This window comes from Coprococcus eutactus (genome assembly GCF_001404675.1).
GTDB classification, from domain to species: Bacteria; Bacillota; Clostridia; order Lachnospirales; family Lachnospiraceae; genus Coprococcus; species Coprococcus aceti.
Genome location: NZ_CYXU01000002.1, coordinates 1 through 57,671, shown reverse-complemented (window position 1 = coordinate 57,671; position 57,671 = coordinate 1). Strand labels below are relative to the sequence as shown.

Sequence of the window (57,671 nt, the reverse complement as noted above, 5' to 3'; positions counted from 1 at the left end):
ATCAGAACAGGTTCATAGCACCTATGATGCCCTGATTTCCCTCGAGCCCTGCGGGAACAATGTATGTGTCGGTGTCCTTGACCTGTGGCATGTCAATGTAACCCGACAGCAGTTCAGTGTAGTAATTGCGGATCATAGGGAACAGGAATTTGTTGTCCATGACTCCGCCGCCAAGGACGATCCTCTCAACTGAGTAGCACATGGTGTAGTTGACCAGTGCCTCAGCTATATAAAATGCTTCAAGATCCCATACCGGTGAGTCGGCTGGGATGTCTTTGCCTTTCATTCCGGTTCTGCGCTCAAGCATAGGGCCGGATGCAAGACCCTCTACACAGCTCTGGTGGAATCGGCAGGTACATGGTATATCATCGCCGGTTCGTCTAGGGATGAGGATGTGGCCTGTCTCCGGGTGTTCCATGCCGTGAATGAGTCTGCCATCGGATATTATACCGCCGCCGATGCCGGTTCCAACAGTGAGGTACATTCCCGAGTTGAGTCCTTTCAGTGCTCCATACAGGTATTCACCCCAGGCTGCTGCGTTTACGTCTGTGTCCACCACAACCAGGCAGCCAAGCGCATCCGTAAATGCTTTGTAAAGGCTGAATCCCTCCCAATCTTTCTTGGGACTCCTCATGATGGAGCCGTAGGTAGGGGAATTAGGATTGATGTCGGCCGGGCCAAATGTACCGATTCCGAGAGCGGATATGTCATATTTCTTAAAGTAATCTATCATGGCAGGCAGGGACTGGTCAGGTGTGCCCGTCGGTATGGATATTCTGTCTATTATATTCTTGTCTGCATCGCCTATGGCACAAACCATCTTGGTGCCACCGGCTTCAAGTGCGCCGTAGTACATATTTCCTCCTTGGTGCCATGTTTATATGGCAGAAATTTTTCAAAATTATATACATTATATATGCCGTGTCACTTATCTTCAAGCCCGGATTTGCGTCGGTACTTGTGGAATATAAAAGAGAATTGGTGTACGCTTTTTTGGACACTTGACAAGATAAGATAGAGCCATATTAAGGAGCTTGATAGAGGCTTGAAGCTTGGAAGATAAAGTGTACAGGAGGCGTGATCATGATAAAAGGATATTTTGTTTCGGAAGGGTATATGGGATATGTGGACGGAGAGTACCAGCTTTTCGCTGATGAAAGAGATTATGTTGAGTATATAGAAGATTAGCCATTTAGCTTCTTGACCTTAGCATAACTTATGTTATGATGAGGCATATGGGTTAATACACAGGGATTACAATACGGATGGTGCTGCTATGAAAATCTGCAAGGTGATTCATGAGTTTGTATATCATGGATAATCTAAATATATACAAGGAGCAAACATAGTGGAAAAGGTATTGAACAAAAAAGAATATGTTATGGATATGACAGAGGGAAGCAGTATGAAACTGATCATGAAGTTCTCAGTTCCGCTACTTATAGGCAATCTATTTCAGCAGGTATACAGCCTGGTTGATTCGATAGTGGTTGGTCGTCATCTAGGGGCAAATGCGCTTGGCGGTGTGGGATCAGTTGGAATGATCAGTTTCCTGTTTTTTTCTTTGTGCAATGGAATGGCATCTGGAATAGGTGTTGTCATATCAAGACATTTTGGAGCGAAGAAAGAAGAGCAGGTAAAAAAAGCCATAGCAAATGCATTGTTTGTTATATTGGCGGTTGGTGCACTCATGAGTATACTGGGATATTGTTTTGCGGGGCCTATTATAAGGCTCATGAAGACCCCTGCAGAGACATTTGACTACGCATATACATACATGAGGATCACCTGTGGATTTACGATAGCGGTGGCTATTTATAACGGAATTTCTGCTGTGCTAAGGGCACTTGGGGATTCAAAGACCCCACTTATATTTCTCATGATTGCTTCTGCCATAAATGTTGTGCTTGATATAGTGTTTGTCATATACATGGATATGGGCGTTGCCGGTGCCGCATATGCAACGGTTCTCAGTCAGATCCTGTCTAGCGTTGGCTCTATATGTTATGCGGTGAAAACTAATCCCTATTTCAGACTGAAGAGAGGCCATTTCAAGTTTGACAGAGATATAATGAAGGAAGATTTCAGTATCGGTATACCAATGGCGGTTCAGACTTCCATGATATCAATATCCTGCTCAATACTGCAGACCCTTATAAATGGATATGGTCCGGAGGTCATGGCTGCATATACTGCAACAGGAAAGGTTGAGGGAATCATATTCCAGCCGTTTAGTTCTCTGGGACTTGCATTGTCTACATTTGCAGGACAGAACTGTGGCGCACGCAAGTACGAAAGGGTGCGCAGAGCGGTATGGCAGACAGAGCTCATCACGCTGGCTCTTGGCGCAGCATTGTTCTGTCTGGTAGCAGTTTTCAGGGAAAATGTTGTGGGATTTTTCGTGACGGAGGAGAATGTCATAAGGCTTGGCGCAAAGGGACTTGTGATATCCGGAAGTATGTATATTGCACTTGGAACGATATATACCATGAGAGGCGCATTAAATGGAATGGGGGATGTGGTGTTCTCCATGCTGAATGGTGCTCTTGAGGTGGGAGGAAGGATAGTATTTGCGCTGATACTGATGTATGTGTTAAAGATGGGATTCTGGGGAGTGTGGTATACGAATATATTTACATGGATTGTGATAGCACTCACCGCATCTGTGAGATTTTCTGTGTATATAAGAAAGTGTCAGAGAGAAGATGACGGTACGGAAAATGCATAGATAATAATTAATATAGCAAGGACGCCTTTGGGGGGGCGTCCTTCTTCGATTCAATCACATTGATATTCCAAGGGATATAGGTGTTATGAATTAGCATACTTTATATTTTGACAAAAACTCAGCGCTATATTATCTTTAATACAGAATAAACAGGAGATGACCATATATGTCAGGGGAAAAATCAGTGGATGTTGAAAAAATAAATAATAATGAAAAAGGCTTTGAACCGGCGCATATCAGAAGTGTGATCTCGCTGGCTCTGTTCAGCTTTGTATTTCTGGGTATGGAATTCTTCTTCGACAGCGGGGCTGCGGAGTTTGTGGATGCCAGAAGTGTTCTGTTGTATCAGAGCGTGATACTGCTGACCAGTGCGGTGGGACTATTCATATATGCACTGATTGAGAGATATGTCGGCAGCAAAATCAAACAGATAATAATTATTACTTTGAATATAGTGGAGGTTGCCGCGCTCGCAGCGATAATACTGTGTTCCGGCAAATTGATACTGTTATATGGAATTATATTCTTTATTGTGTGTGGTGTTATGGGAGGACGCGTGTATCACGATGTGAGCCGCGATTATACGGATAGAAAGCATCTTACGGTAATTGTGGGAATTTCATATGCACTTGGACTGCTTCTGCAGTATATCAATTATAATCTTATAGACAGTGTGATCCTGCGTATGGTTATGTTCTCGCTGGCCATAGTGGCACTTGCAGTGATACTTTTTCTGGCCAGAGATGAATACGCAGAAGCGGAAGTGGACACATACATGGTAGATGAGCGGAACAAAACGGATTGCAAAGAAAAATGTGACGAAACAACTCCTGATAGCGGATCGGTGGCTGTGGCGCTTGTGATGGTTGTTCTTCTTATGACGTTTATATTTTCCGCACTGGATAATGTTGTGACCGTTGTCCACGCTGAGGGCGGGGCAGATGTGGGGCAATGGCCAAGGTTGTTTCTCGCATTAAGCGGAGTTGCAGCAGGCTTCTTGTTTGATATAAAAGATCAGCGCTTTATGAATCAGATGATGTACTGCGTTACAGTGTTGTCCGTTATAGCCATGCTTATCATAGAGTTTGGAGGGGCATTTATCATAGGTCTGATTGTATTCTATCTTGCAGCCGGATTCTTCGTAGTGTATTTCACGACAGGATTCATAAATGTATCCTATGGAATGCATTGGTCAGCGCTTTGGTCTGGTGCCGGAAGGGCAGTCAACAACATTGGTGCGGGTATTGTGGGAATAATATCATATATGCTGATAGATTCCCCCGGAATCATGGTTATGAGTGTAGTGGTCATATTGTTGCTCGTACTTATAAGCATTGCGGTATTTGTGCTTGAAAATCTACAGAAGGAACAATATAGACGATATGATGAAGAAAAAGTGACGAAATCGGCGGAGAATTCTAACGCAAGAGTTGAGGTTGATTTTGAATGCTTTGCAGATGCTCATCACCTCACTGGACGTGAGCGGGAGGTGTTGCAGAAGCTGCTTGTATCTGATGGCAGTGTACAGGATATAGCGGATGAGCTGTACATATCAAGGGCATCCCTATATAGGCATATATCTTCCATGAATGAGAAGACTGGAACGAAGACCAGAGTAGGCCTTATTCAGTATTATTATGGATGGCATGAGGAATGATGATTGCGTGAGAGTTGATTGCTATGGAAGTATAAGTGTGCCAGATTGAAAATACACATATGGATTAGATAAAAGTGATGAATGAATGTAAAATTGAATATATAGCACATATTGAGACATATGTAACGTTATGAAAACGACAGCAGATGACTATAATCTATGACATAAAACAACAGGTGAGTTACTTACCTGTAGACGAAGAATATCATAGAAGGGGGAATGACTATGAAGCATTTCAGGAGATTGACATTTCTGCTGTCGTTTATTTTTATTCTGACGGTAGGCGGTGTCGCGGCGATGGCCGCAAACAATGGCCCGTGTGAGGATGAGGAGTGGAGCTTTGCATATGTTGAGTTCTACAATCCGGATAATAACGAAGCGATATATGTGTACAGCTTCAGGACTCCGCAGGCAGGAACAACTACCAGTGCCAAAGGTGCGGTGTATGACAAGAGTACGAACACTTTGACACTCACCAATTGTAATTTGCCGGATTACAGGGTCGTTACCAATATGATGGGCGATGATTTTAAGATCAAGCTCGTGGGAACGAGTCATGTAAGTGCATTGTATGCATGGGGAGATGGATATGGCGGTTCTGTGGAAATCGTTGGTGACGGTAAATTGTATGTCAACGAGAAGCAGAAGTCAACTGACGCAATAGTTTTACAGCCGGAGGGAACAAGATCATACTTCAAGATAAGCGGAAATGCTGAGGTACACGCATTTGCGGGAAAGACGGACGGCAACCTTGTTCTGGCCATGAACACAACGGTTGCAGATTGTTTTGCTGTAAATGGTTTGACCGGTCTTCAGAAGACACAGGCAACCAGAATGAACTATGAGCAGATACAGAGCATAGAGATTGATCTGAGCGGTGAAGGTGACATTTGTCAGGTGTACAAAAAAGCTGATGATAAGAAATTGTATACTGTGACGGAGGGGGTGCGTACCGAGTATAATCCAGATGGAACGATAAAGGCAGAGAATGTGCGTATATATACAGAGTATGAGCTCATGCCTATACCAGGAAACGATGGAAAGTATTATATGCATGAGCTGAAGACTACAGAGGGTACATTCAACGCTGAGGAGTGTGGATACACCGATACACAAGAATCTGTTGCCGGATATTCTTTCAGATCCTCTTCACCTGCATATGTGTACATTGAGGAGAAGACGGGCGATAAGTGTGTATTTTTATATAATTCAATAGATAATAACTACAAAGATTATGCATATTTCAAATATGACATAGCAGGTGTACTTGGCGATGTGACAGACAAGTATGGAAATGTGTCATCATATTGTATGGTGGAGAAGTCAGAAGACAATGTTTCATTTACAAGAGACCAGTATTACAGCAATGAGTATATGTTGTCACAGGGTTACAAGGTATCCGGTGAGCTTGAATATATACAGAACACTTACGTGGTGTATAGTAATGCCGCGTCTGGCGTCCTCACAGCAAAGACGACCGTATGTAAGCACGCCACAAAGGTGAACACTGTGACAACAAAAGCAACAATGTCGAAGGCTGGCGTCATCACCACAACGTGTAAGTCATGCGGCAAAAAGCTTTCGACATCCAGAATATCCAAGGTGTCTACAATTAAGCTTAATGCGGCTTCGTATGTATATAATGGAAAGGTAAGAACACCGGCGGTTACAGTAAAAGATGCCGCTGGGAATATTCTGACAAAGAATAAGGATTACAAGGCCACCTACAGTGCGGGGAGAAAAAATGTAGGAAAATATTCGGTCAAGGTCACATTGTGCGGAAATAAATATAAGGATTCGAAGACAATGTATTTCACCATCAATCCGAAGGGAACCACCATTGCTGCGACTGCGTCCGGCAAGGGCAACATGACAGTCAGATGGAACAAGCAGATGACACAGACAACGGGTTACCAGTTACAGTATTGTGCAAATAAGAATTTCAGAAGTGGCACAAAGGTAAAGACTGTAAGCAAGAACAAGACGATCAGAACAAGTGTCAAGAAGCTTGCGAGTAGAAAGACATATTATGTACGTGTGAGAACCTACAAGACAGTAAAGATAAATGGAAAGTCAGTGACATTTTACTCTGCGTGGAGCAAGGCGAAATCAGTTAAAGTAAAATAGCTTAATAACATCCTTTTGAACAACGGGGCGTATACAGAACATAACAACAGTTTTGTATACGCCCCACTTTTTGTGTGCAAAAATTGCAGATGGTATTATAATATACAAAGGCGATGTGAAGCTTCAGCCATGTACAAAGATGGATGACTGGTGCTTCAGTATACAGACAGGAGTTATTATGAAGAAGATACTTGTGGCGGTTGACTCTTTCAAGGGAAGCATGACGAGTCTTGAAGCGGGGAATGCCATAAAAAAAGGAATAAAGTCAATATTGCCGGATACAGAGGTCAGGGTACGTCCTGTGGCTGATGGCGGAGAGGGCACTACTGATGCTCTTATATATGGAAGAGATGGTGTCAGCAGAGAGCGATGTTATGTGACCGGACCGCTTGGTGATAGGATCACTGCGGAATATACAATATATAATGCCGCAGACGGGCGAACTGCTGTCATGGAGATGGCAGCGGCGGCGGGGCTTCCACTTGTTCCGGAGAACCGGAGAGATCCGATGCATACGACTACATATGGTGTCGGTGAGATGATAAATGATGCCGTTTCAAAGGGATGTGAGCGTATTATCATCGGGATAGGTGGTAGTGCAACGAATGACGGCGGGATAGGAATGCTTCAGGCTCTTGGATTTTCCTGTCTTGACGTGAATGGTCATGAGGTGCCATATGGGGCAGAGGGGCTTGGAGTCCTTGAAAGGATTGTTATTCCAGAGAAGATGCTTGTCCGTAAGAATTCATCAGAGCTGGCTGTAGCAGATCCTGTCGATACGCCAATTGTAGGCACTGCTGCGATATCTGGTGCAGGTGCTGTCGATGAGTCATGTGTAGATGATGATGACTTTGCATCCAGACTATCACGCTGTACATTTAGTATCGCCTGTGACGTGACTAATCCCCTTGTGGGGGAGCTAGGGTGCAGCCGTGTATTTGCACCGCAGAAGGGTGCAGATGCGGAGACTGTTGAGCTCATGGAAGAATACATGAAGCATTATGCTGATATTGTAGAAGAATCTGTAGAAGGTTTGAGCAAATCGGCACAGCTTATTGACTGTGGATATGAAAAAACTGACGTAGATACAGAGCCTGTAGGTGAAAATGAAACAGGAAAATTCGACAGGTATACACTAGGCGCCGGCGCTGCGGGCGGACTTGGATATGCGTTTCTCATGTTCCTAGGTGGAAAACTTATGCCGGGAATAGATATAGTTCTGTCAGAGATAGGGCTTGAGGCGGATGTAGAGTGGGCAGATACTGTCATAACCGGTGAGGGCAGGATAGATGCCCAGACCATGATGGGCAAGACCCCATTGGGAGTCGCAAAGCTTGCAAAGAAACACGGCAAATATGTGATCGCCATAGGAGGATGTCTTGGGGATGGTGCGGAGAACTGCGTCAAAGAAGGATTGTTCAATGAGTGTTACGCAGTGAACAATGTGCTTGGTATAGATGACAGTGATTCGGAGCAGGTGAGAACGGCGATGAAGCCTGAAAATGCTGCGGCGAATTTGACGACGTGTGCCGCAAAGATCACAGAACTTAAGGAACAGATGTCGGCACGTGTGTGCAGACCTGCACTGCTTAGATAGATATGGGATTGAATTTGTTTGAAACAGAATCAGAGGCGTGTGAATTTTTTCTGCAAAAAATGAAGAGATATGCAAGGAAATAAATTTACTACTATATAATACGAGGAGAATAAAAAGATGACAAGAGAAGAAGCGTGGGAATTACTCACAGAGTACAACAAGGATGAGTTTCATCTGGAGCATGCACAGATCGTAGAGGGAACCATGAGGTATTTTGCAAGGGAACTTGGTTATGGCGATGAGGAAGAGTTCTGGGGAATAGTCGGACTGCTTCACGATCTGGACTTTGAACAGTATCCTGAGCAGCATTGCATCAAGTCCCAGGAGATCATGAGAGAGCACGGTGTTGACGAGAGGATCATACATGCGACGGCAAGCCATGGCTATGGTATCACGGTTGACATAAAACCAGAACATGAGATGGAGAAGGTTCTCTATGCTGTGGACGAGCTTACAGGACTTATCGGAGCGGTTACACTTATGAGACCATCAAAGAGTGTTCAAGATCTGGAACTCAAGTCAGTTAAGAAGAAATACAAGAGCAAGGGATTTGCTGCGGGATGCTCCAGGGAGGTCATCGAAAGAGGTGCAGATATGCTTGGTTGGTCACTTGATGAATTGATCACCAAGACTATAGAGGCACTCAGGACATTCAGACCATGATCGGGGGTATAAAGAAAATCGGAGAATTTGTCCGCAAAGAGACAGTGCTCACCGTGGCACTTCTGCTGGCGGTGATATCGGCATTTATCGTGCCTCCGGACAGCGCGTATGTGGACTACATAGATTTCAGGACACTTGCGATACTTTTCTGTCTTATGACAGTGGTCGCGGGATTTTCACAGCAGGGGATGTTTGGCATCATAGCGAAAAGTATGATAAATCGTATGGGTTCGCTCAGGGCGGTGACAATTGTCCTGATATTCATGTGTTTCTTTTTCAGCATGTTTATCACAAATGATGTGTCGCTCATAACATTTGTACCGATGACACTCACGGTCCTTGGTATGGCAGGAGAGGAAGTACTCACCAGATGGATGGTGCCGGTGATAACCCTCCAGACCATAGCTGCGAACCTTGGCAGTATGCTGACACCCATAGGCAATCCGCAGAACCTGTATCTGTACGGACTTGCAGGGATCAGCGCAGGCAGGTTTGTATTGCTTATGCTGCCATATACAGTGGCATCGGCAGCGCTTCTTGTAATATGTGTCATAGTATGCATGAAAGGAAAAAACAGGCAGCTTGAGATCAGACTTTCAGGCAGTGATATACAGGTGAACAGGAAGCTGGTGGGTATATATAGCATACTATTTGTGCTGTCGCTGCTCACCGTGGCGCGGATCGTCCCATACTGGGTGACATTTGCGGTAGTGCTTGTGGTAGTCCTTATATGCCAGAGAAGATTGCTGCTGAAGGTAGACTATTCGCTGATATTCACATTTGTGGGATTCTTCGTGTTTATCGGAAACATGGGAAGAATAGAAGAATTTAGGACATTTGTGGAGAATGTTCTTGGCGGGCATGAGATGATCACATCAGTACTTGCAAGTCAGGTCATAAGCAATGTTCCGGCTGCGGTTTTGTTGTCGGGGTTTACAGATAGATACACGGATCTGATAGTCGGCACCAATCTCGGCGGACTTGGAACTCTTATAGCGTCCATGGCGAGCCTGATCTCGTTCAAATACGTGGCTAGACAGGACAAGGGCGCCAGAGGAAGATATCTGGCATATTTCACATTTGCAAATGTGCTGTTCCTGGCGGTACTAATATGCATTTGGAATATAATAAAATAAACGTGCCTTACGATGAACAATATTCACTGCTGTCGTACATTGTGTAAGACTATTTTAGCCAAAAAATTATTGCCCTTAGATGGCAGTAGTCATAAAATAGAAAGGTAAGTTTCTTCAAATTAAGGAGGCAGATAATATGAGTAAGAATCTTGGTGCAAAACCAATGCTGGTGCCACAACCGGTCATGATGATCGGAACATACGATGCCGATGGCAATGCAAATGTCATGAATGCGGCATGGGGCGGAATAGTCGGAGCAAATGAGATCATATTTGACCTTGGAAGTCATAAGACTACCGAGAATATAAAGCTGAACAAAGCGTTCACAGTTGCCATTGCTGATGCAGAGCATGTGGCAGCCTGTGACTATGTGGGAATCGTGTCGGCAAATGACGAGCCAGACAAGATGAAGAAGGCTGGTTTTACAACCAGAAAGAGCGAGTTTGTAAATGCTCCAGTCATCAACGAGCTTTCACTGACAATGGAGTGCAAGCTCAAGGAGATCATAGACGGGGACAAATTCCTCGGCGAGATTGTAAATGTTGTTGCAGACGACCGTATCCTGGGCGATGACGGCGAGATCACATATGAAGAGTTCCATCCGATCGTGTTTGACACCATCGGACATGGATATTTTGCACTCGGCGACAGGGTTGGCGATGCTTTCTCAGAGGGTAATAAGTTGAAGTAGACAAGCTTGTAACTTGGGAAAATCATCAAATTGTACATTGTAACATGAAAAAATTAGCCATTTTTGGAAGAAAAACCTTAATTTTTCAAGCAAATGTTCAATATACATATGGAAAAAGGCGAAATAATGTGATATAACAGACACATACAAAAAAGCACAAGCTAAAGTGAAAGGAAGATGTAGATATGGATAAGAAGAATATCGATTGGGCAAACCTTGGATTTGGCTATGTTCAGACAGATAAGAGATTTGTAGCAAATTATAAGGATGGTGCATGGGATGAGGGTACACTCACAGAGGATCCTAACGTAGTATTAAACGAGTGCGCAGGTGTTCTTCAGTACGCTCAGACAGTTTTCGAGGGAATGAAGGCTTACAGAACAGAGGATGGACGTGTTGTATGTTTCCGTCCTGACCTCAACGCAAGCAGAATGGCAGACTCAGCAAGAAGACTTGAGATGCCACCTTTCCCAGAGGATAGATTTGTACAGGCAATAGTAGATACAGTAAAGGCAAATATTGATTATGTACCACCTTACGGATCAGGTGCTACATTATATATCAGACCATATATGTTCGGTTCAAATCCAGTTATAGGTGTTAAGCCGGCAGACGAGTATCAGTTCAGAATCCTCACAACACCAGTTGGTCCTTACTTCAAGGGCGGTGCAAAGCCTATCACAATCAAGGTTTCAGATTTCGATAGAGCAGCACCTCACGGAACAGGACACATCAAGGCTGGTCTTAACTATGCAATGAGCCTTCATGCAATAGTTACAGCACACAAAGAGGGATTCGATGAGAACATGTACCTCGATGCAGCTACAAGAACAAAGGTTGAGGAGACAGGTGGAGCAAACTTCATCTTCGTTACAAAGGACGGCAAGGTAGTTACACCTAAGTCAAACAGTATCCTCCCATCGATCACAAGACGTTCACTGATGGTAGTTGCAAAGGATATCCTTGGACTTGAGGCTGAGGAGAGAGAAGTATACTTCGACGAGGTTAAGGATTTTGCAGAGTGCGGTCTGTGCGGTACAGCAGCGGTTATCTCACCTGTAGGTAAGATCAACGACCACGGCAAGGAGATCTGCTTCCCAAGCGGTATGGAGAAGATGGGACCAGTTATCCAGAAGCTGTATGATACTCTTACAGGAATCCAGATGGGCAGAATCGAAGGTCCAGAGGGATGGCTTAAGGTAATCGAGTAATTCGGTGTAAGATAATAAATATTGAGAACATTATAACCCCACTGATGTCTGATGGTAAGTCGGATGTCGGTGGGGTTTTTGTGTATCCAAGTTAGTTCGGTGTAAGAAAGATTAGCCCCATATACTAACAATTAGAATTGACTTGCACCGACCCTGAAGAGTTATAATTGTGTAGACAATAGAAGAAACAAAAGACAAATTGCATATCGGATAGTGCATTAAAACATAATATAATTCATAAAAACAATTATTTTGAAGGGGTGGTTACTATGATGTCATTATCAAATGCAGTAAACGGTTTCTCAGGAGAGGTAGCCTGGAATTGTGCGGACAGATCACTGTTCGGCGCATGTCAGCTTGAGACCGGAGATCAGGTGCAAGTCGTATCGTCTTACTTTGGCAATGTGATAATCAAGGCAAAGGGAAAAAGACTTGCTATAACAAGAGATGCGGCGGAGCGGATAAAGCTGGCTTAGATTGAAAGTCAGAAGAAACGGGGAAAAAACGGCAGTTGCTGGAGAACAGCGGCTGCCGGTTTTTTGTCATAAAAATTATTAAATCTTTATAGATATTTAATTGACTGAGAATATATGCAATGATAAACTTTCAAAGATATTCAAATAAAGTAAGAATACGCTTGGAAATGTAAAGGGGAAAACAACGTCAGCTAAAGCATGGCATTTTCTCCGTCAGAAGAAAGCGTAGATATCAGATGAATGTATCTCTGCATAATGTATATTAACGAGTACAACATAACATCACCTGTACAGGTGATGTTATGTTGTGCACATAGAAAGACTAGAGGGGGATACATTCATCTGATCAATAATTGTTCAAGGAGGAAATGACATGCAGATATTCAGAAATCTGAAGCCGTATTGGAAGTCGGTCATTATCATAGCCCTGCTTCTCGTTCTGCAGGCATACTGTGATCTGTCACTTCCGGACTACACCTCAAAGCTCATAGATACCGGTATACAGAACTACGGTATAGAGAACTGCAGTCCGAAACAGATCCCGGAGAAAGCCTACAAAGTGATAGACGGATTTATGGATGACGATGAGAAAGCCGTATGGAAGAAATATTATAAAGATGGTTCGGATGGTTATTATTACCTGACAGAAGACGGCGAGAAACACATAGACGAAGTGGATAGTGCCTGTATGAAGGGGCTTATGATGTATTACTATCCATATCAGATGGTGAACTCTGACGAGGACAATGAGATCAAGGCAGGACTTGATAAGATGGGAATCACCCTTGACGAGATGCCGGAGGAGATGTGGGCGCAGATCGGTGAACAGATGAAACCTACGGTTGACGGCATGCTCGATAGCATGGGGGAGGATTATATGGAATCCACAGCCATCGCATGTACAAGGATATGCTATGACAGCTTTGGCTACGATTATAAGGCAGGACAGATGTCATATCTGAAGTGGGCAGCGGTGAAGATGCTTGGAATGTCACTTCTCATGGCAGCAGCTGCGGTTCTCATAGGACTTGTGGCGTCAAGGGTTGCGGCAAGCGTTGCCTGCGGACTCAGAGAGAAGGTGTTCAACAAGGTTATCGCATTTTCGGATGCTGAGATCAACAAGTTCTCAACTGCATCTCTTATAACGAGATCTACAAATGATGTCCAGCAGATACAGATGGTTACAGTTATGATGCTCAGAATGGTTCTATATGCACCGATACTTTCTATTGGAGGAATCGTCAAGGTTGTTGGGAACGGAGCCGGAATGGGCTGGGTAATATTCATCGGTATAGCAGCAGTTGTGATCCTCATGGGAACGCTTATGGTCATTGCCATGCCAAAGTTTAAAGTTATGCAGACACTGGTGGACAGAGTAAACCTTGTGTCAAGAGAGATACTTACAGGTATCCCGGTTATCAGGGCATTTGGCAGAGAGGAACGCGAGGAAGAGAGATTCGATGAGGCAAATAAAGACCTGACGAAGAACACCTTGTTCGTCAACAGAGTCATGACATTTGCAATGCCTATACTCATGTTCATCATGTATGCAATAAGCATACTTATAGAGTGGGTGGCAGCCCACAAGATTGATGCGGGTGTCCTTCAGGTAGGATCAATGACTGCATTTATTACATACACAATGCTTATTATCATGTCGTTCCTTATGCTCAGCATGATGTCAGTCATGCTCCCTCGTGCCAGCGTGGCAGCAGACAGAATACAGGAGATCATAGATACGGATGTGACGGTTCAGGACGCAGCCGGGGCAAAGAAACTTGAAACACCAAGGGGTGTCGTAAAGTATGACAATGTCGCATTTGCATATCCGGGCGCAGATGAGAATGTACTTGAGAATATCTCATTTGAGGCCAAGCCTGGACAGACTACGGCAATCATAGGAAGTACCGGTTGTGGTAAGAGTACACTGGTTCAGCTCCTCCCGAGATTCTATGATGTTACGGAGGGGTCGATAACGATAGACGGACAGGATATAAGAGACCTCACCATGGAGAGCGTGAGACAGAATATCGGTTTTGTTCCGCAGAAGGGAATTCTGTTCTCAGGAACGATTGCATCCAATATAAGATTCGGCGCGCCGGATGCATCTGATGAAGATGTCAAGCTTGCAGCTGAGATTTCCCAGGCATCCGACTTCATAGAGGAGAAGGAGCATGGTTACGACAGTGCGGTTGCTCAGGGTGGTGGAAATGTGTCCGGCGGTCAGAAACAGCGTCTTGCTATAGCCAGGGCCATAGCGAGAAAGCCGAAGATCCTGATATTTGACGACAGCTTTTCGGCGCTTGATTTCAAGACGGATGTGGCAGTCAGAAAGGCACTTGGCGAGCACGTAAATGACAGTACAGTATTTATCGTTGCACAGCGAGTAAGCACCATACTCTCAGCAGATCAGATACTTGTGCTTGACGAGGGTACGATAGTCGGCAAGGGAACTCACAAGGAACTCATGCAGACCTGTGAGGAGTACAGGCAGATAGCCGAGTCGCAGCTTTCCCCATCGGAGATAGCAGCCAGTCTTGGAACTGACTCAGAAAGGCAGGTGTAGGACATGGCAGAACAGAATCAGACAAATAATCAGAGAAGTTTCAGAGGCCCTAGAAGAGGCCACGGTCCTATGAGGGGCGGCGAGAAAGCCAAGGACTTCAAGGGAACGATAGGAAAGTTATTCAGATATATAGGCAAGTACAAGGCAGCGGTTGTTGTCGTTGCTATATTTGCAATTGGAAGTACAATATTCAACGTAGTATGTCCGAAGGTACTCGGCAAGGCGACAACAGCCCTGTCCGAGGGGATCATGAACAAGATAACAGGCAACGGCGGAATTGATTTCACGTATATCGGTAAGATATTGCTGTTCTGTCTCGGTTTGTATGTGCTGAGTGTGACATTTAGCTTTGTTCAGGGCTTCATCATGACCGGTATCACCCAGAAGGTGTGCTACAGGATGAGACGTGAGGTATCCGAGAAGATCAACAGGATGCCGATGAGCTACTTTGAGAGCAGAACCTATGGCGAGGTACTTTCAAGGATCACAAATGATATAGACACCATGGGAAATGGTCTGAACCAGAGTATCACACAGCTCATTACATCGGTTAGTACGGTCATCGGTGTAATCGTGATGATGCTCACGATCAGCCCGCTTATGACACTTATATCAGTGCTGATACTTCCGATAAGTATCATGCTCATGATGTTTGTCATCAAGAAATCCCAGAGATTCTTCAAGCAGCAGCAGGAATACGTGGGACACATAAACGGTCAGGTTGAAGAGGTGTATGGCGGACACAATGTCATAAAAGCGTTCAATAAGGAGAACGACGTTAGAAGAGAGTTCCATGAGACAAATGAGACTCTGTACAAGTCAGCATGGAAGTCACAGTTCTTCTCAGGACTGATGCAGCCTATTATGATGTTTGTCGGTAATCTGGGCTATGTGGCAGTTGCCATATCAGGTGCGGCTCTGGCGATCAGAGGAACTATCCAGATAGGTGATATCCAGGCATTTATACAGTACGTGAAGAACCTCACACAGCCTGTTCAGCAGGTTGCCCAGGTCACAAATATGATGCAGCAGATGGCAGCAGCCGCTGAGCGAGTATTTGAACTTCTTGAAGAGAAAGAAGAGGAGCAGATAGTAGAGAATCCTGTATCCACAGAGGGAATCAAGGGTGAAGTTACATTTGAACATGTAAAGTTTGGCTACAATCCGGATCAGATCATCATCAAGGATTTCTCAGCCCATGTAAAACCGGGACAGCAGGTAGCCATAGTCGGACCTACCGGAGCGGGCAAGACCACCATGGTCAAGCTGCTTATGAGATTCTATGACGTGAATGGCGGTGCTATACTTTTGGACGGACACAATATTAAGGACTTCAACAGGCGTGAACTCAGGGATGTATTTGGCATGGTGCTTCAGGATACATGGCTGTTCAAGGGCACTATCATGGAGAATATCAGATATGGAAGATTGGACGCTACGGATGAGGAAGTTATCGCAGCGGCAAAGGCAGCTCATGCACATAGATTTATCTCGGCACTTCCGGGTGGATACAACATGGAGCTCAATGAGGAGATAACAAATATCTCCCAGGGACAGAAACAGCTCTTAACTATCGCAAGGGCAATTCTTGCTGACAATCCGGTCCTGATCCTCGATGAGGCTACATCGTCAGTCGATACGAGAACAGAACACAGGATTCAGAGAGCCATGGACAATCTGATGAAAGGCAGGACAAGCTTTGTCATAGCCCACAGACTGTCAACCATCAAGAATGCAGACATCATCCTTGTTATGAAGGACGGTGACATCATAGAGCAGGGTAACCATGATGAGCTCATGGCTCAGAATGGATTCTATGCGGATCTGTATAACTCGCAGTGGAGTTAAAGGATTTATAGATACCCATAGCTTAAAACTATGACGAGCCTCAAAATAATAGTATTTTCCATGGACAGCCTATCCTGCTAGAATATCCTCAAGTTAAGAAAACGAGAAAACACTACGGAGGATAAAGACATATGAGCAAATTACAGACACCTTTCAGATACGATTTTGTAGGAAGCTTTCTGAGACCACAGGCACTCAAGGATGCGAAGGCAGCATACAGGGACGGAAAGATCACCAAGGAGGAGTTCGACAAAGTTGTTAATGAGGAGATTACCAAGGTTGTTGCAAAACAGAAGGAACTTGGATTCCATGCGATCACAGATGGCGAGTTCAGAAGAACATTCTGGCATCTTGACTTCATGTGGGGATTTGAGGGCGTTGCCCATGAGAACACTGGAAATGGTGTAAAATTCGATGCAGAGCTTGCGGTTCTTGACGACACTTATCTTGTAGGCAAGATAAAGGCAAAGACGCACCCATTTGTTGAATATTTCAAGTTCCTAAAGCAGTTCGAGGATGAGAATACAGTTGCAAAGTATACGATACCGGCTCCTGCACAGACATTCCAGCAGATGATAGTACCTGACAATATTGCAAACACAAGGAAGTTCTATCCTACAAATGAGGAGCTTATCCAGGATATCGGAAAGGCTTATCAGGATGTTATTAAGCAGTTCTATGATGCTGGATGCCGAAACCTGCAGCTTGACGATTGTACATGGGGAGCCATAGTGGGGGATGCAGCAAAGCAGAGATATAGGTCGCTTGGAATATCACTTGAGGATGTCAAGAAGGAGTTGCTTGCAGTGAACAACCTTGCATTGGAAGGAAAACCGGAGGATATGGTCATCACATCACATATCTGTAGAGGAAATTATCACTCAACATTCTTCACCAGCGGACCTTATGACACAGTTGCAGATTACGTATTTGCAAATGAAAATGTGGATGCGCTGTTCCTTGAGTATGATGATGAGAGATCAGGCGGATTTGCACCTCTTGCAAAGGTTTCAGAGGATAAGAAGGTCGTGCTCGGACTCATCACAACAAAATCTCCGGTTCTTGAGGATAAGGAGAAGGTCATTGCAAGAATCCATGAGGCTGCAAAGTATGTACCACTTGACAGATTATGCCTGAGCCCTCAGTGTGGATTTGCATCTTGTGAGATCGGAAACAAGCTGACAGAGGAAGAGCAGTGGGCAAAGCTCAAGCTCGTTAAGGAGATAGCAGAGGAAGTCTGGTCATAAAACAGAATATTATAGAAGTGAAGTGGCGGCGAACAGAAGCAAGAATCTGTTCGCCGCTTTTTTGAGTTATGAAATCTGTTATATACAAGCCTGATCGATATATGATACTATTAAGAAACGCGGAATCCTTGCGGGAGTTATATTCCCAGTGCTTTTGCTCGTGAGGATACTTCTTCTGAGAAAGAAGAATGCTAAAGAAAATGTATGTTAAAAAGCAGAAATATAGATATAGTTAGGAGTTAGATTCATGAAAAAGATTGTAGAGATGTGGAATAGGGTGTCGCTGATCGCGAAGATATTGGTTGGAATAGTGATCGGTGCGGTGCTGGGACTTCTGGTGCCGGGGGCAACGGGAATAGGCCTGATCGGAACCATGTTCGTCAGGGCGCTCAAGGCAATTGCGCCGATACTGGTGTTTGCCCTTGTCATCAGCTCAATTGCAAATGCAGGAAAGGGAAATGGCCAGCAGTTTCGTATGGTGACGATCATGTATATGCTCAGCACGCTATGCGCAGCGATAGTGGCGGTGAGCGCAAGTTTTATTTTCCCTGTAACCATGACACTGGACCTTGAATCATATCAGGCGGATGTCGTCCCATCGGGAATCATGGAGGTCCTCCGGAATCTTTTGCTCAACATCACCGATAATCCCGTAAATGCGATACTCAACGCAAATTATCTCTGCATACTTGCATGGGCACTTTTGTTTGGACTTGCCATGCGACGGACAAGCAAGTCTATAAAATCTGCACTTGTATCCATATCGGATGCGGTATCAACCGTCGTGAGGTGGATCATCGGGTGCGCACCATTTGGAATCATGGGACTTGTGTTCACGACAGTATCGGAGAGTGGATTGTCGATATTCAAGGAATATGGCAGATTGCTGCTTGTACTTGTGGGCGCCATGCTTACGGTTGCATTGATCGTAGATCCGCTCCTTGCGACTATCGTCTTAAGGAGAAATGCATATCCACTTGCGTGGAGATGCCTCAGAGAGTCAGGTGTGACGGCGTTCTTCACCAGAAGTTCTGCGGCAAATATCCCAGTGAACATGTCACTTTGCAAAAGACTTGGACTTGACCCGGATGTGTATTCGGTATCCATACCGCTTGGCGCGACCATCAACATGGATGGTGCCGCCATCACTATAACTATAATGGCGCTTTCCGTTGCAAATACCATGGGAGTGTCGGTTGACGTTCCGACAGCACTCATGCTCAGTCTTATGGCAACCCTTGGCGCGTGCGGTGCCTCAGGTGTTGCGGGAGGTTCGCTGTTGCTCATTCCTATGGCGTGCTCGCTGTTTGGAATCCCACAGGATATATCCATGCAGGCTGTTGCTGTCGGAATGATCATCGGAGTGGTTCAGGATTCACTTGAGACGGCAATCAACTCATCGGGAGATGTACTCTTTGCCGCTACAGCGGAGTACAGACAGTGGCAAAAGGACGGCAGAGAGTTTAAGATAGGCGCCATCGTGAATCCAGATGAGTAGGATATTTTCATATAAAAAACAACCGGGTATGTTCAGGAAGAAACATACCCGGTTGTTTTTGTCTTTATATTCCCCGTATCCCTGATTCCGCAATTCCATTTGAATCTTTAGAGATTCCCTCAAGAATATGCGGAATTACCAACATATCCGTTCCGCATTTAGGACATGCCGCAATTCCCAGAAGTTCGTTGGTGCTTTCCAGACGATATTCAGACTGATATTCTATACCATCTTTCTGCCACATAAAAATGTGTCCGCATTTGAAACACTTAACTTCCCTGAATGTATTCCCCATAATAAATAATAACCTCCGTTGCAGTTTGTTTGTATTGCCTACAGAAACTTGTCCAGCTCCGCATCGACGTTCTTCCTCTTTTTGATCTTTGGGTGGTCGATGACTCTTTCAAATATACAATATCCTAAACATGGTTTGCAACAGATGAAGAACTTTTATATAATTGTAGATAGTATGCGGAAGCTAAGATAACATATGGGAACTGAAAGAAAAACAGGAAAATGAACACTATGGGGAATGAGCCATTGTCTGGCAGATCAAAGCCAGAGACAGGTAATAACAAAACAGAATACAAGGCACACTACCATCTGCCTGGACTTTTTGAATTCTACGAGCTGTACAAGGTATTCCTGCCACTATACCGTGAGCACAGGGAATATTTTTACGACTGGTGTGATATCGGCTCGGTGTATGGCGCACCGGGTGACTGCCTCTGGGGCGGTGGCAGAGTGGGATATGGTGACAGCGGTGCCAGAGATGTGCTGGAACTTATGAGAGAGTATGGAATATCGGCGAGGCTGACCTTCAGCAACTCATTGTTAAGACCGGAACATCTTGCGGATAAACGGTGTAATGATTTGTGCAGAGCGTTTGAGAAGGGTGATATTCAAAACGGTGTCATAGTCCATTCGGATCTGTTGCTCGACTATCTTCGGGAGAATTATCCGGGGCTGTATATGGTTTCATCTACAACAAAGGTCATCACGGACTTTGATCTGTTTTCGGCAGAGCTTGACCGGGATGAATTCAGGTATGTTGTGCCGGATTTCCGGCTGAACAAAGCATTTGACAGGCTGGGGGCGCTTACGCAAAAGCAGAAAGACAAGGTGGAATTCCTGTGCAACGAATGCTGTTGGTTCTCCTGTCAGGACAGGAAAGCCTGCTATGAGGATGTGAGCCGTATGGCTCTCGGTGAGAAATCAATTCACCGCTGTACATCGCCGAACGCAGCAGGTGGCTATCGTTTCTCAAAAGCGATGGAGAATCCGGGATTTATAGGTATAGATGATATAAGGAACATTTGCCTGCCGATGGGATTTTCCAATTTCAAGATAGAGGGAAGAGGTCTTGGAAGTGCCATAGTGCTGGAATTTCTGCTATACTATATGACAAAGCCAGAGTACCAGCTGAGGGTAAGAGAAGAGATATATCTTGACAATACGCTGGATCTGTTCTAGGCGTGCGCGGGCAGTAGTCAGGGGCTGCGGATAGCATGGGAGGATAATATAGGCAGTCGATATGTATTTGAAATCTGCAGAGTATGTTTCGTAGCTCGTGGAGATAACAGAAAATTCCTGATCGAAGGGGGAAATGTATATGGAGAGAATAAAGAATTTATCCAGGACGCAAAAGGTTCTGATGAGCATTATAGTGGCAATGATCATAGCATTTTCCATAATTTATCCGATTATAATGTCCATAAAGGGAATAGAATTCAGGGGTGACTTTCTGACCCGAAAAGAAGAACAGGGAAATGTGACATATACAGATGGACATACAAGTATCATAGTATATGATGACCAGAGCATAGAATTTAAGTGTTATCATCGATTTACAGGAGATGGGTATAGAGACGTAACATATGGACCATATAGCTGGATGGAGGATCATTCTGCCATACCGGCAGGGACAGAGGACGGCATGTTATCATCTGATGATTATATCGGAGTAAAGATCATGGAGGGTGATAAGGTGTTTTTTAGAGGCGCTGTCTCAAAAGATGGATACATGGTATACAATGCGGACGGCACGATGACCAACGATTTTGATGTGGTTTTAGGAGATTATTATGCAAATCCGCCGGATATTTATGAAATAGTGAAGTTTATTACTGGTCCGCAGACTACAAACAGAGGAAATATAGTATTATATATATTCGGAATCATTATATGCATCATTGCGGTCGTAAGTATGCTGTTTCCAGATGAACTTTTCAGATTGGCCATGTGGCCCAGGGTGAGAAACCTGTATGATGTTGAGCCGTCTGACTGGGAACTTACAGTCCGTGTTATCGAGTGGTATGTGCTTACGATTGGTGCATTTGTGGTATTTGTGATCGGACTTACGATGGGCAGTGTGACGTGACGACTCCGGACGAGTGATAGACAAAAGCGCTTAGCATATAGACAAATAGATGAAAGGACAACTTGAACAATATGGCATACACACCTAATGATATATATGATTATATAATTGAGAATGACAGGGAATCAGAATTCCTGCAGGCGATAACACTCCATAAACAGAACTTTTCCATAGGAGAGATTACAGACAGGCGTTTTCTCGTAAAAGAAGACAAGACGGTAAAGTTTATATCAAAGATGTATAAGATAAATATACAGATCACGGATGACGACATCATAACAGCGGTCATGAATGGCCTCTATGTGAGTGCATTTATCTCAAGACAGGGCGATGCCTACAATGTGCATTTTCTCGTACATGCGTATCCGGAAAATATGAAGTCGCAGTTTGACGAAGAGATATTAAAGGAAGTCCTGCGATACATGATCATGATGACTATTGTACGGCTGAGACTGGATACGCCGGAGAAGGTGGAAGAATATCTGGGTAGCAGGGAGTAGCACTTTATGTAAATAAAGCTTATAGCCGCACCCCTGGCTTTTTTTATGAATAATATTTGGCTGTTATAAAGTTGTTTTGATGAAACAAAAAAGCTGTCTGAAATAATTCAGACAGCTTCTGTCACGTGCGCAAGAGGATTCGAACCCCCGACACCTTGGTCCGTAGCCAAGTGCTCTATCCAGCTGAGCTATGCACACATGTTGATTAACAACATCAGTTATATTACAACAGGTTTGAGCAAATGTCAAATAAAAAGTTGCAAATATTTCAATTTTTTCATTCTCCCTGTGGTTGAAAAAATATCAGTAGGAGAAAAATAACTGTAATTATTCTTTAGGTGATTCTCTCTTAAGTTCAGGAATATATCGCTGACCATAAATGCTGTTCTTGATGGACTGCATCTCAAGGTCTGTTGCGGATATCACATCTGCGCATTTCTTAAGTCTTGCGGATATCATGTCTACGTTCGGGATATCCTTCTTATATCTGAGCTGGTGATCCAGGCTCGCCCAGAAGTCCATCGCGATTGTTCTAATCTGTACCTCCACACGCATATTCCTTGTGTGGTCTGCGAAGAACACAGGAATCTCGACTATTACATGCAGACTGCGGTAGCCATTTGGCTTTGGGTGCGATATGTAGTCTTTTGCTTCGATCAGGGTGATGTCGTCCTGACTTATGAGCTTTTCTGCCACCATGTATATGTCATCGATGAATGGACAGATGACTCTTATTCCGGCGACGTCATCCAGATTGTTCAGTATACTTGCACATGTCACCGGACAGCCCTTGCTTGCAAGCTTTTTGGCAATGCTGACAGGCTTCTTGATCCTTGACTGTATGAATTCTATAGGATTTCTCTTATATCTTACGCTGAAATCATCGTTCAGCACTTCAAATTTTGTCTTCACCTCTCTGATGGCACATGAATACATCATCATGATCTCCTCAAAACTCTGCATCTCCTGCATGAAAGGATTTTCCTCCGGGCGCAGGAGTGAATTGATGTATTTGCTGTTCAGAGCGTTTGTCTGTATTGATTCCATAACTCCTCCAAAATGTAAAAAAACTGGAATGGTGTGTCCTGTTGCACAACTATGTGTATTATACTACATTCCACTTGTGCTTAAAAATAAAATTTTATAAAATACCTGTGAACGATCAATAAATACTGACAGGCATAACCCTTTTGCTTTATTTGTCAGTTCACAGAGTCAGGAGAAGACAATGAGCTATTTTGATGAGATGATCGCCACGGAGCGTATACCGGATTCCTATGTGGGATGGGAACAGTACAGACGTGAGGTGACGGAATATATAGAAAATAACTGCCGGGAAAAAAAAGAATCCGGGCAGGATACAGATGCAGCGAATTCAAAGCCTGTGCTTGCACTGTGGGGAATAGGGCCGGCCGGCGATATAGATATAGGAAGATTGGCAGATAATTACAGGCTGGTGCTCATAGACAGAGACAGGGAAGCTGTGCTTTCGGCAGTCAGGGAATATGGGCTGAAGGAACAGGATTATATAATAGCGGATATTCCATTCTGGCATGTAGACGATGACCAGTACCGCTTGTATGAGGCGATGCTTGAGGACTGTGAGGACACCGAGCATATACTTGAGTTCCTGACAGGCATAGCGACTGCCAATTCCGGTAAATATATTGGCAGAACGGAATCTGGGGATATAGTAAATGACACCGACAGGTATCTTGATATATTTGATTACAGTGTGGCGGTCGGGCTTCACAGCCAGCTCAATTCCAGATTTGCGGCATTGCTTTACCACTACAGGGACAATTATCATGACGAGGATCTTAGACTCATAAGCAGTGCCATCTCGGGGCTGAACGAGGCGGCGGTGGAGAGACTCAATGACTACATGTACCATATGACAAAGGATGTCCTCATATATGGATATGAGGTCGCTGCATGTGAGGATCAGACATGCGCAGAGAAGCTTGCAAATGCATTTGACAGGCGGGATGTGGAGACGATGAAGTCGGTGGAGCACATAGAAGGTGTGGCACAGCTCATGAAGGATATGTCGCTTCATATGAACTATGACGTGGAGCTGGTTGACAGCCGCCATATGGTATGGCCATTTGACACGGCCGGTGGCAGGAAAAATTACGTGATGGGATTTGCCGCCATGCGGAAGATATGATGTTGTAAATAGGCGGAAAAGATTAAAAAGTTAAATGACATTCCATAAAAATCAGTTGATATAACGTATATTATCATGAGGAGGGAGCTATGACAGACAGAGAATTTGAACAGTGCATGTCTGCGATGGCGGCGGGCGACAGGGATAGCCTGCGGCACATATATGATGCGTATCTGAAGCTCATATATGCTGTGGTGTACGACACCATAGGACAGCGCGAGGAGGCTGAGGATGTGACATCGGAATTCTTCATCAAGCTGTATAGCATTGCGGGAAGCTATAAGCCGGGAAATGGACATAAGAAATGGTTGGTCACGATCGCCCGGAATATGGCGGTGGACAGGATCAGGAAGATAGACCGTGAGGCTCTGGTGGATGAGATACCGGAGACCGGGCAGAGTGGCAGCATGGAGGAACAGGTTGTGAACAGCGTGTCACTGAAGGTGGCCATGGAGTCGCTTAAGCCTGATGAGCGGGAGATAGTTGATATGAAGGTGGCTGGAGGATTTACCTTCAGAGAGATATCAGAGATAGTTGGCAAGCCGATGGGAACAGTCACGTGGCTTTACAACAGTGCGATCAAGAGACTTAGGAGGTGCAGACTATGAACAGACATGAAGATGAACTGGAAAAGGAAATAGCTGACAAATATATAGAGAATATGGATGCACCTGATCTCTGGGGAAAAATAGAGGCAGGACTTGATGCGGTGGATGCGCATCGGGTGCAGGATAAGAAATCTGGAGATAAGAAGTTTGGAGTCAAGAAAGACCGTAAAGACAGGAACAGAAGAACCATCCAGATCGTTTCCGGTCTTGTGGCAGCGGCAGTGGTGTGTGTGCTGATCGTAGCCGGACCGTTAAGGAACAGCCGTAAGAGGGCAAGCGATAAGACAGCGCAGGACAACAGTGTGAAGGTGACTTCGGATGAAAGTTATTATGCACAAGAAAGTGACGCGGCTGCGGCAGACGATATTCAAAGCGATGCTGCTGAAATGGCAGAAAACGCCACGGCGAGTTATGATGTACAGAGAAATACTGATGCTCAGAATTCTGTGAATAGTGCTGACTATATTCCCATGATCATGTTGGATGGTGTGCTCTACAGGGACACATACGACATGGTCGATGCTGACAGCGTGGATGAGAGCAAAGCGGCCTACGCTGAGAGCTACACCGATGGCGTGCCGGCAAATGACGGCGAGGTCAACTTTGACATGAACCCATCCAGAAACTCAGCCTACATTGTGTGTGATGATGGCAGCCTTGTAGTGAAGGTTGAGGGCAACTGGTACAGATTTGAGAGGGCAGAATAGCACAAACAAATCAAAAATTAAAAAAATACAGAAATTACCATAAAAAATAATAATCCCTTCGTATATAGAATATAAAGCTTGACCGGTAGCTTGAAATTCATATTACGGAGGGATTTTTTATGATGAAATATAATTCAAAAATATTTGCAAGATCCATATGCGCAGTTATGGTAGGGGTTATGATGGGAGGAGGTCTTACGGGCTGTGGTAACGATGATGCAGTAGATGGCAGGGGAATGCGCCTTGAAAAACAAAATGGGGATAAGACAGAGATAACAGGGATCGCAGAAAAGTACAGGGAAAAAGAAAGTAAGCAAAAAAAGAAGTCGCTGCAGGACAATGGCTTGAGTGGAATATTCAACAGTACGTCGAATGATGTTATGTATGCGGAGGAAGCTTGTGATGTGGCAACAGTCGCTGGAGATACAGCGATGGTGACAGATGCTTCAAATTCTATGTATACAGAGATCGCCTACGATACGAGAGAGTATGACAGCGTGGCGGAGAATGGATTTGTATCCACAGCGGACAGACCTCTCTCCACATTTGCGGCGGACAGGGATACGGCATCATACAGCAACGTCAGGTCGTATATAGAGTCAGGCTGTCTCCCACCGGACGGAGCGGTGAGAATAGAAGAGATGCTGAACTATTTTACCTATGACTACAGAAGGAAGCCTGAGGATGGAGAGAAGTTCTCCATATACACAGAATATTCGGACTGCCCGTGGAATAAGGCCACAAAGCTCATGATGGTTGGGATCAACACGGATGAAATAGATTTTGGAGACAAGAAGCCTTCAAATCTGGTGTTCCTGATCGACACCTCGGGATCCATGTATGAAGATAACAAACTCCCACTCGTGCAGCAGTCATTTGCCATGCTGGCGGAGAATCTGGATGAGAACGACAAGGTGAGCATAGTCACATATGCGGGTGAGGATACGGTGGTGCTCTCGGGCACATCCGGCTCAGAGCAGTACACGATAAATGAGGCGCTTTCGAGTATGACAGCCGAGGGCTGTACCAACGGCGGCGATGCCATCATCACAGCTTACGAGCTGGCGGAGAAGAACTTTATAGAGGGAGGCAACAACCGTGTCATACTTGCAACGGACGGGGATCTGAACGTGGGGCTTACCAGTGAGAGCGACCTTGTGGATCTGATAACCGAGGAGAAGAAGGAAAACAACATTTTTCTCAGCGTGCTTGGGTTTGGAACAGACAATTTGAAGGACAACAAGCTTGAGGCTCTTGCTGATAATGGTGATGGAAGCTATGCGTTTATAGATTCTGCGTATGAGGCAAAGAAGGTGCTGGTGGACGAGATGGGCGGAACTCTGAACACCGTTGCCAAGGATGTGAAGTTTCAGATAGAGTTCAATCCGGCAAATGTCAAGGGTTACAGGCAGATAGGTTATGAGAACCGCGCCCTTGCGGATGCGGACTTTGCAAATGACGCTGTGGACGGCGGCGAGATAGGCGCAGGACATATGGTGACGGTGCTCTATGAGATAGTGCCTGCGGGATCAGACTTCGATGTGCCTGCAGCCGAGCACAAATACGGACAGGATTCCAATCAGGTAAATACATCGGAGACTGCATCACAAGACGTTAAGGATAAGTCTGATAGCGCAGAGGACTATACCGGTGAGCTTGCGACAGTGAACGTAAGATACAAGGAGCCGGATGGGGATAAGAGCAGTCTTGTGAGCCGTGTGGTGAAGACTGACAGCTACAGCAGCGAAATGTCCGTTGACATGAGTGCGGCAAGTGCCGTGGCGGCCTATGGTATGATCCTCAAAAACAGTGAATATGTGGGTTCTGCAGATTTTGATATGGTTATGGCTCTTGTTGGCGGTAAGGTGGACAGTTCAGCCGGCAGTGGCGATATTATCGATATGCAGTGGCAGGGCTTTGCAGACATGGTACGTCAGACGCAGAATATAACTGACTAGGAAAAATGTCGATAAGAGGAGCTGTTCGATATGGCTTTGTAATCACACTTTGTAATCACATTGTATAAAACTCTTTTATTTTATTGATAATTCTTGTATAATAACAAATTAGAGTGTCAATTAAGACGAAAAAATAAAAACAAGAATATCAATATAGACAGGAAGGGTAAGATTCATGGGCGAAAAAAAGATTATGCTTGGTAACGCAGCCATCGCCAGAGGCTGTTATGAAGCGGGTGTCAAGGTATCAGCGGCATATCCTGGAACACCAAGTACAGAGATCAGTGAGAACATGGTGCAGTACAAAGGAGATATCTACTCAGAGTGGTCACCAAATGAGAAGGTAGCCACAGAGGTAGCGATCGGTGCATCATTTGCGGGAGTGAGATCAATAGTGTCGATGAAGCATGTAGGTGTGAACGTGGCATCAGATCCGCTGTTCACCGCAGCATACACAGGTGTGAACGGAGGTATGGTACTTGTTGCAGCAGATGATCCTGGAATGTACTCATCACAGAATGAGCAGGATTCAAGACTTGTAGCAAGAACAGCCATGATCCCAGTTGTTGAGCCATCAGACAGCCAGGAGGCAAAGGATTTCACAAAGTATGCATTTGAGCTGAGTGAGAAGTATGATACTCCTGTAATGCTCCGTACAACCACAAGACTCTCACACTCACAGGGCGTTGTAGAGCTCTGTGACAGACAGGAGATTCCTGACAAGCCATATGAGAGAAATATAAAGAAATATGTCATGATGCCTGGTAACGCTATACCACGTCATGTATTTGTAGAGCAGAGACTCAAGGACATGGCAGCAGACGGAGCTGACATGCCGATCAACAGAGTTGAGATGAGAGACAAGAGTGTGGGTGTCATCACCAGCGGTATCCCTTACCAGTATGTCAGAGAGGCTATGCCAAACGCATCAGTCTTAAAGCTTGGCATGGTAAATCCACTCCCAAGAAAGATGATCGAGGACTTCTGTGCACAGGTAGACAAGGTGTATGTCATCGAGGAGCTTGAGCCACATATCGAGACTCAGGTCAGATCATGGGGAATAGATGCAGTCGGCAAGGAGCTGCTTACAGTTCAGGGTGAGTACAGCGCAAATATGCTCAGAGAGAAGCTTCTCGGCGAGAAGATAGAGACAGTCGAGGCTGCTCAGGTTCCAGCCAGACCACCTATCCTCTGTCCAGGATGTCCACACAGAAGCGTATTCTCAGTCCTCTCAGAGCTGAAGATCCACGCTGCAGGAGATATCGGATGTTACACACTCGGAGCTGTCGCACCGCTCAGTGTTATTGACACAACAGTCTGCATGGGTTCATCCATCTCTACCCTTCATGGAATGGAGAAGGCAAAGGGCAAGGATTATATCAAGAACTGGGTAGCGGTCATAGGTGATTCAACATTCCTTCACACAGGTGTGAACTCACTCATGAACATGGTATACAACCAGAGCACAGGAACAGTCATCATACTTGACAACTCGACAACAGGTATGACAGGACATCAGGATCACGCCGCAACAGGTAAGACACTGATGGGAGATCCTACATACGCCATTGATATTTACAATCTCTGCAAGGCACTGGGAATCCAGAACGTCCATGAGATAAATGCATTTGATATAGAAGGTCTTAAGAAGCTCATCAAGGAGGAGACAGCAAAGGATGAGGTATCAGTCATCATCACAAAGTCACCTTGTGTACTCTTGAAGACGACTAAGATAACAGGAAGATGCAAGGCAATACCTGAGAAGTGCAAGAAGTGCGGTATGTGCTTAAAGCCTGGATGCCCTGCAGTTATCAGGCAGGAGGATGGAACCATCCGTATAGATGACACACTCTGTACAGGCTGTGGACTGTGCATGAAGCGTTGTAAGTTCGATGCTATAGAAAGGGAGGAGTTCTAATCATGGAGACAAAGAATATTATGATCGTCGGCGTAGGCGGACAGGGAACACTTCTCACAAGCCGTATACTCGGTGGAATCACCACGGCAGCAGGTTATGATGTAAAGCTCTCAGAGGTTCACGGGATGAGCCAGAGAGGTGGAAGTGTTGTTACATATGTAAGATATGGAGAGAAGGTAAATGAGCCTATCGTGGAAGAGGGATGTGCAGATGTCCTCATAGCATTTGAGAGACTTGAGGCGCTCAGATATGCACACTTCCTGAAGAAGGATGGAGTTATCATCGTAAATGACCAGAGAATAGATCCTATCACTGTAGTTACAGGCGCAGCACAGTATCCTGATGGAATCATCGAGGAGCTCAGCGGCAAGTACAAGGTTATCTCAGTTGATGCCATGGACGAGGCCAAGAAGCTTGGCAACAACAAGGTATTTAACACAGTCATCATAGGAATCGCGGCACAGCACATGGATTTCTCACATGATGCATGGGTTGAGGTTATCAAGAACACAGTTCCACCTAAGACAGTGGAGCAGAATCTTGAGGCATTTGAGGTTGGCTACAACCTTAAGTAATTTGACGATTTTTAGTACAAAAGACGGATTTTAGCATAAAAAAAGTCCGTCTTTTGTTGATTAATGGTGGAAAAAAGGACCCTCATATGGTAAAATCAACACATATGATGGTTTGCGGGGTGCGTACACATGAATGATATTAACAAGGATGAGATTGACGCAAAATGGCATATGCTGGTATGGCGTATGATGATAGTTATATGCAGTATTTCTTTTGTTATTGCATGGATATTATTTGGAGTATACAGAGTAGATAAGAGCATAGGAGCAGGCGCATATATAGTAAAGTATATCGTGCTGCCGATGATAGTACAGGCTATAGCGATCACAATTTGCTATTTTTATATGAAGCACGATGAGGCGGACATAAAGCACAAGAATTATGTCGTGACAGGTATGATATATGTATGTGTCGGTGTTATAGCATTTACATATTGCACCATATACCCGCTTATACTTATTCCGTGTGTCACCATAATTGCCACGGCGTTATTTGCAGATCAGGAGCTGACGGTATGGTCGGGAGTTGCGGTGCTTGCACTCATGGTCATCAATGTTGTGAGATTACATTTGAATGTCGGTGAGCTTGCCACACAGATGAACTGGGTTGGAGCACTGCTCATATACATACTGGTAGTATCTGTTATGTGTGCGATGGTTATGGTCGTCAACAAGCACACGAAGGCACTTATGGAATCGATTGCCGGAAGCTACAACAGACAGGTAACACTGATGAGTGAGCTTATGGTTGATCCGATGACAGGCCTGTACAACAGAAGATCATTTGAGGAGAGCCTTGATAAGGAGATCGAGAATGTGGAGCAGACTGGGGCGAAGTCCTATGTCACCATATTTGATATAGATCATTTCAAGGAAGTCAACGATACATATGGCCACAGCAATGGAGATATAGTTATCAAGGCGCTGTGTAAGATGATGAAGGAGAAGTCGAAGGATATGGGACTTGCCTTCAGATACGGCGGTGAGGAGTTCGTGATACTGTTCCATGATGTGGAACTGTCCAAGGTCATGAATGTTGTTGAGGACATAAGAACAGAGTTCAGATGCTACTATTTCCACTTTATGAACAAGGATGGAATAACCTGTAGCTGTGGTGTCGCTGAGTACACCAAGGGAGAGAGTTCCAAGGCATGGTTCAACAGAGCGGATTCAGCACTCTATAAGGCGAAGGAATCAGGAAGAAACAGAACAGTTATAAGTGAATAAAAAATAACACATTGGGCTGTGCTCAATGTGTTATTTTTTTATGGAATTATTCAAATGTTATGATATGTCCGGCGTTACTGGACATAATCGTTCAGCCACTGAACCACACCGTTGGATATTGCCTTGGCGTAGTTCTCAAGATTTTCATTGAAATAGTCCAGATCGTCCTGGTTGGTCATGAAGCCCATCTCAACGATCATGCTTGTCATATCGGTGTCTCTGATGACCGCATAGTCATCATCGCTGTCTCCCTGGGTTCCGATTCGCACCCCTCGGTTGGCGGTTATACCAACTTCCTCGAGATTGCTCAGAATGTCATCTGCGGCCGCATAACTGCGCTCAGATCCTGAGCTGTGTATCCATATCTCAATGCCCTTTGTGGTGTTTGGGTTGGCTGTTGAATTGCGGTGTAGCGAAACGAAGATATCAGCCTTGGCCTTGTTTGCTATCTTTGAACGGGAGTCGAGCTGTGTGTCGCTGTCGTCGGATCTGGTCATTATGACGTTGACGCCGCTCTTTTTCAGGGCTTTGGCAACCTCCTGCGCAAGACGGAGATTGTCGTCCTTCTCGTAGCTTCCGTCAAGTCCCACAGCGCCTACATCGCTTCCTCCATGACCAGCATCCACACACACCGTGTATGTGTCGTTGGCCTTCTGGAGCATGACAGTCTGTCCTTTCCCCTTGGTGATCTGTGCCTTTGCCAGAAAAAATCCCATGACAAGTATGCACAATAATAGTATGATGTTTATGGCGACCAAAAAGACGACGAGGGAACGCATCTGTTTCAGCGTCATTTTCTTTTTTCGTTTGCTCATGTTTTCTCCTTCGTGGAAATATCTTTGATAAAGATACCTCAAAATCCGATGTTTTTCAACTGGGGATATGGAGAACGTGAACAGCATGGCCGCAGCAGAGGTGTTCTGCGCTTACGCAGTATAAATGTACAGGAGGAATATTTATGATAATAGATTTTCACACACACACGTATCCCGACAGGATAGCAGCCAAGACGGTAGGGCTTCTGGAGAGCAGATCCGGTACAAGGGCACATTCGGATGGCACACTTGACGGACTGGAGAATGACATGAGGAGCAGACATGTGGATGTGTCTGTGGTACTTCCGGTGGCAACGTCTCCGAAACAATATAAGCATATAAATGAATTCGCAGTTGAGGAGAATGAGCGCTTTTCAGAGACACATGTGTGGTCGTTTGGAGGGATACATCCCGACAATGACAATTACAAAGAGATACTCAGGGATATATGCGACAAAGGTCTGAAGGGGATAAAGATCCATCCTGACTACCAGGGGGCTTTTTTCAACGATATAAGATATAAAAGGATAATCAGCTATGCCACAGAGCTTGGGCTTATCGTGGTGACACATGCGGGAACAGACATAGGACTTCCTGATGTGACTCACTGCACTCCTGCAATGGCGGAGGAGGTGCTGGATGAGGTTGGGCCTGACAAGCTTGTGCTTGCCCATATGGGTGGATGGCAGATGTGGGATGACGTGCTGAACAGACTTTGCGGAAGAGATGTGTATTTTGACACGGCATTTTCCTATGGACAGATAGACTGGCGGGAGGGGGCACCGCACAGATGGCAGCTTCTTGATGGTGACATGTTTAAGAAGATAGTGGCAGCTCACGGGTCTGACAAGATCCTGTTCGGAACGGACAGCCCATGGTCTGATCAGGAACAGTCATGTGCGGACATAGAGGCCCTTGATCTGGAAGATGTGGACAAAAACAATATATTTGAGAATAATGCGCGAAAATTGCTTGGATTGAAATTGAATTTTTAGAAAAAATACGCGAAAACCTATTGATAATGTTTTAAAAATGTGTTACATTTTTGTTACGCCAATGAAATTTTTCACAGATAGTAATACACGAAAGACATGTCGGAGCCTAACGACATGTCTTTTTTATGTGCTGTGGAGCGGACTGCCCACTGTAAGTATCATTATATGAAGCGGTTTATAAAATAAAAAAGACTTGAGATAAATCTCAAGTCTTAGTAGCTGGGCTACAAGGATTCGAACCTTGAAAATGCTGGAGTCAGAGTCCAGTGCCTTACCATTTGGCGATAGCCCATTGCCTCAACAAATGGTAGTATATACTAAAGCTCAGAATAATGCAAGCACTTTTTTAAAAAAATTTCAAAAAATTTTTCAGCTTGCGATAGCCCTCTAAATAGGGTATAAAATTATAGTAAAATGAGCATCATGGAGGTGGCGTAATGTATTCATATGAAGCGATAGTCAGGTATAGTGAGACTGGTGGAAATAAGATATCCAACATGGCGACCATAGCGAACTATTTCCAGGACTGTGCTATACTGCAGTCGGAGGAGGTCGGCATAGGGCTGGATTATCTGGCAGGACACCACAGAGCATGGTTCCTGGTTTCCTGGCAGATAGAGGTGGTCAGATATCCTGCGATGGGAGAGAAGATCAAGGTCAGGACGTGGGCATATGATTTCAAGGCATCTCTGGGATTCAGAAATATAGATATACTGGACGAGAATGGAGAACGCATAGTTAAGGCGGCATCCATTTGGAGCTATATGGACACCGAGAGGCTGAGACCTGTCAAGATAGACAAAGAGGTGTCAGACGCATATCCGATGGAGCCTGCCATAGACATGGAGTATGCGCCGCGCAAGGTAAAACTGCTGGGCGATGCGGAGACTATAGATACCAGAAAGGTCATGTCTTATCAGATAGACTCCAACAATCATATGAATAATGAAGCGTATATTGCTCTTGCCCAGGAATACGTGGATGATGTTGCGGATATTATTGCAGTCAGAGCGGAATATAAGATGCAATATGTGAAAGATGATGTTATAGTAGTAAAGAGGTTTATTGACGACAGATATGTTCAGATAATCCTGGCAGATGAAGAGGACAGGACAAGGTGTGTTGTCCAGTTTGAACGGAGCAGTAAGGATATATGATATACTGTGTCGACAGAAAAAATTAAGAGGACGGTATGACGATGATAAAGATAGGCGAATGGAATGATCTTATAGTAAAGAGAGAAAAGGAATTTGGTGTGTATCTTGGATGTGCGGATTCTGACAGTGAGGTGCTTCTTCCGAGAAAGCAGGTTCCGAATGGCATAAAGACAGGCGAGCACATCAACGTGTTCATATACAGGGATTCTGACGACAGACTCATTGCAACTGTGAATGTTCCATATATAACTATGGGTAAGATGGCTGTTCTCAGGTGTGTGGGAACTACCAAGATCGGTGCATTCATGGACTGGGGACTTGAAAAGGATATTCTGCTTCCGTTTAAGGAGCAGGTTGGCCCGGTGAGAGAGAACCATGAATATCTGGTCAGAATGTACACTGACAAATCGGACAGACTGTGTGTGTCCATGAAGGTTTATGAGTATCTGAGCAGCAATTCCCCATATAAGCAGGGAGATGCTATATCGGGAATAGTTATAGAGTACAGCTCCGAGTATGGTGCATTTGTCGCTGTGGACAACAAATATTCAGCACTTATCCCGAAGAAGGAGATACACAGTGCCATATATGCCGGCGACCACGTTGAGGGCAGGGTTGCGTCAGTCAGGGAAGACGGCAAGCTGAACCTCACCATGCAGAAGCCGATAAAGATGCAGATCAGGGAGAATGCAGAGATGATATTGAATATCATCGATTCATATAATGGAGTGCTCCCGTTCAATGACAAGGCAGATTCAAAGGTGATAGAGAAGGAATTTGGAATAAGCAAGAGAGCATTTAAGACGGCGGTTGGCAAGCTCCTCAAGGACGGCAAGATAAGGATCACAGAGAAGAACATTGAGATACTGTCCGAGGAAGAGCGGGCAGAGCTTGCGAAAAAAGGAACAACCAAAGCCGATGTTGTGAAGCGTGCAAAGCCTGAGACGAAGAAGCCGGTATCCAGACGGTCACCGGAGCCCGTGCCAGACAGAAAAGGCACTGTGAAATTCACCAGAAGCAATGGCGGAAGGCGCAACAACAGAAAGGCTCTCATGGCGGAGCTGAGCGAGATGGATGAGGAGTAATAGTTCATCATATATAATAGTAAAAAACAGGAGGAACAAAACATGAAGACAATAATAAGTACACCAAAGGCACCAGCGGCAATAGGACCATATTCACAGGCGGTTCTCGTGAATGGAATGCTTTTTACATCAGGAGTTATACCTATCGATCCTGAGACAAATACACTGGTTGAGGGAGATGTCACTGTACAGGCAAGACAGGCGATCGGCAATCTCAAGAATCTCATAGAGGCATCAGGCTCATCTATGGATAAGGTAGTGAAGACAACAGTATTTATCAAGGATATGAATGATTTTGGCAAGATAAATGATATTTACAAGGACTTCTTCACAAGCGATTTCCCTGCACGTTCATGCGTGGAGGTTGCAAGACTCCCTAAGGATGTGCTTATAGAGATAGAAGCCATCGCTACAGTAGAGTAAGCGTATGAGACAGGACAATGTTCAGAGAAAGGTACACGGAGCGTCATGGTTTTTCCTGTCGCTGATATGTGTGTATCTGTGTGTTGTTATGATACTGTGGAAGACGAATATCGGCTCACATATAACCATGGTTCAGAATCTGATCCTGAGCCAGAGCATGATATTCGTGCCGACGATCATATATATTCTTATAAGCAAATGTGATCTGCGCGAAACGCTCAGACTGAAAAAGACGCACTGGCTGGCGATAATCATCGTTCCGGCATTCGTCGTGGCTCTTGAGCCTCTTATGACACTCATAAATGCCATAAGTCTTCTGTGGGTGGAGAGTGCCACTACCGAGCTTGCAACAGGTCTTGTGTCGAATCATAAGCTGTGGGTGTCAACACTTCTCATGGCGGTCACTCCGGGAATCGTGGAGGAGCTTGCCTACAGAGGCGTCATAATGGGAAGCTACAGATATGGCAGCAGACTGGCGGCTATAATCATAGGAGGAATAATGTTCGGAGCCATGCACATGAATTTCAATCAGATGGCATATGCGATGGTTCTGGGAATGATGCTGGGATTTCTTGCCGAGGCGACAGGAAGTATATTTACGACCATGTATGCCCATTTCTGCTTTAATGAGATATCCGTCATCATCAGCTATATAGCATCACATGTCAGCGTGCTCAAGCAGATGGTGGAGAAACAGGCTTCTGAGGGAATAGCAGCAGATCAGCTCAAGCAGACGATATTGATATATATTCCATTTGCATTTATGGGATTGTGTGCGGCTGCGGCGATGATAGTGTTGTTGGCGTACCTGAATGGAAGGCATATGGATATGCTGGCGATGTTCAGAAGAAACAGGAACGCTGAGGTCAAGAGACCGAGGATCATATCTGTGCCGCTTGTTCTGGCACTGTGCGTATGCATAGGATTTATGATAATAACAGAATTTGTTTTATGATATGTAATACAATGCCTGCACTTTTATAGGTGCGGGCATTTGCATATTAATGCCGTTAATCCCTGTTGAGTAACCAGTAGAAGGAGATGGCATACAGTCCGGCAACGCCCACCAGAGTATAGATTATTCTGGAAAATGCAGTTCCGGCACCGAAGATGCCGTCCACTATGTTGTAGCTGAACAGTCCTATAATGCCCCATACGATAGCACCGATTATGGTCAGTGTGAGACATATGCAATTTAGTGTTTTCATTTTTGACCTCCAATATGATCGCGCCAAATGCGGCGTTTCAGTATGATGTAATTGTGTGCAGTTATCATTTTAAATATTCATGAGATTCAGGTGACTTGACACAAAAAAGTAAGTGTAGTAAATTTACATATGAATACTTGTTCAAATGGAACACGTGAGTTGCTTGTTTGGGAGCAGAAAGGACCATAGATATGGCAGAAGATAAAAATATTTTTTTTGACAGTTATGAACTGGAACAGTCGGATCTCGCAGATCTGGCAGACCTGTTCAAGGTGTTTGGCGATGCGACACGTATATCCATCATGTTCGCCCTGCTTAAGCAGGAACTGAGTGTCGGAGACATCGCAGAGCGTCTGGAGATGAATGCATCGGCTATTTCACACCAGCTCAGGGTGCTGAAGCAGGCCAAATTGATAAAAAGCAGAAGAGAGGGCAAGAATATAATATATTCCCTGGCCGATGAGCACGTTGTGACCATCATCAAACAGGGTGTTGACCATATACTTGAATAGAATATACGAGAGGTAGAATATGAAGGTAGAATCACTTATATTTGACATGGATGGAACTCTGTGGGACAGCGCGGCAAATGTGGCTGCGTCCTGGAGTGAAGTCCTCGAAAGACAGGCTGATGTGGACATGAAGGTGACAGAGGCCGATATCAAATCTGTTATGGGTATGCCTATGGATGCCATTGCCGACAAGCTGTTCGGAGCGTATTCGGAGGACAGAATGACTCAGCTTATAGATGCCTGCGGAGACTATGAGAACGAGTATCTCCGTGAACATGGTGGCGTTCTGTACGATGGTGTAGAGGATACCATTGCGAAGCTTTCGGGATCACACAGGCTGTTTATAGTCAGCAACTGCCAGAGTGGATATATAGAGGCATTTCTTGATTATTACGGGTTTGGAAAGTATTTTAAGGATATACTCTGCTGGGGAGATACAAAGGTATCAAAGGGCGAGAGTATAAAGATACTCATGGAGAAGAATGGAATAGAGGATGCTGCATATGTCGGCGACATCCAGGGCGACTGCGACAGTGCCAGATTTGCCGGGATAAAGTTCATTCACGCGGCATACGGGTTTGGAAGTGTGAAGGATAAGGATGCGGAGATCCATACATTTGCGGAACTTCTTGACGTGGTGGAGTGATCCGGAAGGTCATTTACAGACCTGCTATAAAACATAATAAACAGAAAAACAGGGAGTATATCAGCAGTTGATATACTCCCTGTCTCTATATATTATTTATCCATATGCTCAAGTGCAGCTGCTACAAATCCTTTGAAAAGAGGATGTGGCTTGTTTGGTCTTGATTTGAATTCCGGATGTGCCTGTGTTCCGATGAACCAAGGATGCTCAGGAATCTCGATCATCTCGACGATATGTCCGTCAGGTGACAGTCCGACAAGCTCCATTCCGTTGTCAGTCAGAGCCTGACGATAGTCATTGTTGACCTCGTATCTGTGTCTGTGACGCTCGTGGATATATTCTGTACCGTATAACTGGTATGACTTTGAATCCTTTGCAAGCACACAAGGATATGAACCAAGTCTGAGGGTACCGCCAAGATCGGTTACATCGTGCTGGTTTGGCATGATGTGGATTACCTGGTGGAATGAGTTTGGATTGAACTCAGAGCTGTGGGCGTCTGAATATCCAAGTACATTTCTTGCAAATTCAACTATCGTGAGCTGCATTCCGAGACACAGTCCAAGGTAAGGAACCTTGTGTGTTCTGGCGTAATTGATAGAAGTGATCATTCCCTCTATACCTCTGTCGCCAAAGCCGCCCGGAACAAGGATTCCGTCTATATCGCCGAGGATCTCAGCGACATTCTCCTTTGTTACAAGCTCGGAGTCGACCCACTTGATCTCAACCTCTGCCTTGTTGGCAACGCCGGCATGCTTCAATGCCTCAACTACTGAGATATAGGCATCGTGAAGTGATACGTACTTTCCGACCAGAGCAACTCTTACATTCTTCTCAGGATGCTTCCATGCATCTATCATGCTTGTCCACTCGAGCCATGCGTGTTCTGCAGGTGGAGGACATTCCATATCCAGGCACTCACATACTACATCGGCAAGGTGCTCCTTCTCCATGGCAAGTGGAACCTCATACAGAACATCCACGTCAAGATTCTGTATAACGTTTCTGCTCGGCACGTTACAGAACAGTGCGATCTTATCCTTGATGCCCTGATCAAGAGGAAGATCGGAACGACATACGAGGATATCGGGCTGAATACCCATTCCCTGAAGATTCTTAACGCTCGCCTGGGTAGGCTTGGTCTTGATCTCACCTGAAGCCTTCAGATAAGGGATAAGAGTTACATGGATCATGATGCAGTTCTTAGGACCGACCTCATGCTGGAACTGTCTGATAGCCTCAAGGAATGGCTGGCTTTCGATATCTCCAACGGTTCCGCCGATCTCGATTATCGCTACCTCAGTATCCTTTGCGTCGGGATTTCTGTAGAATCTGTCTTTTATCTCATTGGTGATATGTGGCACTACCTGTACTGTGTGTCCTCCGAAATCACCATGGCGCTCCTTCTGAAGGATGCTCCAGTATACCTTTCCGGTTGTTACATTAGAATTCTTGTTGAGACTTTCGTCTATAAAACGCTCATAGTGACCGAGATCCAGATCTGTTTCGGCGCCGTCGTCAGTGACAAAAACTTCACCGTGCTGGATAGGGTTCATTGTTCCCGGATCAATATTGATATAAGGGTCGAACTTCTGGCTTGTGACTTTATATCCTCTCATCTTGAGAAGACGTCCAAGAGAAGCAGCAGTAATACCCTTACCGAGTCCAGATACAACACCACCAGTGACAAACACATACTTGACTGCCATAATTATATCCTCCATTAATACTTCAAAAAACTACATTAACATATTATAAGCAAGCCATATCTAAAAGTCAATTGAGAAAAACAAGTTAAAAACAAATTAAACTTGGCAAAATAATGCTCTGGCTGTTGAAATGAACGTTTTAGGGTCAGATGACATGAAATAATGAAGCACATTGATGCGTGAAGGCTGTCGCACCTGTGCACGACATACATTATGTCGTTGCACTTGCGTGTATCGACATATACTAATATAATTATAAAAGAGTATGTAAATGTGGGGCGTGCGTCATGCTCACACATAACAAATACGGATTATAATGCATTTTCATGCTTGGGATTGGAATATACAGATTGATGAAAAAGATAACGTTTATACATATATCCGATGTGCTGCTCGGCGCGCTGCCTGACAGGGAGTGTGTATGGAGCGGCGAGAGGAAAAACGAAATATACATGACATTTGAGGCTGTGGTGGCACGTGCCGGGGAGCTTGACGTGGATTTTCTTCTGGTTGCAGGCAATCTGTTTGACCATCAGCCATCTGAGGAAGAGCTTGCATGGCTTGATGAGATATTTGGAAGCTTAAAGCATACAGTGGTCATATATGCTGCTGGATTTCAGGATAATCTGGGAAGTGATGCGCCGCTTCTTGACTATGGTTTCAAATCCCGTGTGTGTGTGATCGGAAGCCCTGGAATAAGACAGATTGGAGACAAACAGACTGGAGACATGGGGTACACAGCGGTCAGGGATGAGCAGGCGACCATGGCACTGGATCATATTCATTTTCCGGACAAGGACGTTGATATATACGGCGTGAGCTATTTTGACAGGAAGATGGATGCCAGGGTGGTGGATGATGCAGAACCGCAGGATGAAGCGGTATGTAATGTGCTGATCGCATGTGGGGGTGACCGGAGACGGATGTCGGTTGACTGGAACAGGCTGCGTGCCAGTGGATTTAATTACATTGCGTTTGGCGGCCGCCAGAAGTATCAGATGAAGATTCCGGGCAAGGCTTATTATTCTGGAAGTCCGGAGGCTGTGTCGAGAGAGTCAACAGGCGCACATGGATATATCTATGGGGAAATGTCTGACGGAGTGGTTTCGACTAAGTTTGTGCCTGCTGCGGTCAGAGAATATAAAAGAATTGATTATCCGGTGGATAACGATACAAGGGACGGTGCTCTGACGGAGGCCATTCTGGGTATCCTGGAGCTTGAGGGACGTGACAATATATATTCCATATGCCTGAACCGTATGGCGGGCTGTGAGAAGAACTTTGATATATCATCCATGCTGAAGGATTACAGAATCCTGGCGGTGGAAGGTGAGAGATTTGAACGATCCGACTACAGTGAATACGCCAGAGCCAACAAAAATACAGAATTTGGCAGATTGCTCGATAAACTGAATGTTGCCGGTCTTGAAAGCAGAGACGGAATAAAACTTGCGGTCGACATGATGATAGAGGTGTCGGGGCTGTATGCAAGATCGGGCAGAAAAATGGGCAGGGAGCTTTATCACGATACACTGAGACAGGTCAGACAGATACTCAGGATGAAATGTCAGACATACGAGGCGGACGCTGCGGTCAGGGAATATATGAGCCTGCAAAATGACTACGAGGTCAGCTCTGATGTTCTGGGTGAGCTTAACTCGGTATGGGCACAGGAGCGGAAAAGCGAACTTGAGATCACGACGCTCAGACGTCATCTGGAGGAGCTTCCTAAGGAGTACAGACGAAGCTGGATAAGGACTGGAGTAAGAACAGCACTTGTACCGCTCATGGTACTTGGAATATTGTCGATAGTTATAATGTATGCATTGGTCGCACGGGGGGATAATATTCTCCCGGACGGACGACTTGTGTATGCGATGCTCTTCGCTGTCGGAGCTGCGGGACTTGCATACTATATTGGATATGCGTTGTCAAAATACTGGGGACTCTGGAAGAAGAGTGGAAGAAAGAGATTGACAGCGGAGCTTGAGGAAAGCAGGGCGGAACTTGATAAGCTCTGTGCACAGCGGGATAAGATACACAGCCGCAGAACCGGGCTGCAAAGCCTTGACGGACGAAGAAGAGATATATACGAAAAACTCACACACCGGGAGAAGCTTCTTGATGAAAAGCTTCAGGAGATCCGGGTTATGAGATGTGCGATAGATGAGCTGGATGGACTTTCATCATGACAGATGAGTCTGTTCAGCTTTTACTATGTGTTTTTCATTGTGAAATGTCATTATGGCAACAACCTGTATGGATCCAAGAATCAGGAGAAAACCGATCAGATCCATGCTGGTGAACTGGGTTCCCAGAAAGATCCACGTCAGCAGGGCACTTGACACGGGCTCGACTGTGACAAAAAGACTCGCCTTCACGCTTCCGAGGATGCTGATGCCGAGACCGTATATTGTAAATGGGATGAGGGAGCCCACAATGGCTACCGCAAGTGAGGCTGCAATTATCCTTCCATCCATGTGAGGCAGTGAGAATGTTTTCGTGACCAGCGCAAGGAGAATGGAGGCTATGAGTGATGACCAGCCTATGATATTTACCAGACCATATTCATTGTAGAGCTTCTGAGGATAAAGGCAGTATATAGTGAAACATACCGCTGAGGTGAGTCCCCATATGAGCGCCGGCCTGGATATGGCAAGGGAATTCAGGCTGCCGTGTGTGGCGATCAGAAAGATACCTGCAAATGCACATACGACTGAGGCGGCTTCATATATATGAGGTCTCTTGTGCATGAATATTGTTGTGTACAACAGCAGCATGATTATGTATGTGAACTGGATCACTGTGCCGGTTGCGGCGTTGGAATGTTCGATGGAAGCGAAGTATGTGAACTGCACGCCCATGACACCTGAGAGTGCAAAGAACAGCATAGATATGACACTTTTAGGCTTTGACCATATGGTCAAAGCCCTTTTATCTCCCTTTACGGCGGCGATGACAAGCAGTACGACACCGGATATAAACTGTCTGATTATGGAAAGCTGTGTGGCATTTACATCTGACGACTGGAACACGTATTGTCCAAGGACTCCGCTTATGCCCCACATGATTCCGCATGACAGAACCAGTATGATTCCGAATCTCTGTGAGTGGTTGATCTGTTTTTCTGACATAACACCGCCTCTTCTCTTGTTAAAAGTGACATCATTTTACCACCGATATTTCTAATTTTCAATTATTCTTTAAACAAGGTGCCTTGGTGTCAAATGAAGGGTTGAATGCATAGAAATTCTTGTGATCGAGGGTATCTTTTACAGCCTCAAGGCATTCGCCAAATCTCTGGAAGTGCACGACCTCCCTCTCGCGCAGGAATTTGATAGGCTCATATACGTCCGGGTGATCCTTGCACAGTCTGAGAATGTTGTCGTAGGTCGACCTGGCTTTCTGCTCAGCGGCCATATCCTCAAAAAGATCTGTTATCGCGTCGCCCTTGCACTGGAATTCGCAGGCGTTAAATGGAATTCCTCCTGCCGCCTGGGGCCAGATGCCGATGGTGTGGTCGATATAATATTTGTCAAAGCCCGATGCCTTGATCTCCTCGATGCTCAGATCCCTTGTGAGCTGGTAAATGATGGTCGCAACCATCTCGAGATGGGCAAGTTCCTCGGTTCCGATGTCGGTCAGAGCCGCCTTGACCTTCTTGTCAGGCATGGAATATCTCTGCGACAGGTATCTCATCGAGGCACTCATTTCACCGTCCGGACCGCCGTATTGACTGATTATGTCCTGAGCCAGCTTTGCGTTGGTTTCCTTTATATTTATAGGAAATTGTAATCTTTTCTCATAAACCCACATTAGCAGTTACACTCTCCTTCCCATGGCCAAGGGTCATTGACCCAGTTGAAATAGTTGTTGTCAGTGACCTGATATTTGTTCAGCGGCCCATACATGTTCACGTAATCATTTATAGCCTGGGTGCGCATGCTCTGATAGTTGTCATAGCTCGAAAGTGCCTTGGTGCAGTCGGGATGAAGGTCGAGATAGAGCGCAATATCGTCAAGTGCAAAAGAGACCTCTGTGATAAAGCGCAGAAGCTGTTTTTTGTTCATTTTATTCATGGCTATTTCCCCCTTACCCCGCAGAATATCAGATTGAGATCCTTGAACATGGTGCCCTCCATCAGTCCGCATTTTGCATCGTACAGATTTTCAAAGAACTGTTCAGGGATATAAGCCATTCCGAGCGGCCTGTCGGTTCTCACTGAAGTGGCAGTGCCGGAGTCACAGGAGCGTGGCTTGGAGCCGGATGAGGCGGTGTATTTAACAGAGGTTCCCTGGTTATAGTAGCATCGATTCTGGCCGTTACGGCAGCAGTTTCTGTTTTGTTCCACTATAAAAGCCTCCATACATAAGTTTTCTCTGTATAAACTATGCTGGAGGCTTAAATATGTTACTGTATTTTGTCGTGTGTTAAATACCCTTCATGGAGAGCTGTATGCGTTTCTTGGCGAGGTCTATGCCGATGACCTTTACCTGGACAATGTCGCCGACGCTCACCACGTCAAGAGGGTGCTTTATGAATTTGTCGGACATCTCTGAGATGTGGACAAGTCCGTCCTGATGAACACCTATATCCACAAATGCACCGAAGTCGATCACGTTTCTGACGGTTCCCTTGAGTATCATTCCCTCTGTCAGATCCTTCATCTCAAGGACATCTCCTCTGAGGATCGGCTTGGGCATCTCGTCACGGGGATCACGGGCAGGCTTTTCAAGCTCCTTTATGATGTCGTTGAGAGTTATCGTTCCTGTTCCCAGCTCCTCAGCTAGCTTTTTGATGTTGCCGGCGGCTTTTGAAAGATCCTTGAGCCTGCCGGATGCAATGTCATCGGTTGTGTAGCCGATGTGGCTCAGCAGGGCAGTGGCTATATCGTAACTCTCAGGATGTACAGATGTGGCATCCAGAGGATTTGAGCCGCCGCTTATCCTCATGAAACCTGCGCACTGTTCAAATGCCTTAGGTCCGAGCTTGGCAACCTTGAGGAGTTCCTTTCTGGTTTTGAAGCGTCCATTTGCCTCTCTGTAATCCACGATATTCTTGGCCAGCGTCTTGTTTATTCCGGAAATGTGCTCCATAAGTGGGGCAGAAGCGGTATTGAGGTCGACGCCGACTTTATTTACAGAATCCTCAACAACTGCGTCCAGGGCTTCTGTCAGCTTCTTCTGGTTCATATCGTGCTGATACTGACCGACTCCGATAGCCTTTGGATCGATCTTGACCAGCTCTGCCAGAGGATCCTGTACTCTCCTGGCGATGGAAGCCGCACTTCTCTGACCAACATCAAAATGAGGGAATTCCTCGGTTGCAAGCTTGCTGGCGGAGTAGACAGAAGCTCCTGCCTCGTTGGTTATCACGTACTGTACAGGTGTGTCAAGTTCACTGATGAGCTCGGCGATCACCATCTCTGACTCTCTGGATGCCGTACCATTTCCCACGGATATGAGAGTTATGCCGTACTTCTTTATTAGAGCATTCACAGTATTTTTAGCCTCTGCAACCTTCTTCTGAGGTGCCGTTGGGAATATGACAACGGTGTCGAGAACCTTTCCGGTCGGATCCACAACTGCGAGCTTACAGCCGGTTCTGAACGCCGGATCCCAGCCGAGCACGGTCTGCCCTGCGATAGGAGGCTGCATGAGGAGCTGCTGCAGATTCGATGCAAATACCTTGATGGCACCGTCCTCAGCGGTCTCTGTGAGGGCGTTTCTGATCTCCCTCTCGATGGCAGGGGCTATGAGCCTGTCGTAGCTGTCTGCGATCGCGTCTGAAAGTATCTGTTCGGTCTCAGGATTGTCTCTGACGATGATCTGTTTTTTCAGATATGATATTATGTCGTTGACCGGTGCCTCGATCTTTACTGTGATGAACTTTTCCTTTTCACCGCGGTTAACGGCGAGGGTTCTGTATCCGGTCATCTTGGATACAGGGGTGGAGAAGTCGTAGTACATCTCGTATACGGATTCAGCCTCCGGGTCCTTTGCTGTTGTTCTCAGCACACCGTGTCTGGTGGTGAGGTCTCTTATGTGAGTCCTGTAATCGGCGGTGTCAGATATATTTTCAGCGATTATGTCCATTGCGCCTGCGATGGCTTCGCTGGTGTCTGCAACGCCCTTCTCCTCAGACACATAAGCTTCAGCTTCCTTGACTATCGGAGTTCTGGTCATCTGCAGCATGATGATGTTTGCAAGCCCCTCCAGCCCTTTGTCCTTGGCGATGGTTGCCCTTGTCTTTCGCTTAGGCCTGTATGGTCTGTAGAGATCGTCGACCAGAACCATGGTCTCGGCCTTCTCAATGTCCGCCCTGAGCTGATCTGTAAGTTTTCCCTGCTCCTCTATACTTGCGATGACCTGAGCCTTTTTGTCCTCGAGATTTCTAAGGTATACAAGTCTTTCGTGAAGAAGACGAAGCTGTTCGTCGTTGAGGGAGCCGGTGGCTTCCTTTCTATATCTGGCGATGAATGGAATTGTGTTGCCATCATCGATGAGTTTTACCGCTGCTTCAACCTGGCTGTCGCGACAGCCTATCTCCTGAGCAATTTTCTTGATTATGTTCATGTATATACTCCTTTTGTAAAGTGTGATGTGCAAAGTAAAAAATATTTCATTGTAAATGTAAAATTTAATAGAAGCACATTTGTTAAGTATATAAAAAATGGATAGATTATTCAAGGCTGCTATGTTATACTTTGTGTAGTTTGGGATGTACTGAAAGGGATAAGAAGATGGCTGACATGACACTGGGAAAAGGCGTTGATGATATGGTTGGACCGGATGTACAGGTTTCAGAACGCATACAGCAGGCTATGGATATGGCAAAAGCATTTCATGAAGGGCAGATGCGCCGGGGAAATGGCGGTATGAAGCCTTATTATGATGAGCATATACTTGGCGTATACAATATCCTGAGAGAAGAGTGCGGGATAACCGACGAGGATATCCTCATAACTGCACTCCTTCACGACACGGTTGAAGATACAGAATGTACACTTGACGATATAGAGAGTGCATTTGGCGCGGACATACGCGAACAGGTAAGACTTCTGACTAGGATACAGGGGGAACCGTTTTCCGTATATGCCAGGAGGTTATTTTCCCAGGGGTCGTACCAGACGGTGATCGTGAAGCTTGCGGACAGGCTTCACAATCTCAGAACGATAGTTTACATGCCTGATGTGAGGTGGATACAGAAGAAGATAAAGCAGTCGTATACAGACATTCTCAATCCCCTTCCCGAGGCTATGCGGAGAATAGACGGAAGATATAATGAACAGATATATATGCTCGCAGATAAGATAGAAGAGCAGATACTGGAAGTGCAGAGAGCACTGAACCTGAAACATTCATGATAGGTTGTATCATGGATGAAGCCGGGACAGTGCTCTTTGTTTTTATTATACTGTCTAATAGAAAATTTTTGTCTCGTCGATGATCGTATATACGTTGTCTGAGTAGTCAAGCATTATCACGTTGCAGTTCTGCTGCAGCCCGCCTGACCAGAAATCCTCGAGCGGATGCTTTTTTACATGCATCATCATTGCTTTGTTTATCGCACCGTGGGCAACGATCATGATCCTTGAATATTTTGAGGAGAGTGGCTCCACATACTCAGTCATGAATCTGGCCGCCCGCTGGCAGAGTTCCTCAAATGATTCACCGTTTCCAACCGGGTGATAGAGCTCAGGATGCTTGAAGAAATACTGAAAATCCTGACCTCCGTCTGCCAGAAGTTCTGACATATTCTGCCCTTCCCAGTCACCAAAGCACATTTCCTTTATGAGGTCATTCTTCACAATTGGAATGTCCCTGCCGCCGACAATGAGGCTGGCTGTCTCGTAAGCCCTCTTAAGCGGACTGGAAAACACCATATCAAAGTGTGTGTCTCTCAGATTTTCTCCTGTGATCCTGGCGAGCTCTCGTCCTTTGTCGCTGAGCTCAATGTCAGTCCGGCCCTGAAGCAGCTTCTTTTTATTCCATACGGTTTCACCGTGTCTTACAATATAAATCTCCATGTGTACAGTCCTCCAAAATCAAATGTCCTCGATCTGCCAGTCGATAGGCTCGACTCCGTTTGCAACCAGGAAATCGTTGGTCTTGCTGAACGGCTTGCTTCCCCAGAAGCCCCTGTATACAGACAGTGGACTTGGGTGTGCGGACTTCAGGATCAGGTGGTGTGGGTTGTTCAGGAATGCGGCCTTCTTCTGGGCGTATGCACCCCACAGGATGAACACGATAGGTCTGTCCTGCTCGTTCAGGATCCTGATCGCTGCATCGGTAAAATGTTCCCAGCCCTTTCCCTGATGGGAACCGGCTCTGTGAGCCTGAACAGTCAGCACGGCATTGAGCATGAGGACTCCCTGGTCGGCCCACTTCTCAAGATATCCGTTATTGGGGATCTTACATCCCAGATCATCGTGAAGCTCCTGATATATGTTGACGAGCGATGGTGGTATGGTGACACCTGGTTTCACACTGAAACTCAGACCGTGTGCCTGCCCTGGCTCATGATATGGATCCTGACCGATTATCACACATTTTACATGGGATAACGGCGTTGTGTGAAATGCGTTGAATATATCATCGGCTGGTGGGTAGACAGTTTCCGTTGCGTATGCCTGTCCCACAAAATCAAACAGCTTTTTATAGTAAGGTTTCTTATATTCAGGCTTAAGATATTCAGCCCAGTCATTTGTTATTGCTGGCATATTGATACTCCTTTTTGTATACAAATATAATGATCCGAAACACAGTTATTTTATCACGGGCGGGGTGCAAAGTAAAATAAACTAATTCAAGTTTTAAGTTGTAAGAAGCAATATCACATGATATACTTACTATATCTGAGAATTGATAAAGACTTATAGAAAGGAGCATATGAGTATGGAGAAAGCATATAAGACTATGAAGCAGGTTGGAGCACTCAACATAGCACTTGGGGTTATAACGATAGTTACTGGTCTTGTAGTGGGTATACTGATGCTTACAGCAGGCGGAAGATCTCTCAAGAACAAGAGATTTATTGTCTGGTAGAACTGTTAATATATATAGGATTATAGCTAAAAGGGGTTGACATCTGACACTTGTATGTGTTAGAGTCAGCCTAGATAATGCGATGAAGAGGAGCAGTAGAATTCTGGAGATGTTCAGAGAACCGCCGGTTGGTGTGAGGCGGTGATCGATAGGGTTTGAACTCGCCTTGGAGCAGCCCGCTGAATGGCACGTCAGATGATCGTGTGAAGTAGGAAGGGACGGAGCCTGACCGTTACAGCAGGAGGGTATAAGACGGCGGTAAGTATATCGTTCATCTGTATCTGCGATGAGAGCATACATTATTGTATGAAATAGAGTGGTACCGCGTAACTTACGTCTCTATAGTGATTAGGAGATGTGAGTTTTTTTTTGCTTAAGTAGGAGGTTATATCAATGAAGAATTATCAGAATTACAAGCGTGGCTATTACATGCCGCCGGTACAGTGCACAGACTGGGTAAACAAGGAGTATATTGACAAAGCACCTATCTGGTGCAGCGTGGATCTGAGAGACGGTAATCAGGCCCTGATCGTACCTATGAGCCTTGATGAGAAGCTGGAATTTTTCAAGGAGCTTGTCAGGATCGGTTTCAAGGAGATAGAGATCGGATTTCCTGCAGCGTCCGAGACTGAGTACGAGTTCTGCCGAACACTTATAGAGCAGGATCTCATACCTGATGATGTCACGATACAGGTACTTACACAGGCAAGACCACATATCATAGAGAAGACATTTAAGGCTATAGAGGGTGCAAAGAACGTGATCGTACATCTGTACAATTCAACATCATTTGCCCAGAGACAGCAGGTGTTCAGAAAGTCAAAGGAAGAGATACTTAAGATAGCAGTGGATGGAGCAGAGCTGCTCAACAAGATGGCTGATGAGTACGGCGTTCCATATCGTTTTGAGTATTCACCGGAGAGCTTCACCGGAACAGAGGTTGACTATGCACTTGAGGTCTGCAACGCAGTTATCGATGTATGGAAGCCGACACCGGACAGAAAGGTTATAATCAACCTCCCTGCAACAGTCGAGATGTCACTTCCGCATGTTTACGCAAGCCAGATAGAGTATATGAGCAAGAACCTCCACGACAGGGAGAATATTATCCTGTCACTTCATCCTCATAATGACAGAGGCTGTGGAGTGGCAGATGCAGAGCTTGGTATCCTTGCCGGCGCAGACAGAATAGAGGGAACATTATTTGGAAATGGTGAGAGAACAGGAAATGTGGACGTGATCACACTCTGCATGAACATGTTCACCCATGGAGTTGACCCTGAGATAGATCTCAGCGATATACCATCGCTCACAGAGATGTATGAGAGAGTTACAGGAATGAAGGTTTACGAGCGTTCACCATATACAGGAAAGCTTGTATTTGCCGCATTCTCAGGCTCACATCAGGATGCCATTGCCAAGGGAATGAAGTTCAGAAAAGAGCAAGGTGACGGAATGTGGACCTGTCCATATCTGCCGCTTAACCCTGAGGATATCGGAAGAAAGTATGATGGCGATGTTATTAGAATAAACAGCCAGTCAGGAAAGGGTGGAATTGGATTCATCCTCCAGACAAAGTACGGCTTTGACCTTCCTGCAAAGTTCAGAGAGGATCTGGGCTACACAGTAAAGGATGTGTCAGATAAGGAGCACAAGGAGCTCAGTCCAAAGGAAGTATTGGATATATTCCAGAATACATATGTCAATATAGATGGCCCTATCAAGATGCTTGAGAATCACTTCGTACAGGGAGATGGAATATCCACAGAGATAACTATTCTGAAGAACGGTGTGAAGAAGGTTTACCACGGCAAGGGAAATGGACGTCTGGATGCCGTGAGCAACGCTATAAAGAAGCACTTTGACATACAGTTCAAGGTCGTATGCTACGAGGAGCATTCACTCCAGACTGGCTCAAACTCACAGGCAGTTGCCTATGTCGGAGTCGAGACTGTCGATGGTAAGGTTACATGGGGCGCAGGAATAAAGAACGATATCATAGACGCATCTGTACATGCACTCGTGAGCGCCGTCAACAGAACGGGAGATCTCAATTAGATATTAAATTAGGGATTAAGATATATTGAATTACATTAAAATACCCGGATGTGCAGGCGAAATGCTTACATATCCGGGTGTTTTTTATGATTCGCTGGTCTTAAGTTTCTTATAGCAGTAACCGATGATATCCTTTCGTGTAACTATGCCGATGAACTTGTTCTGATCGTCAACCACCGGAACAAAATTCTGGACCATGGCTCTGGCTATGAGATCCTCCATGTTGGAACTGATGGATACGGAGGCGTACTCGAATTTCTTTGGAATATCATTAAGGAAGATGCTCTCTGCGGTTTTGAGCGCGTTCATCGAATTGCGCTTGCAGTACCAGAGAATGTCGCCCTCCGTTATGGTGCCGACATATTCACCGGTGTTGGATAGTATCGGTATTGCAGAATATCTGTGTATCTCCATCTTCTCAAGTATCTGTCTGAGTGAAAAACTGTCCTCAATATATGCTACATCGCTCTTAGGTGTAAGAAAAAATAAAATGTTCATGCCTCTTCTCCTTGTCATATATAATTTGTAATTTTACAGCCCCATTCTGTAAATGATAAATACCATAAATATTGCTTATCGCCCATATGTAATAATTATAAAATATAATCAGTATGAGTTCAATTAAATTACTGTGAAATAATAGTGACCGGGTGCATGATAAGAAAGTATTTTCAGAATATAATCCGAAATGTGTCAGATGTGTCAGAAATTGCAAAATTATGTTGTTAATTAGTAGGCGATTTGATATTATAAACTTGATATGCACTATTATAAGAGACATAAGGAGGACTGTATGGGATCGGAGAATGTTTTCCAGGAGAATCAGGAATATCTTATAAAGGCAAGGGAGCTGGTGGTGGCTATCGATGATGTGCAGGACAACCTTGAACAGGTGAGAACGGCACAGAGAAAGACCAGCAGGAGTATCTCACAGGAGGAAAAGGGCCTTTCTGATGAGATCAGTTCAACCTTGAAAAACAGAAAGAATGAGATAGAGGATGGATACGACCAGCAGCTTTCGGCGAACGGAGCCAAGATAAGGCAGCTTCAGTCAAAAAAAGATAAGAAGAAGACGGAGCGTATGGGCAACCGAATAGAGAGCGAGACGGCCTCCCTCAACGAGAGCAACAGACAGCTCAGACTCAAGGCAAAGGAGCTGTTTAAGCAGAACAATGTATCGGGCTTCTGCAATACGGGCTTTTTCTACTGTATGTTCGCTCCGTGCGGAGCAGGCGACGTGTTTAAGCTTATACTGCTTATACTCCTGTTCTGCGGATGTATACCGGCGATTGTATGCGTGGCGCTTTCATACACCATATACCAGACCGGAGTTCACACTTTGACGTATGTGGTGATCAGTCAGGCGATTGTCATAGCAGAATTTATCATATATTTCATAGTGTTCAATCTTGCCAAGGTAAAGAATCTTGAGATCGTCAATGAGGGCAGGCGGATAAGAAACAAGGTCCGCGCCAACAACAAGCAGATAAGGATCATCAGAAACTCGATAACAAGAGACAAGGATGAGAGTGTATATAATCTTGGCAAATATGATGAAAAGCTCAGCGAGCTTGAGGCGGAGCGCGAGGATATAAGCAATCGCAAGCTTGAGGCGATAAAAGTATTTGAGAATGATACAAAACAGGTTATAACTGATGAGATAACAGGAAGACGGCAGCCGAAGATCGACGCACTTAAGGCGGATCTGAAGCAGCTCGAGGAAAAGATCAATGCCATGGAGTCACAGCTTGCTGATATGCAGAGCCATCTGACTGACAGCTATGTCACATTCCTTGGCAAAGATCTGCTCACAGAAGAGAAACTCTCTGATCTTATATCGATCATGGAGGAGGGCACGGCAAGCACAGTGTCAGGCGCCATAGAGGTTTATAAGGGAGAGAGCTAGTCAGTGTGTCGATGATGACAGTATGGCGTCAGAGATGAAGCGTGCCATATTGCTGACGGTATACAGCCTGGTGCTCTGAAGAAGACTCATACCTGGCTTTCCAGACAGATTTACAATCCCGGTGATGGAGATATCTCCTATCGCCGGGAGTTTTTTATTTACACCGATTCCGGGGTACAGGGGGGCGTTAGAGAGCGTGATCATACCTACATCTGAAGGACGTCCAAGGGATGCGTCGACGGCGATGATGGCGGGGGAGACAAAATGGTCGTATATATGGTGTATGGTATCGCGCAGATTGAGGGCGTGGACCGGAGCTTTTAACGTTCCGTATACTTTGAAAGGACAGTTGTGCTCTGTCAGAAAGCTGCCTGTCAGAGGGCCGAGAGCATCACCGGTAGCGCGGTCGGTTCCTATGCATAAAACCACGGTGCTGTCAGAAGGTTGCCCGCTGTCTGCCAGAAAATCCGATATTCTGGTTGAAAGCGCACGGCAGGCAAGAATGTCATTTGGATTAAAATATTCTGTTTGTCGCTGCTTCTTTTTTATCATATCAATACCCTGCCTGTGTTTTATAGTATAGAGTATTTCCAAGATTATCAAAGTTTACACAATAGATTCATAAAGCGCTCATTTACATGATCCTGTAGATATAGGTCGTAATAGGCTGGAATATAGGGCGCAGTTACACACATCAAATGACATGATTTCCTAAAAAAGCGTCTTGTCAACATGGTATTATTCATGCATCGTTGGCGGAGCTGTAAGGGCTGATGCTTAAGAGTATAGGAGGTTGGGTGAATGATAGAGATAGTATATGATGAAGCAAATGAGATGATGAGGTCAAGCGACAGGGTGAAATATGAGTTGCCCAAGAATATACGACAGGTGGGAAATGCCCCAGGAAATTACAAGATATATGTAGAAGACTATGTCATGACATATCTGAGGAGAATTGCATCGCCGGGCAATATGAACTGCCGTGGAGCCATACTTCTCGGAAAAGTATATGATGAAAATGGCACAAAGGTGATATTTGTCAGCGGCGCAGTGGATGCACAGAATCTTGAATTTGACATATCCATGATAAAATTTGGTGACAGCGAGTGGAGCGGGATATATGCGGAGATAAACAAATACTTCGATGACCTGTCGATCGTGGGATGGTTCCTGTCCAGAATGGGTTTCTCTGCAGAGATAAACGATCAGATGAAAAGGCTGCACCGCGATAATTTCCCGGGTGAGGGAAAGATCCTGTTCCTTATGGATGCACTGGAGTGTGAGGAGGCATTTTATTATTACGATCACGGGACCCTTATGAGGGAAAAGGGATACTATATATATTATGTGAGAAATGAGAAAATGCAGAACTACATAATCAGCAGAAAGCGTGAGACTGCGGAATCTGCGACAGACAGTGTGGTAATAAAGGATAAGACGGTCGTTGAAAACTTCAGAGAGAGGGGGAAACAGACGGAGAACCGGAAGAAGAGGAGCTGGGGTACAACCGCGGCGTGCTTTGTTGCGGTATGTGCGGTGTCATTTGGCGCATTGTGGTACATATCCCCGGATACAGTGGGGCAGATAACGGACCGGCTGACAAAGGCAAAACACTCCGGTGAGGTTCAGGTGTTCATGAACAGTGCAGACACCATGGCCGGTGCTGAGGAAACAGTGGGAGGAGCTGCATCCGGAGATGCCTATACACAAAAAAATACGCCGGGATCACAGAACACGGAGGCAACTCAGAATGCGGAAGGTGTGCAGGATACAGAGATGGCACAGAAAGCAAATGGATCGCAGGAGATATCAGCGGCGCAAGGCGCGGAGAATACAAGTGCTTCGGTGGAGGGAACTTCGTATGGCTCGGAATACACTTCGGACAGTGTTTCAGATGAAGCTGTAACATCAGAGATACCTTCTGTGCCGGAGGATACGGAGAGCATCTATGTGGTTGAACCGGGGGACACTCTTGTGAGTATATCGATAAAGATGTACGGAACGCAGGATGGCGCAGAGAGTATAGCGGCGGTAAATGGCCTGAAGATAGATGAACCTATATATGAGGGCCAGAAATTGGTTATTCCCTATACAGATTAAAAATGCTATAATTACCATGTTTTTTTATAGTAAATAAAGAACAGAAGGAATACGGATATGAAATTTTTAACAAAAAATAAAAAAACTGCGGATAAGGAAATTGCTGCGGGCAGAGACGATGAAAAACAGGAAGTTCAGAATCAGACAGAAGATGATATGGACGAGGAAAGCCTTGCAAATGGCAGGGATAATGTCATTGAAGTAAAACGTACCATGGGCAAAAAAGGCAAAATGCTCCTCGCTATCGCAGCAATTGTGGTTGTGCTAGGACTTGTCACTGCACTTTTGAGATATAACGCGATAAAGACATACACTCAGTATGATGTGGTGTCAGCGACGGAAACATCAGGTGACAATATAGCAGATTACACGGTATTTGCGGGAAATGTGCTGAAGGTGACCAAGGACGGTGCATCTTACATAGATGAAAAAGGCGTGACAAAGTGGGATGTGAGCTATGCGATGAAGATGCCACACGCAGAGGTGTGCGGAAACTACGCGATAGTTGCGGATATGAACGGTAAAGATGTGTATGTGTTTAATGTTGACGGCGAAGTCAGCCGTCAGACTCTCGCTTACGACATCTCAAATGTTGATATTGCAGAGCAGGGAGTGTACACCCTTGTACTTGTGGGAGAAGACTGCAATTATATCAATGGATACGATAAGGACAGCAACACGATCTATGAGCTCAAGACCACGATAGATAAAAGTGGATACCCTATGGATATAGACATATCGAACGATGGACAGAAGCTGGTCACAAGTTATATGAAGATACAGGGCACAAAGGTACAGTCTGTGATAGCCATGTACAATTTTAGCTCGGTTGGACAGAATGAGAATGCTGATCGTATGATGGGAAGCTATACAGTGGATGATGCACTGTATCCTATCGTGAAATTTACAGATAATGACAATATTGCATGCTTTGGTAATAACGATATAAGAACATACACTATGACGGAGAAACCGGAGGAGAGAGCTGTTATAGATCTCAGATCCAGGGAGATGCAGGGCGTATTCTATAATTCTTCCTGCGTGGGTTATATTGCTGTCTCGGATTCTGCCTCAAAGGCGAAATACAAAATATATATATATGACAACAAGGGTGCGCTGAAGGCTGAAGTGGACTACGACAATGCATTTGACAAAATATATGCAACTGAAGAGGAGATAATAGTCACGGGAGATATGGACTGCAGTATAATCAGGTTTAATGGAAGTATGAAATTTAATTATTCATTCACCAAGAATCTTGTAAATGTTGTGCCGGACTCAAACGAGGAGGAGTATGTGGTCATATTTGAAAATGAGACGCAGACTATTGCCCTCAAGGGCATGTAAGAGAAAGGAGAAGCGCATATGAATCTGATGTTGCTTGCGTCTGTGGCGGTTATTCTTCTGTGCGCCCTTATCGGATACAGGAGAGGTCTCATCAAAAGTGCGGTAAGTGCAGTGGGCATAGTAGGAGCGGTGATCCTGACAAATGTGCTGAATCCGTATGTAAACCAGTTCCTCTGTCAGCATACACCACTCAGAGACACCGTGAGGCAGAAGGTAGAGCAGAGCATAGGAGTGGAAGATATCAGTGAAAGTGTATCTGTCTATGAGAAAGAAGATTATCTAGAACATACAGAACTGCCGGAGATCGTGAAGAACTACATACGCAGTAACGGCGGAGACAAGATAAATGGAAAGGCGATCGGAGACTATGTGGCATATGTTGTGGATTATCTCACAGATATGGTCATGAACGGACTGTCTTATCTGTTAACCATATTTGTGGTGCTACTGCTCGTGCTGATAGCTCTTGCGTTATCGCATGTTCTGTCGGGTATCCCCGTGGTCGGTGGGCTGGACAAAGCAGGAGGACTTGCTTTTGGCGTTGCACAGGCTGTGTTGTGTATATGGATCGCAATGGTTCTCATAACGTTTTTGTCGGCATTCTCAGTGGCTTCGCAGATGCTGGAAATGGTACACGACAGCAAGGCTCTCACATATCTGTACGATAAAAACATTTTTTTGAAAATAGTTATTGACATATTGGGAGATATTTAGTATAGTTTCACTTGCTGGTTGTGACCGGCATAAGTTAACATCGATTTTCTTCTTCTGTCACTGGAATATGATGACAAAGAAAATGAAAAAAGCTGTTGACATACACACTTCGGTGTGGTAATATTTAGAAGTTGTCGCCGAAGAGGTCGGACATCAGCAACCGAAAAGATCTTGAAAAAAGATAAAAAAGTTGTTGACAAAGAATTTCAGATGTGATAGCATATAGAAGTTGTCGCTGAGAGGCGAAAACATAAAGAACCTTGAAAAATTAACAACATGACAACCCTGAAATTCCAAACAAGAATTTCAAGAACGTCGGATCAGAGATGATATCAAAGATCTAACAAACCAATAACAGTAAAGATGGTTAGGAAAAAATACAAGCTAGTATGATTTCTGACATAGGATTTACAAACTTTTTAATGAGAGTTTGATCCTGGCTCAGGATGAACGCTGGCGGC

General features: G+C 45.1%; 53 protein-coding genes, 2 tRNA genes and 1 other annotated feature. Of the genes, 38 read left to right on the top strand and 17 right to left on the bottom strand.

The window, feature by feature from the left end; genetic code table 11:
* Position 1 precedes the first annotated feature (1 nt).
* Positions 2-856 (bottom strand): ROK family protein, encoded by an 855-nt coding sequence (locus ARA78_RS04665; RefSeq protein ID WP_055224287.1) that lies wholly within the window; start codon positions 854-856, stop codon positions 2-4.
* Positions 857-1,348: 492 nt separating this feature from the next.
* On the opposite strand from ARA78_RS04665, the gene ARA78_RS04660 reads away from it, so the two are divergent.
* From ARA78_RS04660 to sstT, 13 genes are all read left to right on the top strand, one after another.
* The gene (locus tag ARA78_RS04660; RefSeq protein ID WP_242849660.1) at positions 1,349-2,728 is read left to right on the top strand and encodes an MATE family efflux transporter; all 1,380 of its coding nucleotides are present in this window, start codon (positions 1,349-1,351) and stop codon (positions 2,726-2,728) included.
* 166 nt (positions 2,729-2,894) lie between these two features.
* Entirely contained in the window at positions 2,895-4,385 is a 1,491-nt protein-coding gene (locus tag ARA78_RS04655; protein WP_055280093.1) for a helix-turn-helix domain-containing protein, read from the top strand.
* 225 nt (positions 4,386-4,610) lie between these two features.
* The gene (locus tag ARA78_RS04650; protein ID WP_055280092.1) at positions 4,611-6,512 is read left to right on the top strand and encodes a fibronectin type III domain-containing protein; all 1,902 of its coding nucleotides are present in this window, start codon (positions 4,611-4,613) and stop codon (positions 6,510-6,512) included.
* Positions 6,513-6,627: 115 nt separating this feature from the next.
* Entirely contained in the window at positions 6,628-8,109 is a 1,482-nt protein-coding gene (locus ARA78_RS04645) for a glycerate kinase (RefSeq protein ID WP_055280091.1), read from the top strand.
* A 117-nt stretch (positions 8,110-8,226) separates the two neighbouring features.
* The gene (locus ARA78_RS04640; protein WP_022216309.1) at positions 8,227-8,772 is read left to right on the top strand and encodes a domain HDIG; all 546 of its coding nucleotides are present in this window, start codon (positions 8,227-8,229) and stop codon (positions 8,770-8,772) included.
* Positions 8,769-9,908 (top strand): SLC13 family permease, encoded by a 1,140-nt coding sequence (locus ARA78_RS04635; RefSeq protein WP_055280090.1) that lies wholly within the window; start codon positions 8,769-8,771, stop codon positions 9,906-9,908. Before ARA78_RS04640 ends, ARA78_RS04635 begins: the two co-directional genes overlap by 4 nt.
* Positions 9,909-10,044: 136 nt before the next feature.
* Positions 10,045-10,599, top strand: coding sequence for a flavin reductase family protein (locus ARA78_RS04630; RefSeq protein ID WP_015533453.1), 555 nt, complete (start codon positions 10,045-10,047; stop codon positions 10,597-10,599).
* A 185-nt stretch (positions 10,600-10,784) separates the two neighbouring features.
* A complete protein-coding gene (locus ARA78_RS04625; RefSeq protein ID WP_004853734.1) occupies positions 10,785-11,810 on the top strand; it encodes a branched-chain amino acid aminotransferase in 1,026 nt (341 codons plus the stop codon).
* 269 nt (positions 11,811-12,079) lie between these two features.
* Entirely contained in the window at positions 12,080-12,286 is a 207-nt protein-coding gene (locus ARA78_RS04620; RefSeq protein ID WP_055280089.1) for a FeoA domain protein, read from the top strand.
* 373 nt (positions 12,287-12,659) lie between these two features.
* Complete coding sequence (locus ARA78_RS04615) at positions 12,660-14,852, top strand: ABC transporter ATP-binding protein (protein WP_055280088.1); 2,193 nt, start codon at positions 12,660-12,662, stop codon at positions 14,850-14,852.
* Between the two features lie 3 nt (positions 14,853-14,855).
* A complete protein-coding gene (locus ARA78_RS04610; protein ID WP_022059486.1) occupies positions 14,856-16,700 on the top strand; it encodes an ABC transporter ATP-binding protein in 1,845 nt (614 codons plus the stop codon).
* A 131-nt stretch (positions 16,701-16,831) separates the two neighbouring features.
* A complete protein-coding gene (locus ARA78_RS04605; RefSeq protein WP_055280087.1) occupies positions 16,832-17,947 on the top strand; it encodes a 5-methyltetrahydropteroyltriglutamate--homocysteine S-methyltransferase in 1,116 nt (371 codons plus the stop codon).
* Positions 17,948-18,194: 247 nt separating this feature from the next.
* Positions 18,195-19,445, top strand: a complete 1,251-nt coding sequence (gene sstT, locus ARA78_RS04600) for a serine/threonine transporter SstT (protein ID WP_055280086.1) — start codon at positions 18,195-18,197, stop codon at positions 19,443-19,445.
* 64 nt (positions 19,446-19,509) lie between these two features.
* Here the strand turns inward: sstT and ARA78_RS04595 are convergent, their stop codons facing one another.
* Positions 19,510-19,740 carry a hypothetical protein gene (locus ARA78_RS04595; RefSeq protein WP_055280085.1) on the bottom strand — a complete coding sequence of 77 codons (231 nt, stop codon included), beginning with the start codon at positions 19,738-19,740 and terminating at the stop codon, positions 19,510-19,512.
* A 230-nt stretch (positions 19,741-19,970) separates the two neighbouring features.
* On the opposite strand from ARA78_RS04595, the gene ARA78_RS04590 reads away from it, so the two are divergent.
* The 3 genes from ARA78_RS04590 (at position 19,971) to ARA78_RS04580 (ending at position 22,325) form a co-directional block, all read left to right on the top strand.
* Complete coding sequence (locus tag ARA78_RS04590) at positions 19,971-20,918, top strand: hypothetical protein (protein WP_242849659.1); 948 nt, start codon at positions 19,971-19,973, stop codon at positions 20,916-20,918.
* A 139-nt stretch (positions 20,919-21,057) separates the two neighbouring features.
* Positions 21,058-21,825, top strand: a complete 768-nt coding sequence (locus ARA78_RS04585) for a hypothetical protein (protein WP_055280084.1) — start codon at positions 21,058-21,060, stop codon at positions 21,823-21,825.
* Positions 21,826-21,896: 71 nt separating this feature from the next.
* Positions 21,897-22,325 carry a hypothetical protein gene (locus ARA78_RS04580; protein WP_004853714.1) on the top strand — a complete coding sequence of 143 codons (429 nt, stop codon included), beginning with the start codon at positions 21,897-21,899 and terminating at the stop codon, positions 22,323-22,325.
* 124 nt (positions 22,326-22,449) lie between these two features.
* On the opposite strand, the gene ARA78_RS04575 is transcribed toward ARA78_RS04580, so the two are convergent.
* Both ARA78_RS04575 and ARA78_RS04570 read right to left on the bottom strand, forming a co-directional pair.
* A tRNA-Arg gene (locus tag ARA78_RS04575) sits at positions 22,450-22,523 on the bottom strand.
* Positions 22,524-22,652: 129 nt separating this feature from the next.
* On the bottom strand, positions 22,653-23,372 hold the full coding sequence (locus tag ARA78_RS04570; RefSeq protein WP_022216721.1) for a GTP pyrophosphokinase: 720 nt from the start codon (positions 23,370-23,372) through the stop codon (positions 22,653-22,655).
* A 181-nt stretch (positions 23,373-23,553) separates the two neighbouring features.
* Between ARA78_RS04570 and ARA78_RS04565 the strand changes: the two genes are divergently transcribed.
* From ARA78_RS04565 to ARA78_RS04535, 7 genes are all read left to right on the top strand, one after another.
* A complete protein-coding gene (locus ARA78_RS04565) occupies positions 23,554-24,495 on the top strand; it encodes a hypothetical protein (RefSeq protein WP_055280083.1) in 942 nt (313 codons plus the stop codon).
* A gap of 89 nt (positions 24,496-24,584) precedes the next feature.
* The gene (locus tag ARA78_RS04560; protein WP_015533439.1) at positions 24,585-25,103 is read left to right on the top strand and encodes an RNA polymerase sigma factor; all 519 of its coding nucleotides are present in this window, start codon (positions 24,585-24,587) and stop codon (positions 25,101-25,103) included.
* Positions 25,100-25,810 carry a hypothetical protein gene (locus ARA78_RS04555; RefSeq protein WP_055274038.1) on the top strand — a complete coding sequence of 237 codons (711 nt, stop codon included), beginning with the start codon at positions 25,100-25,102 and terminating at the stop codon, positions 25,808-25,810. The genes ARA78_RS04560 and ARA78_RS04555 overlap by 4 nt, the downstream gene beginning before the upstream one ends.
* Before the next feature lie 119 nt (positions 25,811-25,929).
* A complete protein-coding gene (locus ARA78_RS04550; protein ID WP_055280082.1) occupies positions 25,930-27,768 on the top strand; it encodes a vWA domain-containing protein in 1,839 nt (612 codons plus the stop codon).
* A 175-nt stretch (positions 27,769-27,943) separates the two neighbouring features.
* Positions 27,944-29,686: an indolepyruvate ferredoxin oxidoreductase subunit alpha gene (gene iorA, locus ARA78_RS04545; RefSeq protein ID WP_055280081.1), complete on the top strand. Its 1,743-nt coding sequence runs from the start codon at positions 27,944-27,946 to the stop codon at positions 29,684-29,686.
* Positions 29,687-29,688: 2 nt separating this feature from the next.
* A complete protein-coding gene (locus ARA78_RS04540) occupies positions 29,689-30,261 on the top strand; it encodes an indolepyruvate oxidoreductase subunit beta (protein ID WP_055280080.1) in 573 nt (190 codons plus the stop codon).
* A 129-nt stretch (positions 30,262-30,390) separates the two neighbouring features.
* Positions 30,391-31,488 (top strand): GGDEF domain-containing protein, encoded by a 1,098-nt coding sequence (locus tag ARA78_RS04535; RefSeq protein ID WP_055280079.1) that lies wholly within the window; start codon positions 30,391-30,393, stop codon positions 31,486-31,488.
* 74 nt (positions 31,489-31,562) lie between these two features.
* Here ARA78_RS04535 and ARA78_RS04530 read toward each other — a convergent pair whose 3' ends face one another.
* Entirely contained in the window at positions 31,563-32,303 is a 741-nt protein-coding gene (locus tag ARA78_RS04530; RefSeq protein WP_015533433.1) for an N-acetylmuramoyl-L-alanine amidase family protein, read from the bottom strand.
* A gap of 143 nt (positions 32,304-32,446) precedes the next feature.
* On the opposite strand from ARA78_RS04530, the gene ARA78_RS04525 reads away from it, so the two are divergent.
* Positions 32,447-33,298 (top strand): amidohydrolase family protein, encoded by an 852-nt coding sequence (locus ARA78_RS04525; RefSeq protein WP_055280078.1) that lies wholly within the window; start codon positions 32,447-32,449, stop codon positions 33,296-33,298.
* 219 nt (positions 33,299-33,517) lie between these two features.
* On the opposite strand, the gene ARA78_RS04520 is transcribed toward ARA78_RS04525, so the two are convergent.
* Positions 33,518-33,590: transfer RNA gene (locus ARA78_RS04520), tRNA-Gln, on the bottom strand.
* A gap of 145 nt (positions 33,591-33,735) precedes the next feature.
* Here ARA78_RS04520 and ARA78_RS04515 point away from each other — a divergent pair.
* The 4 genes from ARA78_RS04515 to ARA78_RS04500 are packed head-to-tail and all read left to right on the top strand — an operon-like array spanning position 33,736 to position 36,918.
* Positions 33,736-34,455 (top strand): acyl-[acyl-carrier-protein] thioesterase, encoded by a 720-nt coding sequence (locus ARA78_RS04515; RefSeq protein WP_055280077.1) that lies wholly within the window; start codon positions 33,736-33,738, stop codon positions 34,453-34,455.
* A gap of 35 nt (positions 34,456-34,490) precedes the next feature.
* The gene (locus ARA78_RS04510) at positions 34,491-35,540 is read left to right on the top strand and encodes a S1 RNA-binding domain-containing protein (protein WP_308936789.1); all 1,050 of its coding nucleotides are present in this window, start codon (positions 34,491-34,493) and stop codon (positions 35,538-35,540) included.
* A 42-nt stretch (positions 35,541-35,582) separates the two neighbouring features.
* Positions 35,583-35,963: a RidA family protein gene (locus ARA78_RS04505; protein WP_015533429.1), complete on the top strand. Its 381-nt coding sequence runs from the start codon at positions 35,583-35,585 to the stop codon at positions 35,961-35,963.
* Between the two features lie 4 nt (positions 35,964-35,967).
* Positions 35,968-36,918 carry a CPBP family intramembrane glutamic endopeptidase gene (locus tag ARA78_RS04500; protein ID WP_015533428.1) on the top strand — a complete coding sequence of 317 codons (951 nt, stop codon included), beginning with the start codon at positions 35,968-35,970 and terminating at the stop codon, positions 36,916-36,918.
* Positions 36,919-36,973: 55 nt separating this feature from the next.
* Here the strand turns inward: ARA78_RS04500 and ARA78_RS04495 are convergent, their stop codons facing one another.
* Positions 36,974-37,171: a DUF378 domain-containing protein gene (locus ARA78_RS04495; protein ID WP_015533427.1), complete on the bottom strand. Its 198-nt coding sequence runs from the start codon at positions 37,169-37,171 to the stop codon at positions 36,974-36,976.
* Positions 37,172-37,362: 191 nt separating this feature from the next.
* Between ARA78_RS04495 and ARA78_RS04490 the strand changes: the two genes are divergently transcribed.
* Together ARA78_RS04490 and ARA78_RS04485 are read left to right on the top strand one after the other, a co-directional pair.
* Positions 37,363-37,683 (top strand): ArsR/SmtB family transcription factor, encoded by a 321-nt coding sequence (locus tag ARA78_RS04490; protein WP_022216728.1) that lies wholly within the window; start codon positions 37,363-37,365, stop codon positions 37,681-37,683.
* Between the two features lie 19 nt (positions 37,684-37,702).
* Positions 37,703-38,329 carry an HAD family hydrolase gene (locus ARA78_RS04485; protein WP_055147963.1) on the top strand — a complete coding sequence of 209 codons (627 nt, stop codon included), beginning with the start codon at positions 37,703-37,705 and terminating at the stop codon, positions 38,327-38,329.
* A 92-nt stretch (positions 38,330-38,421) separates the two neighbouring features.
* On the opposite strand, the gene ARA78_RS04480 is transcribed toward ARA78_RS04485, so the two are convergent.
* Positions 38,422-40,038 carry a CTP synthase gene (locus tag ARA78_RS04480; RefSeq protein ID WP_055274048.1) on the bottom strand — a complete coding sequence of 539 codons (1,617 nt, stop codon included), beginning with the start codon at positions 40,036-40,038 and terminating at the stop codon, positions 38,422-38,424.
* Between the two features lie 353 nt (positions 40,039-40,391).
* On the opposite strand from ARA78_RS04480, the gene ARA78_RS04475 reads away from it, so the two are divergent.
* Positions 40,392-42,230: a metallophosphoesterase family protein gene (locus ARA78_RS04475; RefSeq protein ID WP_055274050.1), complete on the top strand. Its 1,839-nt coding sequence runs from the start codon at positions 40,392-40,394 to the stop codon at positions 42,228-42,230.
* Here ARA78_RS04475 and ARA78_RS04470 read toward each other — a convergent pair.
* The 5 genes from ARA78_RS04470 to ARA78_RS04450 form a co-directional block, all read right to left on the bottom strand.
* Positions 42,225-43,172 (bottom strand): DMT family transporter, encoded by a 948-nt coding sequence (locus ARA78_RS04470; RefSeq protein ID WP_055274053.1) that lies wholly within the window; start codon positions 43,170-43,172, stop codon positions 42,225-42,227. The two genes, ARA78_RS04475 and ARA78_RS04470, sit on opposite strands and share 6 nt — an antisense overlap.
* A gap of 58 nt (positions 43,173-43,230) precedes the next feature.
* Positions 43,231-43,854 carry a manganese catalase family protein gene (locus tag ARA78_RS04465; protein ID WP_015533421.1) on the bottom strand — a complete coding sequence of 208 codons (624 nt, stop codon included), beginning with the start codon at positions 43,852-43,854 and terminating at the stop codon, positions 43,231-43,233.
* Positions 43,854-44,117: a spore coat protein CotJB gene (locus tag ARA78_RS04460; protein ID WP_022216733.1), complete on the bottom strand. Its 264-nt coding sequence runs from the start codon at positions 44,115-44,117 to the stop codon at positions 43,854-43,856. The genes ARA78_RS04465 and ARA78_RS04460 overlap by 1 nt, the downstream gene beginning before the upstream one ends.
* A gap of 2 nt (positions 44,118-44,119) precedes the next feature.
* Positions 44,120-44,389 carry a spore coat associated protein CotJA gene (locus ARA78_RS04455; RefSeq protein WP_055147972.1) on the bottom strand — a complete coding sequence of 90 codons (270 nt, stop codon included), beginning with the start codon at positions 44,387-44,389 and terminating at the stop codon, positions 44,120-44,122.
* A 79-nt stretch (positions 44,390-44,468) separates the two neighbouring features.
* Entirely contained in the window at positions 44,469-46,613 is a 2,145-nt protein-coding gene (locus ARA78_RS04450) for a Tex family protein (protein ID WP_082419799.1), read from the bottom strand.
* Between the two features lie 167 nt (positions 46,614-46,780).
* On the opposite strand from ARA78_RS04450, the gene ARA78_RS04445 reads away from it, so the two are divergent.
* Positions 46,781-47,404: an HD domain-containing protein gene (locus ARA78_RS04445; RefSeq protein ID WP_022216736.1), complete on the top strand. Its 624-nt coding sequence runs from the start codon at positions 46,781-46,783 to the stop codon at positions 47,402-47,404.
* Between the two features lie 54 nt (positions 47,405-47,458).
* Here the strand turns inward: ARA78_RS04445 and ARA78_RS04440 are convergent, their stop codons facing one another.
* On the bottom strand, positions 47,459-48,067 hold the full coding sequence (locus ARA78_RS04440) for a histidine phosphatase family protein (RefSeq protein WP_055147975.1): 609 nt from the start codon (positions 48,065-48,067) through the stop codon (positions 47,459-47,461).
* A gap of 18 nt (positions 48,068-48,085) precedes the next feature.
* Positions 48,086-48,760 carry a uracil-DNA glycosylase gene (locus tag ARA78_RS04435; protein WP_015533416.1) on the bottom strand — a complete coding sequence of 225 codons (675 nt, stop codon included), beginning with the start codon at positions 48,758-48,760 and terminating at the stop codon, positions 48,086-48,088.
* A gap of 175 nt (positions 48,761-48,935) precedes the next feature.
* Here ARA78_RS04435 and ARA78_RS14010 point away from each other — a divergent pair, with 175 nt between their 5' ends.
* Positions 48,936-49,085: a hypothetical protein gene (locus ARA78_RS14010; RefSeq protein WP_015533415.1), complete on the top strand. Its 150-nt coding sequence runs from the start codon at positions 48,936-48,938 to the stop codon at positions 49,083-49,085.
* Positions 49,086-49,158: 73 nt separating this feature from the next.
* Positions 49,159-49,429: a binding site (T-box leader), on the top strand.
* A 49-nt stretch (positions 49,430-49,478) separates the two neighbouring features.
* A complete protein-coding gene (locus ARA78_RS04425; RefSeq protein ID WP_015533414.1) occupies positions 49,479-51,143 on the top strand; it encodes a 2-isopropylmalate synthase in 1,665 nt (554 codons plus the stop codon).
* An 84-nt stretch (positions 51,144-51,227) separates the two neighbouring features.
* Here ARA78_RS04425 and ARA78_RS04420 read toward each other — a convergent pair whose 3' ends face one another.
* On the bottom strand, positions 51,228-51,641 hold the full coding sequence (locus tag ARA78_RS04420) for a CBS domain-containing protein (RefSeq protein ID WP_015533413.1): 414 nt from the start codon (positions 51,639-51,641) through the stop codon (positions 51,228-51,230).
* 295 nt (positions 51,642-51,936) lie between these two features.
* Here ARA78_RS04420 and ARA78_RS04415 point away from each other — a divergent pair, with 295 nt between their 5' ends.
* On the top strand, positions 51,937-53,049 hold the full coding sequence (locus tag ARA78_RS04415) for a hypothetical protein (protein WP_015533412.1): 1,113 nt from the start codon (positions 51,937-51,939) through the stop codon (positions 53,047-53,049).
* Here the strand turns inward: ARA78_RS04415 and yyaC are convergent, their stop codons facing one another.
* Positions 53,050-53,601: a spore protease YyaC gene (gene yyaC, locus ARA78_RS04410; protein WP_015533411.1), complete on the bottom strand. Its 552-nt coding sequence runs from the start codon at positions 53,599-53,601 to the stop codon at positions 53,050-53,052.
* 249 nt (positions 53,602-53,850) lie between these two features.
* Between yyaC and ARA78_RS04405 the strand changes: the two genes are divergently transcribed.
* The 3 genes from ARA78_RS04405 to ARA78_RS04395 are packed head-to-tail and all read left to right on the top strand — an operon-like array spanning position 53,851 to position 57,210.
* On the top strand, positions 53,851-55,149 hold the full coding sequence (locus ARA78_RS04405; RefSeq protein ID WP_055274055.1) for a LysM peptidoglycan-binding domain-containing protein: 1,299 nt from the start codon (positions 53,851-53,853) through the stop codon (positions 55,147-55,149).
* 57 nt (positions 55,150-55,206) lie between these two features.
* The gene (locus ARA78_RS04400) at positions 55,207-56,496 is read left to right on the top strand and encodes a DUF5711 family protein (RefSeq protein WP_055147984.1); all 1,290 of its coding nucleotides are present in this window, start codon (positions 55,207-55,209) and stop codon (positions 56,494-56,496) included.
* Positions 56,497-56,514: 18 nt separating this feature from the next.
* Entirely contained in the window at positions 56,515-57,210 is a 696-nt protein-coding gene (locus ARA78_RS04395) for a CvpA family protein (RefSeq protein ID WP_055224240.1), read from the top strand.
* The last annotated feature ends 461 nt before the right edge of the window (positions 57,211-57,671 follow it).

What these genes read in the sequence shown, in the direction of transcription:
- iorA (WP_055280081.1), top strand. Translation starts at nt 27,944, where the DNA reads ATGGGCGAAAAAAAGATTATGCTTGGTAACGCAGCCATCGCCAGAGGC.
- ARA78_RS04400 (WP_055147984.1), top strand. Translation starts at nt 55,207, where the DNA reads ATGAAATTTTTAACAAAAAATAAAAAAACTGCGGATAAGGAAATTGCT.
- ARA78_RS04535 (WP_055280079.1), top strand. Translation starts at nt 30,391, where the DNA reads ATGAATGATATTAACAAGGATGAGATTGACGCAAAATGGCATATGCTG.
- ARA78_RS04490 (WP_022216728.1), top strand. Translation starts at nt 37,363, where the DNA reads ATGGCAGAAGATAAAAATATTTTTTTTGACAGTTATGAACTGGAACAG.
- ARA78_RS04560 (WP_015533439.1), top strand. Translation starts at nt 24,585, where the DNA reads ATGACAGACAGAGAATTTGAACAGTGCATGTCTGCGATGGCGGCGGGC.
- ARA78_RS04620 (WP_055280089.1), top strand. Translation starts at nt 12,080, where the DNA reads ATGATGTCATTATCAAATGCAGTAAACGGTTTCTCAGGAGAGGTAGCC.
- ARA78_RS04570 (WP_022216721.1), bottom strand. Translation starts at nt 23,372, where the DNA reads ATGGAATCAATACAGACAAACGCTCTGAACAGCAAATACATCAATTCA.
- ARA78_RS04475 (WP_055274050.1), top strand. Translation starts at nt 40,392, where the DNA reads ATGAAAAAGATAACGTTTATACATATATCCGATGTGCTGCTCGGCGCG.
- ARA78_RS04425 (WP_015533414.1), top strand. Translation starts at nt 49,479, where the DNA reads ATGAAGAATTATCAGAATTACAAGCGTGGCTATTACATGCCGCCGGTA.
- ARA78_RS04460 (WP_022216733.1), bottom strand. Translation starts at nt 44,117, where the DNA reads ATGAATAAAATGAACAAAAAACAGCTTCTGCGCTTTATCACAGAGGTC.
- ARA78_RS04605 (WP_055280087.1), top strand. Translation starts at nt 16,832, where the DNA reads ATGAGCAAATTACAGACACCTTTCAGATACGATTTTGTAGGAAGCTTT.
- ARA78_RS04555 (WP_055274038.1), top strand. Translation starts at nt 25,100, where the DNA reads ATGAACAGACATGAAGATGAACTGGAAAAGGAAATAGCTGACAAATAT.
- ARA78_RS04515 (WP_055280077.1), top strand. Translation starts at nt 33,736, where the DNA reads ATGTATTCATATGAAGCGATAGTCAGGTATAGTGAGACTGGTGGAAAT.
- sstT (WP_055280086.1), top strand. Translation starts at nt 18,195, where the DNA reads ATGAAAAAGATTGTAGAGATGTGGAATAGGGTGTCGCTGATCGCGAAG.
- ARA78_RS04615 (WP_055280088.1), top strand. Translation starts at nt 12,660, where the DNA reads ATGCAGATATTCAGAAATCTGAAGCCGTATTGGAAGTCGGTCATTATC.
- ARA78_RS04580 (WP_004853714.1), top strand. Translation starts at nt 21,897, where the DNA reads ATGGCATACACACCTAATGATATATATGATTATATAATTGAGAATGAC.
- ARA78_RS04665 (WP_055224287.1), bottom strand. Translation starts at nt 856, where the DNA reads ATGTACTACGGCGCACTTGAAGCCGGTGGCACCAAGATGGTTTGTGCC.
- ARA78_RS04625 (WP_004853734.1), top strand. Translation starts at nt 10,785, where the DNA reads ATGGATAAGAAGAATATCGATTGGGCAAACCTTGGATTTGGCTATGTT.
- ARA78_RS04655 (WP_055280093.1), top strand. Translation starts at nt 2,895, where the DNA reads ATGTCAGGGGAAAAATCAGTGGATGTTGAAAAAATAAATAATAATGAA.
- ARA78_RS04525 (WP_055280078.1), top strand. Translation starts at nt 32,447, where the DNA reads ATGATAATAGATTTTCACACACACACGTATCCCGACAGGATAGCAGCC.
- ARA78_RS04590 (WP_242849659.1), top strand. Translation starts at nt 19,971, where the DNA reads ATGGGGAATGAGCCATTGTCTGGCAGATCAAAGCCAGAGACAGGTAAT.
- ARA78_RS04500 (WP_015533428.1), top strand. Translation starts at nt 35,968, where the DNA reads ATGAGACAGGACAATGTTCAGAGAAAGGTACACGGAGCGTCATGGTTT.
- ARA78_RS04405 (WP_055274055.1), top strand. Translation starts at nt 53,851, where the DNA reads ATGATAGAGATAGTATATGATGAAGCAAATGAGATGATGAGGTCAAGC.
- ARA78_RS04465 (WP_015533421.1), bottom strand. Translation starts at nt 43,854, where the DNA reads ATGTGGGTTTATGAGAAAAGATTACAATTTCCTATAAATATAAAGGAA.
- ARA78_RS04420 (WP_015533413.1), bottom strand. Translation starts at nt 51,641, where the DNA reads ATGAACATTTTATTTTTTCTTACACCTAAGAGCGATGTAGCATATATT.
- ARA78_RS04650 (WP_055280092.1), top strand. Translation starts at nt 4,611, where the DNA reads ATGAAGCATTTCAGGAGATTGACATTTCTGCTGTCGTTTATTTTTATT.
- ARA78_RS04480 (WP_055274048.1), bottom strand. Translation starts at nt 40,038, where the DNA reads ATGGCAGTCAAGTATGTGTTTGTCACTGGTGGTGTTGTATCTGGACTC.
- yyaC (WP_015533411.1), bottom strand. Translation starts at nt 53,601, where the DNA reads ATGATAAAAAAGAAGCAGCGACAAACAGAATATTTTAATCCAAATGAC.
- ARA78_RS04505 (WP_015533429.1), top strand. Translation starts at nt 35,583, where the DNA reads ATGAAGACAATAATAAGTACACCAAAGGCACCAGCGGCAATAGGACCA.
- ARA78_RS04435 (WP_015533416.1), bottom strand. Translation starts at nt 48,760, where the DNA reads ATGCCAGCAATAACAAATGACTGGGCTGAATATCTTAAGCCTGAATAT.
- ARA78_RS04445 (WP_022216736.1), top strand. Translation starts at nt 46,781, where the DNA reads ATGGCTGACATGACACTGGGAAAAGGCGTTGATGATATGGTTGGACCG.
- ARA78_RS04530 (WP_015533433.1), bottom strand. Translation starts at nt 32,303, where the DNA reads ATGAGCAAACGAAAAAAGAAAATGACGCTGAAACAGATGCGTTCCCTC.
- ARA78_RS04550 (WP_055280082.1), top strand. Translation starts at nt 25,930, where the DNA reads ATGATGAAATATAATTCAAAAATATTTGCAAGATCCATATGCGCAGTT.
- ARA78_RS04635 (WP_055280090.1), top strand. Translation starts at nt 8,769, where the DNA reads ATGATCGGGGGTATAAAGAAAATCGGAGAATTTGTCCGCAAAGAGACA.
- ARA78_RS04495 (WP_015533427.1), bottom strand. Translation starts at nt 37,171, where the DNA reads ATGAAAACACTAAATTGCATATGTCTCACACTGACCATAATCGGTGCT.
- ARA78_RS04585 (WP_055280084.1), top strand. Translation starts at nt 21,058, where the DNA reads ATGGAGAGAATAAAGAATTTATCCAGGACGCAAAAGGTTCTGATGAGC.
- ARA78_RS04470 (WP_055274053.1), bottom strand. Translation starts at nt 43,172, where the DNA reads ATGTCAGAAAAACAGATCAACCACTCACAGAGATTCGGAATCATACTG.
- ARA78_RS04415 (WP_015533412.1), top strand. Translation starts at nt 51,937, where the DNA reads ATGGGATCGGAGAATGTTTTCCAGGAGAATCAGGAATATCTTATAAAG.
- ARA78_RS04565 (WP_055280083.1), top strand. Translation starts at nt 23,554, where the DNA reads ATGAGCTATTTTGATGAGATGATCGCCACGGAGCGTATACCGGATTCC.
- ARA78_RS04395 (WP_055224240.1), top strand. Translation starts at nt 56,515, where the DNA reads ATGAATCTGATGTTGCTTGCGTCTGTGGCGGTTATTCTTCTGTGCGCC.
- ARA78_RS04440 (WP_055147975.1), bottom strand. Translation starts at nt 48,067, where the DNA reads ATGGAGATTTATATTGTAAGACACGGTGAAACCGTATGGAATAAAAAG.
- ARA78_RS04595 (WP_055280085.1), bottom strand. Translation starts at nt 19,740, where the DNA reads ATGGGGAATACATTCAGGGAAGTTAAGTGTTTCAAATGCGGACACATT.
- ARA78_RS04630 (WP_015533453.1), top strand. Translation starts at nt 10,045, where the DNA reads ATGAGTAAGAATCTTGGTGCAAAACCAATGCTGGTGCCACAACCGGTC.
- ARA78_RS04610 (WP_022059486.1), top strand. Translation starts at nt 14,856, where the DNA reads ATGGCAGAACAGAATCAGACAAATAATCAGAGAAGTTTCAGAGGCCCT.
- ARA78_RS04450 (WP_082419799.1), bottom strand. Translation starts at nt 46,613, where the DNA reads ATGAACATAATCAAGAAAATTGCTCAGGAGATAGGCTGTCGCGACAGC.
- ARA78_RS14010 (WP_015533415.1), top strand. Translation starts at nt 48,936, where the DNA reads ATGGAGAAAGCATATAAGACTATGAAGCAGGTTGGAGCACTCAACATA.
- ARA78_RS04540 (WP_055280080.1), top strand. Translation starts at nt 29,689, where the DNA reads ATGGAGACAAAGAATATTATGATCGTCGGCGTAGGCGGACAGGGAACA.
- ARA78_RS04640 (WP_022216309.1), top strand. Translation starts at nt 8,227, where the DNA reads ATGACAAGAGAAGAAGCGTGGGAATTACTCACAGAGTACAACAAGGAT.
- ARA78_RS04510 (WP_308936789.1), top strand. Translation starts at nt 34,491, where the DNA reads ATGACGATGATAAAGATAGGCGAATGGAATGATCTTATAGTAAAGAGA.
- ARA78_RS04485 (WP_055147963.1), top strand. Translation starts at nt 37,703, where the DNA reads ATGAAGGTAGAATCACTTATATTTGACATGGATGGAACTCTGTGGGAC.